General features: G+C 64.8%; 54 protein-coding genes. 30 read left to right on the top strand and 24 right to left on the bottom strand.

Features of this window, described 5'->3' with window-relative positions:
* Positions 1 to 26: 26 nt before the first annotated feature.
* From ACLEJW_RS20475 to ACLEJW_RS20455, 5 genes are all read left to right on the top strand, one after another.
* The gene (locus ACLEJW_RS20475; RefSeq protein ID WP_145190501.1) at positions 27 to 1187 is read left to right on the top strand and encodes a D-alanyl-D-alanine carboxypeptidase family protein; all 1161 of its coding nucleotides are present in this window, start codon (positions 27 to 29) and stop codon (positions 1185 to 1187) included.
* A gap of 72 nt (positions 1188 to 1259) precedes the next feature.
* Positions 1260 to 1535 (top strand): DUF493 domain-containing protein, encoded by a 276-nt coding sequence (locus tag ACLEJW_RS20470; protein WP_009685832.1) that lies wholly within the window; start codon positions 1260 to 1262, stop codon positions 1533 to 1535.
* Positions 1535 to 2182 (top strand): lipoyl(octanoyl) transferase LipB, encoded by a 648-nt coding sequence (lipB, locus tag ACLEJW_RS20465; RefSeq protein ID WP_440778148.1) that lies wholly within the window; start codon positions 1535 to 1537, stop codon positions 2180 to 2182. Before ACLEJW_RS20470 ends, lipB begins: the two co-directional genes overlap by 1 nt.
* Positions 2183 to 2184: 2 nt before the next feature.
* Positions 2185 to 3201: a lipoyl synthase gene (lipA, locus tag ACLEJW_RS20460; RefSeq protein ID WP_027917769.1), complete on the top strand. Its 1017-nt coding sequence runs from the start codon at positions 2185 to 2187 to the stop codon at positions 3199 to 3201.
* Between the two features lie 82 nt (positions 3202 to 3283).
* A complete protein-coding gene (locus ACLEJW_RS20455) occupies positions 3284 to 4222 on the top strand; it encodes a S66 peptidase family protein (protein WP_440778147.1) in 939 nt (312 codons plus the stop codon).
* 32 nt (positions 4223 to 4254) lie between these two features.
* Here ACLEJW_RS20455 and ACLEJW_RS20450 read toward each other — a convergent pair whose 3' ends face one another.
* The 5 genes from ACLEJW_RS20450 to leuS all read right to left on the bottom strand — a co-directional run bounded on the left by ACLEJW_RS20450 (position 4255) and on the right by leuS (position 10235).
* Complete coding sequence (locus ACLEJW_RS20450; RefSeq protein WP_440778146.1) at positions 4255 to 5571, bottom strand: lytic murein transglycosylase; 1317 nt, start codon at positions 5569 to 5571, stop codon at positions 4255 to 4257.
* Positions 5572 to 5631: 60 nt separating this feature from the next.
* A complete protein-coding gene (gene arfA / locus ACLEJW_RS20445) occupies positions 5632 to 5796 on the bottom strand; it encodes an alternative ribosome rescue factor ArfA (protein WP_440778145.1) in 165 nt (54 codons plus the stop codon).
* Between the two features lie 92 nt (positions 5797 to 5888).
* Positions 5889 to 6926: a DNA polymerase III subunit delta gene (gene holA, locus ACLEJW_RS20440; protein WP_440778144.1), complete on the bottom strand. Its 1038-nt coding sequence runs from the start codon at positions 6924 to 6926 to the stop codon at positions 5889 to 5891.
* Positions 6927 to 6962: 36 nt separating this feature from the next.
* On the bottom strand, positions 6963 to 7568 hold the full coding sequence (locus tag ACLEJW_RS20435) for an LPS-assembly lipoprotein LptE (RefSeq protein WP_145190519.1): 606 nt from the start codon (positions 7566 to 7568) through the stop codon (positions 6963 to 6965).
* Positions 7569 to 7628: 60 nt separating this feature from the next.
* Positions 7629 to 10235 carry a leucine--tRNA ligase gene (gene leuS / locus ACLEJW_RS20430; protein ID WP_145190522.1) on the bottom strand — a complete coding sequence of 869 codons (2607 nt, stop codon included), beginning with the start codon at positions 10233 to 10235 and terminating at the stop codon, positions 7629 to 7631.
* Positions 10236 to 10463: 228 nt separating this feature from the next.
* On the opposite strand from leuS, the gene ACLEJW_RS20425 reads away from it, so the two are divergent.
* Both ACLEJW_RS20425 and ACLEJW_RS20420 read left to right on the top strand, forming a co-directional pair.
* Entirely contained in the window at positions 10464 to 10778 is a 315-nt protein-coding gene (locus ACLEJW_RS20425; RefSeq protein ID WP_145190525.1) for a hypothetical protein, read from the top strand.
* A 132-nt stretch (positions 10779 to 10910) separates the two neighbouring features.
* Positions 10911 to 11672, top strand: coding sequence for a YdcF family protein (locus tag ACLEJW_RS20420; protein WP_145190528.1), 762 nt, complete (start codon positions 10911 to 10913; stop codon positions 11670 to 11672).
* 102 nt (positions 11673 to 11774) lie between these two features.
* Here the strand turns inward: ACLEJW_RS20420 and lnt are convergent, their stop codons facing one another.
* From lnt to ACLEJW_RS20400, 4 genes are read right to left on the bottom strand one after another with little or no spacing between them, the layout of a single operon-like run.
* The gene (lnt, locus tag ACLEJW_RS20415; RefSeq protein ID WP_440778143.1) at positions 11775 to 13292 is read right to left on the bottom strand and encodes an apolipoprotein N-acyltransferase; all 1518 of its coding nucleotides are present in this window, start codon (positions 13290 to 13292) and stop codon (positions 11775 to 11777) included.
* A gap of 8 nt (positions 13293 to 13300) precedes the next feature.
* Positions 13301 to 14140: an HlyC/CorC family transporter gene (locus ACLEJW_RS20410; protein ID WP_145190534.1), complete on the bottom strand. Its 840-nt coding sequence runs from the start codon at positions 14138 to 14140 to the stop codon at positions 13301 to 13303.
* Positions 14141 to 14165: 25 nt separating this feature from the next.
* Positions 14166 to 14639 carry an rRNA maturation RNase YbeY gene (ybeY, locus tag ACLEJW_RS20405; protein ID WP_440778142.1) on the bottom strand — a complete coding sequence of 158 codons (474 nt, stop codon included), beginning with the start codon at positions 14637 to 14639 and terminating at the stop codon, positions 14166 to 14168.
* Positions 14632 to 15630 (bottom strand): PhoH family protein, encoded by a 999-nt coding sequence (locus tag ACLEJW_RS20400; RefSeq protein ID WP_145190540.1) that lies wholly within the window; start codon positions 15628 to 15630, stop codon positions 14632 to 14634. Before ACLEJW_RS20400 ends, ybeY begins: the two co-directional genes overlap by 8 nt.
* Positions 15631 to 15802: 172 nt before the next feature.
* Between ACLEJW_RS20400 and ACLEJW_RS20395 the strand changes: the two genes are divergently transcribed.
* The gene (locus ACLEJW_RS20395) at positions 15803 to 16129 is read left to right on the top strand and encodes a DUF1820 family protein (protein ID WP_145190543.1); all 327 of its coding nucleotides are present in this window, start codon (positions 15803 to 15805) and stop codon (positions 16127 to 16129) included.
* A gap of 6 nt (positions 16130 to 16135) precedes the next feature.
* On the opposite strand, the gene ACLEJW_RS20390 is transcribed toward ACLEJW_RS20395, so the two are convergent.
* The 4 genes from ACLEJW_RS20390 to ACLEJW_RS20375 form a co-directional block, all read right to left on the bottom strand.
* Positions 16136 to 16681 carry a tetratricopeptide repeat protein gene (locus ACLEJW_RS20390; protein WP_145190546.1) on the bottom strand — a complete coding sequence of 182 codons (546 nt, stop codon included), beginning with the start codon at positions 16679 to 16681 and terminating at the stop codon, positions 16136 to 16138.
* A gap of 200 nt (positions 16682 to 16881) precedes the next feature.
* The gene (gene hemL, locus ACLEJW_RS20385) at positions 16882 to 18165 is read right to left on the bottom strand and encodes a glutamate-1-semialdehyde 2,1-aminomutase (protein ID WP_313457780.1); all 1284 of its coding nucleotides are present in this window, start codon (positions 18163 to 18165) and stop codon (positions 16882 to 16884) included.
* A gap of 17 nt (positions 18166 to 18182) precedes the next feature.
* On the bottom strand, positions 18183 to 18803 hold the full coding sequence (thiE, locus tag ACLEJW_RS20380; protein WP_440778141.1) for a thiamine phosphate synthase: 621 nt from the start codon (positions 18801 to 18803) through the stop codon (positions 18183 to 18185).
* Positions 18804 to 18816: 13 nt separating this feature from the next.
* Entirely contained in the window at positions 18817 to 19614 is a 798-nt protein-coding gene (locus tag ACLEJW_RS20375) for a hydroxymethylpyrimidine/phosphomethylpyrimidine kinase (protein ID WP_440778140.1), read from the bottom strand.
* Between the two features lie 265 nt (positions 19615 to 19879).
* On the opposite strand from ACLEJW_RS20375, the gene ACLEJW_RS20370 reads away from it, so the two are divergent.
* The 4 genes from ACLEJW_RS20370 (at position 19880) to ACLEJW_RS20355 (ending at position 25840) form a co-directional block, all read left to right on the top strand.
* Complete coding sequence (locus ACLEJW_RS20370; RefSeq protein ID WP_145190557.1) at positions 19880 to 21862, top strand: sensor histidine kinase; 1983 nt, start codon at positions 19880 to 19882, stop codon at positions 21860 to 21862.
* A gap of 112 nt (positions 21863 to 21974) precedes the next feature.
* The gene (locus ACLEJW_RS20365; RefSeq protein WP_440778139.1) at positions 21975 to 23630 is read left to right on the top strand and encodes an acyl-CoA dehydrogenase family protein; all 1656 of its coding nucleotides are present in this window, start codon (positions 21975 to 21977) and stop codon (positions 23628 to 23630) included.
* A 116-nt stretch (positions 23631 to 23746) separates the two neighbouring features.
* Complete coding sequence (amn, locus tag ACLEJW_RS20360; RefSeq protein ID WP_145190563.1) at positions 23747 to 25210, top strand: AMP nucleosidase; 1464 nt, start codon at positions 23747 to 23749, stop codon at positions 25208 to 25210.
* 6 nt (positions 25211 to 25216) lie between these two features.
* Positions 25217 to 25840 (top strand): pseudouridine synthase, encoded by a 624-nt coding sequence (locus ACLEJW_RS20355; RefSeq protein ID WP_145190565.1) that lies wholly within the window; start codon positions 25217 to 25219, stop codon positions 25838 to 25840.
* Positions 25841 to 25869: 29 nt separating this feature from the next.
* Here ACLEJW_RS20355 and ACLEJW_RS20350 read toward each other — a convergent pair whose 3' ends face one another.
* Positions 25870 to 26073, bottom strand: coding sequence for a DUF2788 domain-containing protein (locus tag ACLEJW_RS20350; RefSeq protein ID WP_145190569.1), 204 nt, complete (start codon positions 26071 to 26073; stop codon positions 25870 to 25872).
* Between the two features lie 42 nt (positions 26074 to 26115).
* A complete protein-coding gene (locus tag ACLEJW_RS20345) occupies positions 26116 to 26592 on the bottom strand; it encodes an Lrp/AsnC family transcriptional regulator (protein WP_016712159.1) in 477 nt (158 codons plus the stop codon).
* 391 nt (positions 26593 to 26983) lie between these two features.
* Here ACLEJW_RS20345 and ACLEJW_RS20340 point away from each other — a divergent pair, with 391 nt between their 5' ends.
* Entirely contained in the window at positions 26984 to 27802 is an 819-nt protein-coding gene (locus ACLEJW_RS20340) for a DUF6515 family protein (protein WP_145190572.1), read from the top strand.
* Between the two features lie 2 nt (positions 27803 to 27804).
* Here the strand turns inward: ACLEJW_RS20340 and ACLEJW_RS20335 are convergent, their stop codons facing one another.
* Both ACLEJW_RS20335 and ACLEJW_RS20330 read right to left on the bottom strand, forming a co-directional pair.
* On the bottom strand, positions 27805 to 28674 hold the full coding sequence (locus tag ACLEJW_RS20335; RefSeq protein WP_313457802.1) for a cation diffusion facilitator family transporter: 870 nt from the start codon (positions 28672 to 28674) through the stop codon (positions 27805 to 27807).
* Positions 28675 to 28699: 25 nt separating this feature from the next.
* Positions 28700 to 29119, bottom strand: a complete 420-nt coding sequence (locus ACLEJW_RS20330) for a polyribonucleotide nucleotidyltransferase (protein ID WP_145190578.1) — start codon at positions 29117 to 29119, stop codon at positions 28700 to 28702.
* A gap of 116 nt (positions 29120 to 29235) precedes the next feature.
* Between ACLEJW_RS20330 and hrpB the strand changes: the two genes are divergently transcribed.
* Entirely contained in the window at positions 29236 to 31764 is a 2529-nt protein-coding gene (hrpB, locus tag ACLEJW_RS20325; protein WP_440778138.1) for an ATP-dependent helicase HrpB, read from the top strand.
* Positions 31765 to 31773: 9 nt separating this feature from the next.
* On the opposite strand, the gene ACLEJW_RS20320 is transcribed toward hrpB, so the two are convergent.
* The 3 genes from ACLEJW_RS20320 to ACLEJW_RS20310 all read right to left on the bottom strand — a co-directional run bounded on the left by ACLEJW_RS20320 (position 31774) and on the right by ACLEJW_RS20310 (position 33620).
* On the bottom strand, positions 31774 to 32268 hold the full coding sequence (locus tag ACLEJW_RS20320; RefSeq protein ID WP_440778137.1) for a hypothetical protein: 495 nt from the start codon (positions 32266 to 32268) through the stop codon (positions 31774 to 31776).
* An 87-nt stretch (positions 32269 to 32355) separates the two neighbouring features.
* Complete coding sequence (locus ACLEJW_RS20315; RefSeq protein WP_313300365.1) at positions 32356 to 32880, bottom strand: hypothetical protein; 525 nt, start codon at positions 32878 to 32880, stop codon at positions 32356 to 32358.
* Positions 32881 to 32966: 86 nt separating this feature from the next.
* Positions 32967 to 33620 carry a YciC family protein gene (locus ACLEJW_RS20310; RefSeq protein ID WP_145190590.1) on the bottom strand — a complete coding sequence of 218 codons (654 nt, stop codon included), beginning with the start codon at positions 33618 to 33620 and terminating at the stop codon, positions 32967 to 32969.
* A 156-nt stretch (positions 33621 to 33776) separates the two neighbouring features.
* On the opposite strand from ACLEJW_RS20310, the gene ACLEJW_RS20305 reads away from it, so the two are divergent.
* The 5 genes from ACLEJW_RS20305 (at position 33777) to ACLEJW_RS20285 (ending at position 38115) form a co-directional block, all read left to right on the top strand.
* Positions 33777 to 34547: a DUF2076 domain-containing protein gene (locus ACLEJW_RS20305; protein ID WP_440778136.1), complete on the top strand. Its 771-nt coding sequence runs from the start codon at positions 33777 to 33779 to the stop codon at positions 34545 to 34547.
* Positions 34548 to 34609: 62 nt separating this feature from the next.
* Positions 34610 to 35089 (top strand): NYN domain-containing protein, encoded by a 480-nt coding sequence (locus tag ACLEJW_RS20300; protein WP_145190596.1) that lies wholly within the window; start codon positions 34610 to 34612, stop codon positions 35087 to 35089.
* A gap of 8 nt (positions 35090 to 35097) precedes the next feature.
* The gene (locus ACLEJW_RS20295; protein WP_145190599.1) at positions 35098 to 35703 is read left to right on the top strand and encodes a 3'-5' exonuclease; all 606 of its coding nucleotides are present in this window, start codon (positions 35098 to 35100) and stop codon (positions 35701 to 35703) included.
* Between the two features lie 109 nt (positions 35704 to 35812).
* On the top strand, positions 35813 to 36727 hold the full coding sequence (gene yedA, locus ACLEJW_RS20290) for a drug/metabolite exporter YedA (protein WP_145190602.1): 915 nt from the start codon (positions 35813 to 35815) through the stop codon (positions 36725 to 36727).
* A gap of 56 nt (positions 36728 to 36783) precedes the next feature.
* Complete coding sequence (locus ACLEJW_RS20285) at positions 36784 to 38115, top strand: DEAD/DEAH box helicase (RefSeq protein ID WP_313457819.1); 1332 nt, start codon at positions 36784 to 36786, stop codon at positions 38113 to 38115.
* Positions 38116 to 38136: 21 nt separating this feature from the next.
* Here the strand turns inward: ACLEJW_RS20285 and ACLEJW_RS20280 are convergent, their stop codons facing one another.
* Both ACLEJW_RS20280 and ACLEJW_RS20275 read right to left on the bottom strand, forming a co-directional pair.
* The gene (locus ACLEJW_RS20280; RefSeq protein WP_440778135.1) at positions 38137 to 39378 is read right to left on the bottom strand and encodes a TIGR03862 family flavoprotein; all 1242 of its coding nucleotides are present in this window, start codon (positions 39376 to 39378) and stop codon (positions 38137 to 38139) included.
* A gap of 148 nt (positions 39379 to 39526) precedes the next feature.
* Positions 39527 to 40441 (bottom strand): histone deacetylase family protein, encoded by a 915-nt coding sequence (locus tag ACLEJW_RS20275; RefSeq protein WP_440778134.1) that lies wholly within the window; start codon positions 40439 to 40441, stop codon positions 39527 to 39529.
* Positions 40442 to 40578: 137 nt separating this feature from the next.
* Between ACLEJW_RS20275 and ACLEJW_RS20270 the strand changes: the two genes are divergently transcribed.
* The 6 genes from ACLEJW_RS20270 (at position 40579) to ACLEJW_RS20245 (ending at position 45816) form a co-directional block, all read left to right on the top strand.
* Complete coding sequence (locus tag ACLEJW_RS20270) at positions 40579 to 41151, top strand: GNAT family N-acetyltransferase (RefSeq protein ID WP_145190613.1); 573 nt, start codon at positions 40579 to 40581, stop codon at positions 41149 to 41151.
* Positions 41152 to 41297: 146 nt separating this feature from the next.
* A complete protein-coding gene (gene tesB, locus ACLEJW_RS20265; protein WP_145190617.1) occupies positions 41298 to 42167 on the top strand; it encodes an acyl-CoA thioesterase II in 870 nt (289 codons plus the stop codon).
* Positions 42164 to 42754: an HAD family hydrolase gene (locus ACLEJW_RS20260; protein WP_145190620.1), complete on the top strand. Its 591-nt coding sequence runs from the start codon at positions 42164 to 42166 to the stop codon at positions 42752 to 42754. Before tesB ends, ACLEJW_RS20260 begins: the two co-directional genes overlap by 4 nt.
* Before the next feature lie 130 nt (positions 42755 to 42884).
* A complete protein-coding gene (locus ACLEJW_RS20255; protein ID WP_145190623.1) occupies positions 42885 to 44000 on the top strand; it encodes an ABC transporter substrate-binding protein in 1116 nt (371 codons plus the stop codon).
* Positions 43997 to 45058 (top strand): FecCD family ABC transporter permease, encoded by a 1062-nt coding sequence (locus ACLEJW_RS20250; RefSeq protein WP_218570369.1) that lies wholly within the window; start codon positions 43997 to 43999, stop codon positions 45056 to 45058. The genes ACLEJW_RS20255 and ACLEJW_RS20250 overlap by 4 nt, the downstream gene beginning before the upstream one ends.
* Positions 45055 to 45816, top strand: a complete 762-nt coding sequence (locus ACLEJW_RS20245) for an ABC transporter ATP-binding protein (RefSeq protein ID WP_145190628.1) — start codon at positions 45055 to 45057, stop codon at positions 45814 to 45816. The genes ACLEJW_RS20250 and ACLEJW_RS20245 overlap by 4 nt, the downstream gene beginning before the upstream one ends.
* 35 nt (positions 45817 to 45851) lie before the next feature.
* Here ACLEJW_RS20245 and ACLEJW_RS20240 read toward each other — a convergent pair whose 3' ends face one another.
* Positions 45852 to 46550, bottom strand: coding sequence for a FadR/GntR family transcriptional regulator (locus tag ACLEJW_RS20240; protein WP_313300334.1), 699 nt, complete (start codon positions 46548 to 46550; stop codon positions 45852 to 45854).
* A gap of 259 nt (positions 46551 to 46809) precedes the next feature.
* Here ACLEJW_RS20240 and ACLEJW_RS20235 point away from each other — a divergent pair, with 259 nt between their 5' ends.
* A complete protein-coding gene (locus ACLEJW_RS20235; RefSeq protein ID WP_440778133.1) occupies positions 46810 to 48162 on the top strand; it encodes an MFS transporter in 1353 nt (450 codons plus the stop codon).
* Between the two features lie 15 nt (positions 48163 to 48177).
* Positions 48178 to 49533 carry a glucarate dehydratase gene (gudD, locus tag ACLEJW_RS20230; protein WP_440778132.1) on the top strand — a complete coding sequence of 452 codons (1356 nt, stop codon included), beginning with the start codon at positions 48178 to 48180 and terminating at the stop codon, positions 49531 to 49533.
* Positions 49534 to 49793: 260 nt separating this feature from the next.
* Here gudD and ACLEJW_RS20225 read toward each other — a convergent pair whose 3' ends face one another.
* Positions 49794 to 50681 carry a LysR substrate-binding domain-containing protein gene (locus tag ACLEJW_RS20225; RefSeq protein ID WP_440778131.1) on the bottom strand — a complete coding sequence of 296 codons (888 nt, stop codon included), beginning with the start codon at positions 50679 to 50681 and terminating at the stop codon, positions 49794 to 49796.
* Positions 50682 to 50780: 99 nt separating this feature from the next.
* Between ACLEJW_RS20225 and ACLEJW_RS20220 the strand changes: the two genes are divergently transcribed.
* From ACLEJW_RS20220 to gabP, 3 genes are all read left to right on the top strand, one after another.
* On the top strand, positions 50781 to 51731 hold the full coding sequence (locus ACLEJW_RS20220; RefSeq protein ID WP_313300325.1) for a 2-hydroxyacid dehydrogenase: 951 nt from the start codon (positions 50781 to 50783) through the stop codon (positions 51729 to 51731).
* 93 nt (positions 51732 to 51824) lie between these two features.
* Complete coding sequence (locus ACLEJW_RS20215) at positions 51825 to 53168, top strand: MFS transporter (protein WP_145190645.1); 1344 nt, start codon at positions 51825 to 51827, stop codon at positions 53166 to 53168.
* A 377-nt stretch (positions 53169 to 53545) separates the two neighbouring features.
* Positions 53546 to 54937 (top strand): GABA permease, encoded by a 1392-nt coding sequence (gene gabP / locus ACLEJW_RS20210; RefSeq protein ID WP_313457844.1) that lies wholly within the window; start codon positions 53546 to 53548, stop codon positions 54935 to 54937.
* The last annotated feature ends 364 nt before the right edge of the window (positions 54938 to 55301 follow it).

Raw genomic sequence — 55301 nt, 5'->3', positions numbered from 1 at the left:
GACCATTAGCGATTTTCGAGAGACGGATGAACATCACCAACCTTGCCAAACGACTTTGCCTGCCCGTACTGCTGATGCTCACACCTGCTGCCTTCGCAGCCGAGCAGATGATGCCTGCCCCTCCGCAGCTGGCCGCCAAGTCCTACGTACTCATGGACGCGTCCAGCGGCAACGTGCTGGTCGAGAACAACGGTGACGAGCGTCTGCCACCCGCCAGCCTGACCAAGCTGATGACCGCCTACATCGCCACCGTCGACATCCGTCGTGGCCAGATCGGCGAGAACGACCCGGTCACCGTCAGCGAAAATGCCTGGCGTACCGGCGGTTCGCGCATGTTCATCAAGGTTGGCAGCCAGGTAACTGTCAGCGACCTGCTGCATGGCATCATCATCCAGTCCGGCAACGACGCCTCGGTAGCCTTGGCCGAACACATCGCCGGCAGCGAAGATGCCTTCGCCGACATGATGAACAAGACCGCTGCCGACCTGGGTATGTCCAACAGCCACTTCATGAACCCGACCGGTCTGCCGAACCCCGAGCACTACTCGTCGGCCCATGACATGGCCTTGCTGGCCCGTGCGATCATCGACATCGACCCGGCTCACTATGCGATCTACTCGCAGAAAGAGTTCTTCTGGAACAACATCAAGCAGCCTAACCGCAACCTGCTGCTGTGGCGCGACAAGACCGTCGACGGTCTGAAAACCGGCCACACCGAAGAAGCCGGCTACTGCATGGTGGCCTCGGCCGTACGAGACGGCCAGCGCCTGATCGCCGTGGTGTTCGGGACCAACAGCGAGCAATCGCGTGCCGCCGAAACGCAGAAGCTGCTGACCTACGGTTTCCGCTTCTTCGAAACCCAGACCTTCTACCAGAAGGGCACCGAGCTCGCCCAAGCCCCGGTCTGGAAAGGTGCTACCAGCCAAGTCAAGGCCGGCCTGGCCAACGACCTGACCATGACCATGCCCAAAGGCCAGCTCAAGCGCCTGCAGGCCTCGATGACCCTGAACCCGCAACTCACCGCGCCCATCGCCAAAGGTGACGTTATCGGTAAAGTGGAAGTCAAACTGGACGAGAACGTGGTTCACAGCGCCGACCTGATCGCCCTCGATGGCGTCGAGGAAGGTGGTTTCTTCCGCCGTATGTGGGATAGCATCCGTCTATTCTTCTACGGATTGTTCAACTGATACGTGACCTGCAAGCCCCCGCAGATCTGCGGGGGCGTTGTTGTTGCCACGGCTTACGAGGCCGTTTCCGCCATGAGCGAACCTGACGTCAAGTCGCACAAGATCGAATTCCCCTGCGCCGATTATCCGATCAAGGTGATCGGCGATACCGTTGTCGGCTTCAAGGACACGGTCATCGAGATCCTCAGCAAGCACGCCAAGGTCGACCTTTCCACCCTGGCCGAGCGCCAGAGCAAGGAAGGCAAGTACACCACCGTGCAGCTGCATATCGTCGCCGAAAGCGAAAACCAGCTACACGACATCAACAGTGCCTTGCGTGCCACCGGCATCGTGAAAATGGTGCTCTGATGTCCCGTTGCCTCGGTGTTCGCGAGCTTGGCCTGCAGCCCTATGAACCGGTGCTGCACGCCATGCGGCGTTTTACCGAGCAACGCACCCCGGACAGCCAGGATGAAGTCTGGCTGGTCGAGCATCCCGCAGTCTTCACCCAGGGGCAGGCCGGCAAGGCCGAGCACTTGCTGGTGCCGGGCGACATTCCGGTGGTGCAGACCGATCGCGGCGGCCAGGTCACTTACCATGGCCCTGGCCAGTTGGTCGCGTACCTGTTGCTCGACGTGCGCCGCCTGGGCGTTGGCGTACGCGACCTGGTCAGCCGGATCGAGCGTACCTTGATCGACCTGCTCGCCAGCTATGGCGTGACGGCGTCGGCCAAGCCCGATGCGCCGGGCGTCTATGTCGAGGGCGCGAAGATCGCCTCCCTCGGCCTGCGAATCCGCAACGGCCGTTGTTTCCACGGCCTTGCCCTGAACGTGGACATGGACCTTGCGCCATTCCGCCGAATCAACCCCTGCGGGTATGCGGGGCTGGCCATGACCCAGCTGCGCGATCTGGCAGGTCCGATCGAACTCGACGAGGTCAGGACAAGGCTGCGCGGACAGCTGGTCAAGCACCTCGACTACGCTGAGCAGACGACCCTCACGGGCGGAATCGACTGAATATGACAACTGTGCAAGAAGCCGTGCCGAACCTGATCCCCACCCAGGACGCCACCGCGCGCCCGGCACCGAAAAAAGTGGAAGCGGGCGTGAAGCTGCGCGGCGCCGAAAAGGTCGCGCGCATCCCGGTGAAAATCATCCCGACCGACGAGCTGCCAAAAAAACCCGACTGGATTCGCGTACGCATTCCGGTATCGCCTGAGGTGGACCGCATCAAGCAGCTGCTGCGCAAGCACAAGCTGCACAGCGTCTGCGAAGAGGCGTCCTGCCCGAACCTGGGCGAGTGCTTCTCCGGGGGCACCGCGACCTTCATGATCATGGGCGACATCTGCACCCGTCGTTGCCCGTTCTGCGACGTCGGCCACGGTCGGCCGAAGCCGCTGGACCTGGACGAGCCGAAAAACCTCGCCGTGGCCATCGCCGACCTGCGCCTGAAGTACGTGGTGATCACCTCGGTGGACCGTGACGACCTGCGTGATGGCGGCGCCCAGCACTTCGCCGACTGCATTCGCGAGATCCGCGCGCTGTCGCCAGGCGTGCAGCTCGAGACCCTGGTGCCGGACTACCGTGGGCGCATGGACGTGGCGCTGGAGATCACCGCGCAAGAGCCGCCAGATGTGTTCAACCACAACCTGGAAACCGTACCGCGCCTGTACAAGGCCGCCCGCCCGGGTTCGGACTACGACTGGTCGCTGGACCTGCTGCAGAAATTCAAGCAGATGGTCCCGCACGTACCGACCAAATCCGGGCTGATGCTGGGCTTGGGTGAAACCGACGAAGAAGTGATCGAAGTGATGCAACGCATGCGCGAGCATGACATCGACATGCTGACCCTCGGCCAGTACCTGCAGCCTTCGCGCAGCCACTTGCCGGTGCAGCGTTTCGTGCACCCCGACACCTTCGCCTGGTTCGCCGAAGAAGGTTACAAGATGGGCTTCAAGAACGTGGCCTCCGGCCCGCTGGTGCGCTCGTCCTACCACGCTGACCAGCAGGCCCACGAAGCCAAGATCAAGCTCTGATCGACGCGGGTGCTGGACATGCCGATGCGCGCTGTAGAGCGGCATCGGCATTTTTGTTTTGGCTGTCACCGAAGGAGCTGCGATGAATTGCGCTGAAACTGCTGAAACCCGCCTGCCCAAGGCGCTGCCGAGCAATGCCTGTTTTGCCGTCGTCGCACCGGCCGGGCCAGCGCGCCTGGATGCGCAGAAAGCCGGCCAGTGGTTCGCCGAGCGCGGCTATCGCTGCCGGCTCATGCCCGGTGTTCAGCAAGCCCAGGGTTATCTGGCCGGCAGCGACGAGCAGCGGCTGCAAGACCTGCATGCGGCATTCGCCGATCCCGAGGTCGACGCGATCCTGTGCATGCGCGGTGGCTATGGCAGCATGCGCTTGCTCGATGGGCTGGACTTCGAGCTGATCGCTCGCCATCCCAAGCCGTTGATTGGCTACAGCGACATCACCGCCTTGCACACGGCGATTCACCAGCATACTGGGCTGATCAGCTTTCACGGGGCGATGCTCAACGCCGATTTGTTGGGCGCCAAGTTGCCGCCCACCGAATCCTCGTTGCTGGCCCTGCTGAGCGGGCAAATGCGGCAGGGTGACGAGATCGTCCACCCTGCGGCATTCGCCCTTGAGTGCGTGGTGGCAGGCACTGCCAGCGGCCGCTTGCTCGGCGGTAACCTGTCCATGCTCGGCGCGACCCTGGGCACGCTGGCTGAGATCGATACCCACGGCGGCATTCTGTTCATCGAGGACGTCAACGAGCCGCTGTACCGCGTTGACCGGTTGCTGACGCAACTGCGTCTGGCCGGCAAGCTGGCGGGTATCAAGGGCGTGCTGGTGGGGGATTTCGCCGGAATCACCACGGCGGCATTGACGCCGTTGCTGGTAGAAACCTTTGCGCCGCTGGGCGTGCCGGTGCTGGCCGGGTGGCGCAGTGGGCATTGTGACCCGAATGTCTGTCTGCCGCTCGGGGCCAAGGTCGGGTTGGACAGTGCAGGCCAGCGTCTGCTGCTCGAGCAGGACCTGTTCAGGGCCTGAGGGAACGGGGGCGCGCTGCGCCCCCGGGCATTTCACTGGCTTCGCAGGCTTTCGAGCAACTTGTGGGTCGGATACCCATCCGCCGGCCAGCCCAGCCCCTGCTGGGCATTGCGAATGGCTTTGCGGGTATTGGCACCGATGATGCCGTCCGCATTGCCCGCCTCGTGCCCGCGGCTGTTGAGCAGGTTCTGCAGCTCCATGCGCTCGCTGCGGCTGAGCGGCAGGTCTTCCTTCGGCCAGCTGCCGGCAATGAAGCCCCAGCCACTGAAACGATCGCCCAGCAGGCTGACTGCCAGCGCGTAGGACGACGAATTGTTGTACTTGAGGATGGCGCGGAAGTTGTCCAGGACCAGGAACGCCGGGCCCCGCGCACCTGCAGGCAACAGCAGGGCTGCAGACAGCTGGGCGCTACCGGCCGGCAGTTGTGTGCCCGCCGGCAGCTTCACGCCCATGGCCAGCCATTCGCTGACAGGCTTGCGCAGCGAGCCGTCGGCCTGCCAGAAATCGAACCCCGCCGGCACCTGCACCTCGAAGCCCCAAGGTTGCCCTTGTTTCCAGCCAGAGCTCTGCAGGTAATGTGCGGTAGAGGCCAGGGCATCCGGGGTGCTATTCCAGATATCGCGGCGGCCATCGCCGTCGAAGTCCACGGCGTGGGTGTTGTAGGTGGTGGGAATGAACTGCGTCTGGCCCATGGCCCCGGCCCACGAGCCACGCATGGCTTCGGGCTGGATATCGCCGTGCTGGATGATCTGCAAGGCGGCGATCAGCTGGTCCTGGGCGAACTGTGGGCGACGTCCTTCGTAGGCCAGCGTCGCCAGCGAGCGGATCACCGACTTGTTGCCTTGGAACTGGCCGAAGTTGCTCTCCATGCCCCATACCGCGACCAACACCTGACGGTCGACGCCATAGCGCTGTTCGAGGCGGGTCAGCAGCTCGGCATTCTGTTCCAGCAACTTCTTGCCATTGCGAACGCGCAGCGGCGACAGGGCGCCTTCGAGGTATTCCCAGACCGGGCGGGAGAATTCAGGTTGGCTGCGGTCGGCCTTGATCACGTCCAGGTCGGGGGTGACACCGACGAAGGCGCGGTCGAAAGTGGTCGCAGCGATGCCGGCTTGCAGTGCCTGTTCGCGGAAATTGGCCTGCCATTGGGCGAAGGTCTGCAGCGGCTGGATATCCGTGCTGAGGTCAGCTGCAGCGCTGGGCAAGGTCACGGCCGGCGCAGGCTTGGCCGGGGCCAAGGGCAGGGCATCGGCAGCGGTGGGTTTTTCAGCGCAGGCGACGAGCAGAATGAAGCTGGAGGCCGCGAGCAGCTGGCGGGATTTCCAACGGGGAAGAGGACTCAAGAGCATGCACAGATCCAGAATTGCAGGTCAGATGCCGACCATATCATGCCTGCGCGCGGGATGCTTTCATGCGGCCAAAAAGTAAGAAGCCTCCCAATCTCTCGATTGGAAGGCTTCGCGGCGGTAGCTGCCTTTGCCTTTCTCGGAGCGTTCCTGGCGGCAGCGGAACAGCGGTTGGGCGATGATCGACTTGGCCTTGTTGGGGCCGTGTTTTTTCGGCTTTTTGCTCATGGCAGGTTCCCGGCTTGGTGGACGACGGGCAGACTCTAAAGGCCCACTGGCGGTGGGGCCAATTGATTGTATTTATGGCCGGCCGGCGAGCATCACTCGGCAGGCAAGACCAACCGTTGCCCCGCCATCAACAGCGCCAGGCGCGACAAGCCAGTCCACGGTGATCCCGGCGCCTGGCCCTTGATCTGTGCGTCGATGCGTTGGGCGTCCTGCAGCAGCTGCGCCCAGCGTTGCGCGCTGTGCCGTTGCAGGGCCTTGCTCACCAGCGGTCGACGTTTGTCCCACACCGGCGGTCGTGCCTGGCTGAACGCTTTGTCCAGTGGCACGCCCTGGCTGAACTGTTGCGCCAGCCCAGCCAGCAGGCGCAGCTCACGGGCCAGGGCCCAGAGAATCACCGGCGGCTCGACGCCCTCGCCACGCAGGCCTTCGAGCATGCGCAGGGCATGCCCGGCATCACCTTTGAGAAGCGCATCGACCAGCCCGAAGACATCGAAGCGGGCGCTGTCGGCGACGGCAGCCTGGACCGTTTCCACGGTGATCTGATTGCTATCGGCCAGCAGCTTGAGTTTTTCGATCTCCTGGGCGGCGGCCAGCAAGTTGCCCTCGACCCGCGCCGCGATCAGGTCGACCGCGTCGCGCTGCGCTGACAGGCCAGCCTGGGCCAGGCGTTGGTTGATCCATTGCGGCAACTGCTGAGCATCCACTGGCCAGATCTGGATGAACTGGCAGTGTGCGCCGTCGACCAGCGCCTTGCCCCACTTGGTTTTCTGTGCGCTGGCGTCGAGCTTGGGCAGGCTCACCAGCAGCAGGGTGTCTTCGGCGGGGCGGTTGCAGTACTCGATCAGCGCCGCGGCACCCTTGTCGCCAGGCTTGCCGGATGGCAGGCGCAGTTCCAGCAGACGGCGCTGGGCGAACAGTGACAGGCTGGCGCCGGCTTGCAGCAGCGTGCCCCAGTCGAAGTTGGCGTCGGCGCTGAATACCTGGCGTTCGTCGAAACCCTGTTGGCGCGCAGCCTGGCGGATGGCGTCGGCCGCTTCCTGGCACAGCAGCGGATCGTCGCCGCTGACCACGTAGACCGGCGCCAGGCTGCCTTGCAAGTGCTTGTTGAGTTGGGCGGGTGCGAGCTTCATGAGCAATAGCGGGGCACCGCAGTGCCCCGTTCGGGCTTAGTTGCCCGGGACTTCCAATGGCGATTGCTGTGGCGTTTCGGCCTGCTGGCGGCGAGCCGCTTCCAGCGCTGCAGCTTCGGCCTTGGCGCGCTCGTCGGCCTTGCGCTGCAGCTCGTCGAGCTGGGCCGGGCTCAGCTGCTGCAGGCGGGTGACCATCGACTGCACCAGATCGCGGCGCATCTCTTCGCGAGCGCGCTGGGCTTCCTGCTCGGAGCCGGTGATGTTCGAGCCGTCACGTACGTAGACCTTGCGCACTTCGACCTTGTCGCTCAGCAGCTCGAGGTTGTTCAGGCCCAGGATGCTGTAGTTCAGCGTGGTGGTCAGCTCGTACTCGGCAGTGCGGTTGCCACCGGTGTAGCTCGCCGAACGAGAGGTTTCCTGCTCGTTGGTCAGGACCAGGCGATAGGGTGCACCGGTGTGCACGTCGACGCCGCTGCGCTCAAGTACCTGGCGCAGTTGCTGCAAGGTCGGGCCATAAGCATTGCGCGCCGTCACGTCCATTTCTTTGACGCTCAGCTCGTTGCTGCCGGTGCCGCGCAGCTGGAAACCGCAGGCACTGAGCAGCACAGCCAGGCCCATTACCAGCAGATTGCGTTTGATCATGTTGTTGCTCCCTTGTGGGCCGATACCGCCCACCCGCTCCGGTGCGGGTGGGCGTTGCCATCAGTTGGCGACGATGTTGACCAGTTTGCCCGGTACCACGATGACCTTGCGGATGGTAAGGCCGTCGAGGAAGCGCAGGACGTTTTCGTTGCTGCGGGCCGCGGCTTCGATTTCTTCGCGGCTGGCGGCAGCAGGCATTTCTACCTGGCCACGCAGCTTGCCGTTGACCTGAACCACCAGGACGATGCTGTCCTGCACCAGTGCGCTTTCATCGACAGCCGGCCAGCCAGCATCGATGACCGCCTGATCGTGGCCCAGGTGCTGCCACAGCTCATGGGAGATGTGCGGGGTGATTGGTGCCAGCAGCAGGGTGACGGCCTCCAGGCCTTCCTGCAGTAGGGCACGGTCTTGCGCGCTGGCCTGCGGGGCTTTTTCCAGCACGTTCATCACGGTCATCACCTGGGCGATGGCGGTGTTGAACTTGTGGTACTGACCCACGTCGGTGCTGGCTTGCTTGATGGCGGCGTGGATGGCGCGGCGGATGGCCTTCTGTGCATCGTCCAGGGCGGCGACATCGAGTTTGCCCGGCAGGCCTTGGGCGACATGCGCCTGGGCCAGTCGCCAGACGCGGCGCAGGAAGCGGCTCGCACCTTCGACACCCGAGTCGGACCACTCCAGGCTCATGTCGGGCGGCGAGGCGAACATCATGAACAGGCGGCAGGTGTCGGCGCCGTACTGCTCGATCATCGACTGCGGGTCGACACCGTTGTTCTTGGACTTGGACATCTTCTCGGTGCCGCCGATTTCCACCGGCAGGCCGTCGGTCTTCAGGCGTGCGCCGATGATCTTGGCCTTGGCATCGCGCTCGACCTCGACGTCAGCCGGGTTGAACCAGTCCTTGCCGCCGTTGCTTGCCACTCGGTAGTAGGTCTCGGCGACCACCATGCCTTGGGTCAGCAGGTTCTTGAACGGCTCGTTGGAGGTGACCAGGCCTTCGTCGCGCATCAGCTTGTGGAAGAAGCGCGCATACAGCAGGTGCAGAATGGCGTGTTCGATACCACCGATGTACTGATCGACCGGCAACCAGTGGTTAGCCGCTTTCGGATCGACCATGCCACCTTCGTAATTGGGCGATGCGTAGCGGGCGAAATACCAGGACGACTCGACGAAGGTGTCCATCGTGTCGGTTTCGCGCTTGGCAGCGCTGCCGCATTTCGGGCAGCTGCAGTCATAGAATTCGGGCATGCGCGCCAGTGGCGAACCGGCGCCGTCCGGCACCACGTTCTCTGGCAGGGTGACCGGCAGCTGGTCTTCCGGGACCGGTACATCGCCGCAGCTTGGGCAGTGGATGATCGGAATCGGGCAGCCCCAGTAGCGCTGACGGCTGATGCCCCAGTCACGCAGGCGGAACTGGGTGCGCGATTTGCCCAGGTCCTTGCGGATCAGGGCGGCTTCGATGGCGTCGAAGGCGCCGGCGAAGTCCAGGCCGTCGAACTCGCCGGAGTTGATCAGCTGGCCGTGTTCGCCGTAGGCGGCCTGCCACTCGCTGCTCACTTCGTCGCCAGCGCTGGTGCGCACCACGGCCTTGACCGGCAGCTGGTACTTGTGGGCGAACTCGAAGTCGCGCTCGTCGTGAGCCGGCACGGCCATGACCGCGCCGTCACCGTAGTGCATGAGCACGTAGTTGGCGACCCACACTGGCAGTTTTTCGCCGGTCAGCGGGTGCTGCACGAACAGGGAAGTGGGCATGCCCTTCTTTTCCTGCGTGGCCATGTCGGCCTCGGCGACGCTGCCGCTCTTGCATTCGTCGATGAATGCCTGCAACGCCGGGTTGCCCTGCGCGGCCTGGGTGGCCAGCGGGTGTTCGGCGGCAACGGCGACGTAGGTGGCGCCCATCAGGGTGTCAGGACGGGTGGTGAAGACTTTCAGCGTGCCTTCATGGCCGATGCTGGCCTGATCGAACGGGAACTGCACTTCCATGCCGCGCGACTTGCCGATCCAGTTGCGCTGCATGGTCTTGACCTGTTCTGGCCAGCCCGGCAGCTCGTCGAGGCTTTCCAGCAGCTCGTCGGCGTAATCGGTGATGCGGAAGTAGTACATCGGGATTTCGCGCTTCTCGATCAGCGCGCCGGAACGCCAGCCGCGACCATCGATGACCTGCTCGTTGGCCAGCACGGTCTGGTCGGCCGGGTCCCAGTTCACGGTGCCGTTCTTGCGGTAGATGATGCCTTTCTCGAACAGGCGGGTGAACAGCCACTGCTCCCAGCGGTAGTAGTCCGGCTTGCAGGTGGTGACTTCCCGCGCCCAGTCGATGGCCAGACCCAGGCTCTTGAGCTGGGTCTTCATGTAGTCGATGTTCTCGTAGGTCCATTTGGCCGGGGCGACGTTGTTCTTCATCGCCGCGTTTTCCGCCGGCATGCCGAAGGCGTCCCAGCCCATCGGCTGCAGGACGTTCTTGCCCAGCATGCGCTGGTAGCGGGCAATCACGTCACCGATGGTGTAGTTGCGCACGTGGCCCATGTGTAGCTTGCCGCTCGGGTACGGGAACATCGACAGGCAGTAGTAGGTGTCTTTGCCTGGCTGTTCGGTAACAGCGAACGATTGTTGCTCGTCCCAGAAGTTCTGGGCGGCGGCTTCGATATCACGGGGCGTGTATTGTTCGTGCATGGCTACTTTTTGCTGAGAGGGAAGAGACCTTGTTCCAGGCAGCGGAACCTCGCTGCGTCCGGCACTCCGGCTTCATTTGAGAGTGAACGCCGTAGCATACAGCAGCGCCGCGCATCGTGGGAAACCTTGATTGCGAATGCCCGCTGGTCGCAGCATCCGGCTGCTTTTGATAGCGCCGCTAAGCTCAGGTGTGGGGGGAGATATTCTTATCTTCAATGAGGTGAACGGATGGGAGAGAAGCAGCTAACAGCAGTCAAACCGGAGCTTTACGAACGCCTGATCGACCGTCTTGGCCTGGCCTTGGAAGTGGCCAGGACGTCGGTGCGGTTGCGCGACGAGATGCCAGCGGAACTGGAGTTGCGTGGTTTGAGCCATGCAGAGTTCGAAGTCATCAAGGCCTACCTGGAAGCGCTTCCGGAGCGTCGCAATGCGTGCGCCGGTGCTTACCCGGCAGCCGAACCGACGACGGCCAAGATCATCTGGCTCAAGGACAAGAAACGCCCCGCCGCCAAGGCAAGATCGAGGACGCTGCCACATCGCTAGCCGTTCAGGGCGCCAGGCGCAGGCAAGCGCGCGCCGGTTCATCATGACACTTCACCCGATCGGCGCCGGCCACAGACTTGTTGACCGGCGCCGATTCTCTATAGGCTGCACGCCTTCGATGGAGGTGTGCCGATGCCAATCCGATTTTTCCTCAAGCAATGGCTGATGCCGCCCGGGCTGTTTCTGGTGCTGTTGCTCGCGGCGTGGTGGCTGCGCAACCGCCGCCCGCGTCTGGCGGCGCTGTGTTTTACCGTGGGCCTGGGCGGCCTGTGGTTGATGAGCCTGCCGCTGGTGGTGCAGCAGGGTGCGCGTGCGCTGGAGAGCGAGGTCGCCTTGCCTGTTGCCCAGTGGTCGAGCCTGGCCAGTCGCGCCGACGCCATCGTCGTGCTCGGGGCCGGGCGCGAGCGTGGTGATCCGGCCTGGGCGGGCGCTGATCAGCCGTCGCCCCTGGCGCTGGAGCGCATGCGTTTTGCCGCGCAATTGGCCAAGGCCTCGGGTTTGCCAGTGTTGACCAGTGGCGGCTTGCATTATGGTACGCCGCCCAGCGAGGCGCAGCTGATGGCTGAGCGCTTGCAGGCGGACTTCGCGGTGCCGGTCAGATGGCAGGAGGGCGAAAGCCGCACCACATGGGAGAACGCGCAGTTCACCGCCAGCATGTTGCAGCCGCTGGGCATACGCCGCGTGGTGGTGGTGACTCAGGCGTGGCACATGCAACGCTCGCGCTGGAGCTTCGAGCGCGCCGGTTTCGAGGTGGTGCCGGCGCCGGTCGGCTTCCTCGGCCGTGACCATGCTCGCCCATTTGCCGGGCTACTGCCCGAGAGTCGCGCGATCTGGCAGAACGGGCAATTGCTCAATGAAGCGGTGGGGCTGGTGGGCTATCGGCTGTTCTATTGAGTCAAGACCGGGGCGGCCCGGCAAGGCCGCCCTCACGACCAGGTCGCCCCGGGTTTGATGACCGAGCAACCGTTTTTCCTCCAGGCAATCCCGAAGGGTGGATCAAACAGTCTTGGCGATGCGCGCAGCCAACAATGCCCAGCCGAACAACAGCACACACACGATCGCCAGCGGCCACGAACGCCATTGCAGGTATGGCGTCAGTTGCTGCATCGGTATCACTTCGCCATACAGCACGGCGCGCTCGAACTGAGGCACCTGCGCGGTGATCTGGCCGAACGGGTCGATCAACGCGGTGACGCCGTTGTTGGTGGCGCGGATCATCCAGCGGCCGGCCTCCAGCGCGCGCATCTGCGCCATCTGCAAGTGCTGCAACGGGCCGATCGAGGTGCCGAACCAGGTATCGTTGCTGATCGTCAGCAGCAAATCACTGCGCGCGGCCAGGCCTGCCGCAAATTCCGGATAGACCACCTCGTAGCAAATGAACGGCGCCACCTGGTAGCCCTTGGCTTGCAGCAACGCTTGATCTGCCGGGCCGCGGGCGAAGTCCGACATCGGCAGATTGAAGAACTCGATCGCCCCGCGCAGCATGTCCTGCAGCGGCACGTACTCACCGAACGGCACCAGTTTCTGCTTGAGGTAGGTGCCATCGCCTTCACCGGTGACCGTCACACCGTTGTAGTAGCGGCGCTGATGGTGCACCACTTCACGCACCGGCACCCCCGTGATCAGCGCCGAATGGCGGTCGGCGGCGAAGCGCCCCATCACGTCGATGTAACCCTGCGCCTGATCCTTGAGCACTGGTACGGCCGTTTCTGGCCACACCAGCAGGTCGACCGGTTTGGAGCTGAAGCTCATGTCCCGGTACAGGGCCAACTGGGCATCGATATGCGCAGGGTCCCATTTCAAGTCTTGCTCGACGTTGCCTTGCAACGCCGCGACTTTCAACGGATCGCCGGCAGGCTGGGTCCAGGCGTGGCCTTTGAGGGCCATGCCGGTCAGCCAGGGCGCCACCAGCAACAGCACCGCCACCGCCAGAAACGCTGGGCGTTGGCGCAGCCGGCTCAGGTTGCACAGCAGCGCAGCAGTCAAGGCCAGGGCGAACGACACCAGCCACACCCCGCCCAGCGGCGCCAAGCCCGCCAGCGGGCCGTTCAGCTGGCTGTAGCCGGCGTACAGCCATGGGAAGCCGGTAAGAAACCAGCCGCGAAACGCTTCTTGCAATACCCACAGTGCGGCGAAGCACAAGGCATCGGCCAGCGGCGCCTCAGTGCGGCGCAGCCAGCGCGCCCAGAGCCAGGTCGGCAGGGCGAAGAAGAACGCCAAGGCGGCGAAGAACGCCAACAACAGCACAATCGCCAGCAAGGGCGAAGCGCCGCCGTAGGTGTTCATGCTGACGTAGATCCACCAGGTGCCTGCGCCGTACAGGCCGAAGCCGAACCACCAGCCGCGCCACAGCGCCTGGCGGGGGCTGAGCTCGCGCAGGCCCAGGTAGAGCAGGGCGATCGACAGCAGCGCCAGTGGCCAGATGTCGAACGGCGCCAGGGCCAGGAGGGTCGATGCGCCGGCCGCCAAGGCCAGCAGGTTACCGGGCCAGCCGGGGCGGGTGATCCAACGCATGTTTGTCCTTAGCGGGTGATCGGGGTCAGGCGCAGCAAGTGTATGCGCCGGCTGTCGGCGTTGAGAATACGGAACTTGTAGGCGCCGATTTCAGTGGTTTCGTTGCGCTTGGGCAGGTGCCCGAAGGCGCTCATGACCAAGCCGCCGACGGTGTCGAATTCGTCATCGGAGAATTCGCTGTCGAAGAACTCGTTGAAGTTTTCGATTGGCGTCAGTGCCTTGACCAGGAAGTCGCCGCTGGGCAGCGGCTTGATGTAGCTGTCTTCCTCGACGTCATGCTCGTCTTCGATGTCGCCGACGATCTGCTCGAGGACGTCCTCGATGGTGACCAGCCCGGCCACGCCGCCGTACTCGTCGATGACCACGGCCATGTGGTTGTGATTGGCGCGGAATTCGCGCAGCAACACGTTGAGACGCTTCGACTCCGGCACGAAGGTGGCCGGGCGCAGCAGGTCCTTGATGTTGAAGCTGTCGCCGTTCTCCTTGAGGATCAGCGGCAGCAGGTCCTTGGCCAGCAGGATCCCGAGCACATCGTCATGGCTTTCACCGATCACCGGGTAGCGCGAGTGGGCGGCGTCGATGATCGCCGGCAGGAACTCACGTGGCGACTGGGTAGCCTTGATGCTGATCATCTGCGAGCGCGGCACCATGATGTCGCGCACCTGCAGGTCAGCGACCTGGATGGCACCTTCGACGATGGTCAGCGCTTCGCTGTCGAGCAGCTTGTTCTGATGGGCTTCGCGCAGCAGCTCCAGTAGCTCCTGGCGGTTTTTCGGCTCATGGGCAAAAGCCTGGGTGAGTTTACCCAGCCAGGACTTCTGCCCGTTGCTCGATCGATCTTCGCTCATGGCGGTTCTCGTGATCCTTCGTGTATCAGTGTGTGAGAGGTTCGTGTTCATCATCGGCATACGGGTCGGGATGACCCAGTTCTGCCAGCAATTGCCGTTCCAGCGCTTCCATCTCCTCGGCCTCATCGTCGTCGATGTGATCGTAGCCGAGCAGGTGCAGGCAGCCGTGAATGACCAGGTGTGCCCAGTGCGCGTCCAGCGACTTGCCTTGCTCGCGCGCCTCGCGCTCGACCACCGGCACGCAGATCACCAGGTCGCCCAGCAGCGGGATGTCGAGCAAGTCGTCCGGCACGTCGGCGGGAAACGACAGCACGTTGGTCGCGTAGTCCTTGTGCCGGAACGTGTGGTTGAGTTCGCGGCCCTCGGCTTCGTCGACCAGGCGGATGGTCATTTCCGAGTCGGCGCTGCGCTGGCGCAAGGCCAGCTCACACCAGCGGCGGAACGCGTGGTCATCCGGCGCATCGCCTTCGGCAGCGCGTTGCAGATCGAGTTCAAGCATCTTTGCCGGGCGCCTCGGGCTTGGCCTGGCGGGCATCGAAGCGGTCATACGCCTCGACGATCCGCTGCACCAGTGGGTGGCGGACCACGTCCTTGGGCTGGAAGTGGGTGAAGCTGATGCCCGGGACGTCCTTGAGCACCTCGATCACGTGCGCCAGGCCCGACTTGGTGCCGCGCGGCAGGTCGACCTGGGTGATGTCGCCGGTGATCACCGCGGTCGAGCCGAAGCCGATACGGGTCAGGAACATTTTCATCTGCTCGAGCGTGGTGTTCTGGCTCTCGTCGAGGATGATGAAGCTGTTGTTCAAGGTGCGACCACGCATGTACGCCAACGGGGCGATCTCGATCACCTGGCGCTCGATCAGCTTGGCCACGTGTTCGAAGCCGAGCATTTCATACAAGGCGTCATACAGCGGACGCAGGTACGGGTCGATCTTCTGCGCCAGGTCGCCGGGCAGGAAACCAAGCTTCTCGCCCGCCTCGACTGCCGGGCGTACCAGCAGGATGCGGCGCACCTGCTCGCGCTCCAGGGCGTCGACGGCGCAGGCCACGGCCAGGTAGGTCTTGCCGGTACCGGCCGGGCCAATGCCGAAGTTGATGTCGTTGCCAAGGATTTCCTTGACGTAGCGCTGCTGGTTGACGCCGCGCGGACGAATGTTGCCCTTGCGCGTGCGCAGCGAAACGCTGACTTCGTTGACCGCTGGGTTATCGATGTTCTCCACCGTCGACTCCTGCAGGTAGAGGTGCACGGTTTCCGGCGACAGGTCACTGGCCTTGGCCTCGCGATAGAGGCGGCGCAGCAGGTGTTCGGCAGCGGAAGTGCTCTTAGGGTCGCCAATCAGCTCGAATTGGTTGCCGCGGTTGCGGATTTCGATAGCCAGGCGTTGTTCGATCAGGCGTAGGTGCTCGTCGAACTGGCCGCACAAGTTGGCGAAGCGGTGGGCCTCGAAGGGCTCGAGGATGAAGCGATGAGGTTGTATGGGTGCGTTCAAGGTCGTTTTTAGCCGCCCGACGGCAATGGATGTGAAGGCAAGAATAACCCTTGAAGGGCAGTGGCGAAAGCACTGAAACGATCAAGGGTAGGTAGAGACGCTGGAGCTGCTCGCACGCAAGCGTGCTCTGCTATCATGCGCGCCTTTTCCGAGCCGGTGTAATCCCTCTGACATGAGCAAACCCGAACCTGCCATCTACAAAGTGATCTTCCTCAACCAGGGGCAGGTCTTCGAGATGTACGCCAAGCAGATCTACCAGAGCGATCTGTGGGGCTTTCTGGAAATCGAAGAGTTCGTCTTCGGCGAGCGCACCCAGGTGGTGGTCGACCCCAGTGAAGAAAAACTCAAGACCCAGTTCGAAGGGGTGATCCGCAGTTTCGTGCCGATGCAGTCGATCGTGCGCATCGATGAAGTGGAGCGCCTGGGCACGGCGAAGATCAGCGAGGCCAAGGCCAGCGGCAACGTGATGCCGTTCCCGATGCCCATGCCACCGAAATGAAGCCGTTCAAGGCAGTGGCGAGAATGGCGTGCGGCCTTCGGCGTTTTGCAGTTGCAACAGGTATTTGCGGAAGATCTGGCCAAGCACCTGGGTGGCGTGCTCGAGCTCGTCGCGCGGCATCTGCTCGGTGACCTCGTCGGCCATGTCCAGGGCGTCTTCGGCGCCGTTGACGGCGGCCATCTTCAACAGGATGTAGGCCTGCACGTTGTTGGCCTTGACCCCTTCGCCGCGAAAGAACATCGAGCCGAGGCGATACTGCGACTCGGCATGGCCTTGCAGCGAGGCTTTCTCGAACCAGTCCAGGGCTTTCTTCAGTTGCTTGGGGCTTTGCGTGTAGTAGTACTCGCCTAGCTCGAACTGCGCCTGGGCATCGCCCGTACTGGCGGTTTGCTCGCAGGCTTTGAGTGCATTCTGCAGGTCTTCTGGCTGAACATTGAGCGTGCAGCGCCCCGTTGCCGGAATCAGCAACGAGTTCCCGCCCTCCGCCGATGCCAGCAGGGGCTGAAGAAGCAACAGGCAGCCCAGGGTCAGGGCGCGGCCGGTGCGGTTCATGGGGATCGACTTACCTCTGCAAAGCTGCGGCCAATGTCTCTGGTGGCACATTATGGGATAAGCAGCGCCAACCTTACAAAGTTTTACTCGAATTTCTGTCGCGATGCAGGATTTGCCGAGGGTGGCCACGCCATGCGCCGGCGCCGGCTGCTGCGCAGGCGTGGTGATTCGCCTGTGGAACAGCCGGCCCCGGCTGCGGATCACTTGAGCGCGGCAAAGGCCTTTTCGGCAGCGTCCAGGGTGATCTGCAGCTCTTTGTCGCCATGGGCGATCGAGGTGAAGCCCGCTTCGAAGGCACTCGGCGCCAGGTACACGCCACCGTCGAGCATCAGGTGGAAGAAGCGCTTGAAACGTTCGGCATCGCTGGCCATCACGTCGTCGAAGGTGACGATGTCGTCGGCACCGCTGAAGTACAGGCCGAACATGGCGCCCGCCTGCGTGGTGACGAACGGTACGCCTGCGGCGTCGGCGCGCTGTTGCAGGCCGTCGAGCATGCGGCTGGTGAAGGCGCTCAGCTCATCGTGGAAGCCTGGACGGCTGATCAGCCGCAGGGTGGTCAGGCCGGCGGCCATGGCCAGTGGGTTGCCCGACAACGTGCCGGCCTGGTAGACCGGGCCCAGCGGGGCGATGCAGCCCATGATCTCGCGCTTGCCGCCAAAGCAGCCGACCGGCATGCCGCCGCCGACGATCTTGCCGAAGGTCGACAGGTCGGGGGTGATGCCGTAGTGGCCTTGGGCGCCGCCCAGGGACACACGGAAACCGGTCATCACTTCATCGAAGATCAGCACCACGCCGTGTTTGTCGCACTGCTCGCGCAGGCCTTCCAGGAAGCCTGGAGCGGGCGGCACACAGTTCATGTTGCCGGCCACCGGCTCGACGATGATGCAGGCCACGGTCTGGCCCACGTCGGCCAAGGTCTTTTCCACCGCGGCGATGTCGTTGAACGGCAGGGTCAGGGTGTGCTTGGCGAAGTCGGCGGGCACGCCAGCCGAGCTTGGCACGCCTTGGGTCAGCAGGCCCGAGCCGGCCTTGACCAGCAGGCTGTCGGAGTGGCCGTGGTAGCAGCCTTCGAACTTGATGATGGCATCACGGCCGGTGTAGCCACGCGCCAGGCGAATGGCGCTCATGGTCGCTTCGGTGCCCGAGCTGACCATGCGCACCATTTCCATCGAAGGCACCAGCGAGCAGACCAGGTCGGCCATCTCGGTTTCCATGGCCGTTGGCGCCCCATAGGACAGGCCATGCTCCAGCTGGCGGCGCACGGCATCGAGCACCTCCGGGTGGCCGTGGCCGAGAATCATCGGGCCCCAGGAGCCGACGTAGTCGACATAACGCTTGTCATCTTCGTCGATGACGTAGGCGCCTTCGGCATGTTTGAAGAACAGCGGGGTGCCGCCGACGCTCTTGAAGGCGCGGACAGGCGAGTTGACGCCGCCCGGAATGTGTTTCTGGGCTTGGGCGAACAGGGCTTCGGAACGGGACATGGGATCTTCTCTTTGAATCAAGCGAACAGGGCATTGAAGGCGCGGGCGCGGCGGATGACTTCCTGCGCGCTGTCAGCACCGAACAAGCCGTGGATCACCGCCAGCAGGTCGGCACCATGGGCGATCAGCGGGGCGGCGTTGTCGAGGGTGATGCCACCGATCACGGCGATCGGCAGCTTGACCTGGGCGCGCGCCTGCGCCAGCAGATCGACGCTGGCCGCCGGCGCCCCAGGCTTGGTGACAGAATTGAAAAAGCGGCCGAAGGCCACGTAGCTGGCGCCTTCACCGGCGGCCTGGGCGGCGAGTTCGAGGCTGGCGTGGCAGGTCGAGCCGATCACGGCCTGGCGGCCAAGCAAGGCGCGCGCCGGCGTCAGCGGCCCATCGGTCTGCCCCAGGTGCACCCCCACGCCCAGGCGCGCGGCCAGTTCGGCGTCATCGTTGATGATCAAGCCGGTACCGTACTGCTCGCAGAGTTTGAGCAGCGCCTCGGCTTCGCGCAGGCGGCGCGCGGCGTCATCGCCCTTGTCGCGGTATTGCAACAGGCACACGCCACCTTCCAGGGCCGCTTCGACATGGGACAGGAAACGGCCAGCGAGCAGCTGGCTGTCAGTGATTGCGTACAGACCGCGTAGCTTCATCGAAGGCCTCGTGTCAGGAGCAGAAATCCAGCGGCAGGCGGCGCGGGACGAACTGCCCCTTGCCCAGCTGTTCGGCGTCGCGCAGGGTGCGCCAGGTGTAGTCCAGCGCACTGCGTACCGCGCTTTGCAATTGCTCGCCCAGGGCCAGGCGGCCGGCCAGGGCGCTGGCCAGGGTGCAGCCCGAGCCATGGTAACTGCCCGGCAGGCGCTGGCAGGTCCAGGTGTGCTGCTGGCCATCACGGCTGTACAGGCGGTTGTGGATTTCATTCTCGTCGCCGTGCCCGCCAGTGATCAGCAGGTGCTGGCAATAGGGCAACAGTTTGTCGGCACATTCATCGGCGCTGCCGTCAGGCAGCTCGGCCAGGATACGCGCCTCCGGCAGGTTCGGCGTGGCAATGGTCGCCAGCGGCAGCAGGCGCTCGCGCACGGCATAGCCGACTTCGTCCTTGCCCAGGCGTCCGCCGCCACCAGCACGCAGCACCGGGTCACAGACCAGCGGCAGATGCGGGTGGGCGGCCAGCAGTTCGGCCACCGTGTCGACCATGGCGATCGAGCCCAGCATGCCGAGCTTCACCGCAGCGACGGTCGAGTCGCTCAGCACGGCGTTGGCCTGGGCCAGCACCCACTCGCGGTCGAGCACGCGGAAGTCGGAAACGTTGACGGTATCCTGCACGGTCAGGGCGGTCACGGCGGGCGCGGCGTGACAGCCCTGGGCGATCAGGGCTTCGATATCTGCCTGCAAGCCGGCGCCGCCACTTGGGTCGTGGCCGGAGAGACAGAGGACAACGGGGCGGGAGCTGTAGGTATTCATGGTCGGCGAGCTTACCACCAAACCTATTTGTGCGAATCGCCAGCGCACGGCAATTTGTTGATCGATCGGTCAGGAAGATGCCTGCATGATCGCTGAAAGTACTGTCCTAGAGCGCTTGGATGGAAAATCCAAATGGCCCGTGGCCAGCCTCGCAGGCTATGCTAGAGTGCTGGGATAACTCGACAAACGGGCTCTGCCGGATTTCGTCGTCTCAAAAGGATCGGAGGCCATCGCGACGCGACCGGAAAGGCCAGGCTGGGGCTGTATGCGCTATTTGCTGATAATGCTGCTGGGCTTGCTGCCCGTGCTGGCCGGAGCCGTCGAATTCGACGCCACGACCCGGCAACTTCCGTTGGGCAAAGCCATGCAGGTCTACGAAGACAAAGACGGCAGCGCCACCATCGCTCAGGTCAGCGCGCCGAGCTTCAGCCGCTTTCGCCCACATCAGGCCGATGTCCTCAATGCGGGCTATTCGACCTCGGTATTCTGGCTGAAGGTCGATCTGCAGTATGACGCTTCGGTCGATGCGCTGCCGCGCCAATGGCTGCTGGAGCTTGCCTACCCGCCGATGGACCACATCGAGCTGTATCTGGCCGGCAGCGATGGCGCGTTTCGCCTGGCCCAACGCACAGGCGATGCATTGCCCTACGACAGCCGCCAGATCCGCCAGAACAACTACCTGTTCGCCCTGGACCTGCCCCCAGGGCAGCCGACCACCGTCTATCTGCGCCTGAGCAGCCAAGGCTCGATTCAGGCGCCGTTGACCTTGTGGTCGGCCGAGGCCTACATCGAAGCGCAGCCGACGCGCTTCTACGTGTTCGGCATGATCTACGGCGTGCTGCTGGTAATGGCGGTGTACAACCTGTTCGTTTACCTCGGCGTGCGCGATGTCAGCTATCTCTATTACATCCTCTACATTGCCGCGTTCGGCTTGTATCAAGTCTCGGTCAACGGCGCAGGCGTCGCTTATTTCTGGCCCGACAGCCCGTGGTGGGCCAACGCCGCGACGCCGTTCTTCATCGGCGCCGCCGGCCTGTTCGGCTGCCAGTTCGCGCGCCACTTCCTGCAACTGGCCAAGGTCAGCAAGGCCTTCGATCGGCTGCTGCAGGGGTTGATGGCCGGTGGCGTGCTGGTCATGCTGCTGGCGGTAAGCGTGCGCTACGGCATCGCCTTGCGCGTGGCCACGCTGCTGGCGCTGCTGTTCACCTTGAGCATCTTCGCGGCCGGCCTGTATGCCTGGCTGCGCGGCCTGCGCGTGGCGCGCTGGTTCATCATCGCCTGGACCGCGTTCCTCGTCGGCGGGCTGGTCAACACCTTGATGGTGCTGGGCTTGCTGCCAAACCTGTTCATCACCATGTATGCCAGCCAGCTCGGCTCTGCGCTGGAAGTCGCGCTGCTGTCGCTGGCGCTGGCCGACCGCATCAACAGCATGCGCGAGCAGCAGGCGCAGACCCTGCGCGACACCGGCCAGGTGCTGGAGAACCTCAACCAGCAACTGGCGCGCAGCAATCACCTCAAGGATGAATTCCTGGCCAGCGTCACCCATGAGTTGCGCACCCCGATGAATGGCGTGATCGGCTCGCTCGAACTGATGCAGACGTTGCCAATGAGCGCGGAAATGGCCCAGTACCACCGCACCGCCAATGGCTCGGCGCAAGACATGATGGACATGGTCGACGACATTCTGACCCTGAGCGAGCTGCAAGCCGGACGCCTGCGCGCCCAGGCCATGCCGTTCAGCCTGCGTCGCACCTTGCAGGACCTGCGCGCCGGTTACGCCGGTACCGCCTTGGGCAAGGGCCTGTACCTGAGCCTGGATATTCCGGCAGAGCTTCCCGATGAACTGCTCGGCGACGCGCAGAAGCTGTCGCGCTGCCTGGGTTGCCTGATCAACAACGGGCTGAAATTCACCCACCAGGGCGGCGTGATGCTGCAGGTGCGTGGCCGGCGGCTGGGGCCGTGCAGCCTGGCGCTGACCTTCAGTGTCAGCGACAGCGGCATCGGTTTCGACGACCTCGACCAGGCGATCCTGTACCAGCGTTTCTTCCAGGTCGACGGTTCCATGACCCGGCGTTACGGCGGCCTGGGCATCGGCCTGTCGATCTGCCGGCAGTTGGCCGAGGTGCTGGGCGGCAGGATCTCCCACGAATCGACCCGCGGCCTGGGCAGCCGCTTCGAGCTGAGCCTGAATGTGGCGCTCGCGCAAGTGCAGATGCCGCCGGGCAGGGCGGTTTCATACAAAGGCTGAAGGCAGGCGCCCTGGGGCGATGACACATCTTTCGTCATGAATGCCCCTTTGACGGGGTCGCTGGGAGTGCTTCACTGGGTGTTTCAGCCATGCCCGGCCCCAGGAGCTGCCCATGAACCTGCACCAGTACGCTGAAACCCATCAGGTCACCAACCAGCCGCCTGCGCTCGATGGCGCCAACCTCTACCGCATCGACCTGCCGCTGCAGGAGTGGTCGCGCCGCTTCGGCGCCGGCTGGGCCGAGGCGCGCATCGACGCCTATGGCGCTCTGGCCGGCGGGCCATTGATGGCAGCGGGCTTCCTGGCCAATGCGCACAAGCCTGAGTTCAGCAGCCATGACCGCTACGGGCATCGTATCGACCTGGTGGAATTTCACCCGGCCTACCACCAACTGATGCGTACCGCCGTCGAACACGGCCTGCCTTCGCTGCCCTGGGCCGAACCGCGCCCCGGCGCCCACGTGGCGCGCGCGTCGATGACCTACCTGCACAGCCAGGCCGAAGCCGGCAGCGGCTGCCCGCTGACCATGACCTTCGCCGCGGTACCTGCGTTGCGCGTGCAGCCTGAGCTCGCCGAGTACTGGCTGCCGAAGATCCTTGCCCGCGAATACGACCCGCGCAATGTCGGCGACCGCCACAAGGCCGGCGTCACCGTGGGCATGGCGATGACCGAGAAGCAGGGCGGTACCGACGTGCGCGCCAACACCACCCGTGCCTACCCCGTCGGCAGCCCTGGCCCGGGACAGGCCTACGAGCTGGTGGGGCACAAGTGGTTCTGTTCGGCACCGATGTGCGATGCCTTCCTCACCCTGGCGCAGACCGACAAAGGCTTGAGTTGCTTCCTGTTGCCGCGCCACCGGCCCGACGACGGGCGCAATCAGTTCTATATCCAGCGCCTGAAGAACAAGCTCGGCAACTGCTCCAATGCGTCCAGCGAGGTCGAGTTCCGCGGGGCATTGGCGTGGATGCTGGGCGAAGAGGGGCGCGGAGTGCCGACCATCATCGAGATGGTGGCCATGACCCGCTTCGATTGCATGGTCGGCTCCAGTGCCCTGATGCGCCAGGCGCTGACCCAGGCAACCCATCACTGCGCCCACCGCAAGGTCGGTGGCCGGGTGCTGAACGAACAGCCCTTGATGCAGAACGTACTGGCCGACCTTGCCTTGGAAAGCGAAGCGGCATTGGCCCTGAGCTTGCGCATGGGCCAGGCCCTGGAACAGCTCGACGATCCGCAGCAGGCGCACTTCGCCCGGCTGGTGACCGCCGTGGGCAAATACTGGATCTGCAAGCGCGCGCCGGCGATGATCAACGAAGCCGCCGAGTGCCTGGGGGGCGCCGGCTATGTCGAAGACAGCATTCTGCCGCGCCTGTACCGCGAGGCGCCGGTCAACTCGACCTGGGAGGGCTCAGGCAATGTGCAATGCCTGGATGTGCTGCGCGCGTTGTCCAAGGAGCCGGGTGTGCTCGATGCGTTGTTCACCGAGCTCGGGGATGGCCACGGCGACCCGCGCCTGGCGGCGTACATCGGCAATCTCAAAGGCGCGTTCGCCGATACTGGCGATATCCAGTACCGCGCGCGGCAGCTGACCGAGGTGATCGCCCTGGCGCTGCAAGCCAAGCTGCTGCTCGAGGCCGGTAACGCCGCCGTCAGCGACGCCTTCATCGGCAGTCGCCTGAGCAGCGCCGGTGGGCGCACCTATGGGGCCTTGCCGCGCGGGGTCGATACCCAGGCGCTGGTGGCCCGGGCAACCCCGGCCTGGCTCGGCTGAGTGGATTGGCTGCGGCGTAGGCCCAGGTGCCAATCACGCCCGCGATCAATGGGGATGTATTTAACCAAGAAGGCAGGCAAGATGAACGACATGCATGTCCAGACAGGAAGCCCAGTGTGAGCCAAGCTTTTGTAGTCGTTGATACTCCCGAACAGGCCGTCGACCGTTTGGCGGCCCTGCATGACCAGGCCACCGGGGCACTGAGCCAGGCCCTCAAGCGTTACCTGAAGGATCGCAGCGAGCCCGACGCCGACGAGCGCGCCCTGTACCGCTACCCGGCGCTGCGCCTGACCTACTACAGCCACGGCGAAGTGGCGGCGACCACGCGGGCCTATGCCAAGGTGCAGGTCGCCGGCACCTACAGCGTGACCGTCACCCAGCCTGCGGCGTTTCGCGGCTACCTGCTCGAGCAATTGCGCCCGTTGATGACCGATTACACGGTGACCGTGGAAGTCGGTGTCAGTGAGCAGAATATCCCTTATCCGTACGTGGTCGACCAGGGCGATGAGCTGGCCGGCAGCGGCATCACCGCCGCTCAGCTGGCGCGCGTATTCCCCAGCACCGACTTGTCCGCAGCCACCGACGACATCGCCGACGGCCTGTGTGACTGGGGCAATGCCGAAACCCTGCCGTTGGCGTTGTTCGACGCCGCGCGCGTGGACTTTTCCCTGCGCCGCCTGGTGCACTACACCGGCAGCGACTGGCGCCACGTACAGCCCTGGATCCTGCTGACCAACTATCACCGCTATGTCGATCAGTTCATCAGCCATGGCCTCGAGCAGCTGCGCGACGACCCGCGCTTCGTACGCATGGTGTTGCCGGGCAACGTGGTGATCGACAAGGGCATGGACCACGGCGAAGCCCAGGCCTTGGTCGCCGGGGTGGTGTGGCACCGCTACCAGATGCCGGCCTATCACCTGATCGCCGGTGACGGTGACGGGGTGACCCTGGTGAATATCGGCGTGGGTCCTTCCAACGCCAAGAACATCACCGACCACCTGGCGGTCCTGCGTCCACACTGCTGGCTGATGATTGGCCACTGTGGTGGCCTGCGCCAGTCGCAGACCATCGGTGACTATGTGCTGGCACACGCCTACATGCGCCGTGACGGCATCCTCGATCGCGTGGTGCCGCCGAACATCCCCATCCCGGCCCTGGCCGAGGTGCAGCTGGCGTTGCAGGAAGCGGCAGCCCAGGTCACCGGCGAGCGTGGCGAAGAGCTGAAAAAGCGCCTGCGCACCGGCACCGTGCTGACCTACGACGACCGCAACTGGGAGCTGCGCTGGGCGCAGGAGCGGCCGCTGATCAACCTGTCGCGCGCCGTGGCGGTAGACATGGAAAGCGGCACCATCGCCGCCCAGGGTTACCGCCTGCGGGTGCCCTATGGCACCTTGCTGTGTGTGTCCGACAAGCCGCTGCACAGCGAGATCAAGCTGCCGGGCTCGGCCAACGCGTTTTACAACCGTGCCGTCAGCCAGCACCTGAAAATCGGCATCGCCGCCCTCGATCTGCTGCGCACCGAGCTCAACTCGTTGCACTCGCGTAAACTGCGCAGCTTCGATGAGCCGCCGTTCCGCTGAGGATCCATGCCCCTGCCACCCCGTTCCAAGCCGCGCCGCCCATCGGCGCGGCCCTCCGGCCCGCGTCGCCAGGCCAAGGCGCCCCCGGCCGAGCCGCGCTTGATCCTGTTCAACAAGCCCTTCGATGTGCTGACGCAGTTCAGCGACGGCGAAGGGCGCGCGACGCTCAAGGACTTCATCGACATACCGGGCATCTACCCGGCCGGTCGCCTCGACCGGGACAGTGAAGGCCTGCTGCTGCTGACCAATGACGGCAAGTTGCAGGCGCGTATCGCCGACCCCAAGCACAAGCTGCCCAAGACCTACTGGGTACAAGTCGAGGGCGAGCCGAGCGAGGAACAGCTCCAGCGTTTGCGCGACGGTGTGCAGCTCAATGACGGACCGACCCAGCCGGCCGAGGCGCGCCGCCTGGACGAGCCGCAACTATGGCCGCGCAACCCGCCCGTGCGTTTTCGCAAAAGCGTGCCGACCCATTGGTTGGAGCTGGTGATTCGCGAGGGCCGCAACCGTCAGGTACGGCGCATGACGGCGGCCGTGGGCCTGCCGACGTTGAGGCTGGTGCGGGTGCGCATCGGCGATTGGACGCTCGATGGCCTGGCGCAGGGCTGCTGGCGCGAAGTGCCGCTGTAGCCTTACAGAAGCGGCACAGGCTCCAGCGCCTAGACCCCTTCGATGAAGCCCACCACCACGCTCTTGATGATGAACGCCAATACGCCGAGCCCGAGCACGAAGAACAGGATCATCGTGCCGAAGCGCCCGGCCTTGGACTTTTTCGCCAGGTCCCAGACGATGAAGCCCATGAAGCCGATCAGTACGCTGACCAGCACGATCATCATCCATTCTTCGAATACGGCGGGATCCATCGAGGTCTCCAGGCAGATAGGCAGTGGTGAACGGCAGCGCGCTTAGCGCAGGTGGGTCAACGGCATCTCGGTGCTCGCCAGCACCTGGTTGAGCACGAAGCTCGAGCGTACGCTGGTGACACCCTCGATGCGCGTGAGGCTGCCGAGCAACAGTTTCTGGTAGTGGTCCATGTCAGGCACCACCACCTTGAGCTGGTAGTCGGCATCCATACCCGTCACCAGGCTGCATTCGAGCACCTGCGGCAGGTTGCGGATGGCCGCTTCGAAGGTTTCGAAACGTTCAGGGGTATGCCGGTCCATGCCGATCAGCACGTAGGCGGTCAGGCTAAGGCCGAGCTTCTTGCGGTCAAGCAAGGCGACCTGGCGCGATATGTAACCGTCGTCTTCCAGTTGCTTGACTCGGCGTGAGCACGGCGAGGGCGACAAGCCGATGCGCTCGGCCAGCTCCTGGTTGGAAATGCGCGCATCGCGCTGCAATTCGGCGAGGATGCTCAGGTCGTAGCGATCAAGTTTGCTCATGGAAAGCCTCGTTTCTTTGCGGATTGCGGTGAATTATCAATCCAGGGTTAAAAATTGCGCAAGCGCTATTTATCCGAGCAATATTCGCAATCCTCTGCCGCGCCCGTTCCCTTATCTTTATCAACAGAATCACTGCCCGGACATCAGTCCACGGCGACGCGCCCTAGGCGGGCGGTCGCGGCCAGCCATCCAACAGGATCTGCAGGCCCCCGGGCTACACGGCTTCTACAAGACGCTGTGAGGTGAGCCGGGGCCACAAGCGCCGAGCACGGACGACAATTCCCAAAGGGAGGCCCCAGGCCTCCCTTTTTTCATGGCCGCGATTTCATCTGCCCACGGCGCGCGCGCGTTAGACTGGCAGCCGTGCGTTCACTAGACCGTGAGGAACAACATGAAGTCGCGCATCTGGCAGTTGGCAGGTGTTGGTGTGCTGGGCCTGGGCATCAGCCTCGGGGCGCTGGCAGAGGTGCCGGGTGAGGGGCATGGCAACGATGGCGGCCCTGGCCGAGCGCTCAATTCCCGCGATCAGGTGCAGCAAACGCAGCCCGCTCGGCCCGGTTACTACCAGGACATTCCGCGTTACAACGGCAATAACCGCCATTGGCAAGCAGGCGGCCCGGGCCAGCGCCCCGGTGGCGACTGGCAGGGACGGCCAGATGGCCATGGCAATGGCTGGGGGCCGGGACCGCGTTATCGGCCGGGGCACAGCATCGATCGTTTTCCCGACCGGTACTGGCAGGTGCCGTACCGCGGCGAGCAATACTATTATTCTGCTGGCTACTGGTACCGCCCCCACGGTGATCGCTATGTGGTGGTGGCGCCGCCGCGCGGCGTGCGCGTCGACTACCTGCCGCCCTATGCACGAGAGGTCTGGCTGGGCGGCGCGTTGTTCTTCCTGGTCGCCGACACCTACTACCAATACTTGGCGGACGCCCAGCAGTACGTGGTGGTCAATCCGCCTGCCAGCGCTCCACCCCCGCTGCCCGCCGCCGCCCCACCGAGCACTGGCTATGATGTGATTGCCTACCCCATGCATGGCCAAGGGCCGGAGCAGCAGGACCAGGATCGCTATCAGTGCCATCGCTGGGCCGTCAGTGAGTCGGGCTTCGATCCCGCCACTGCGCCCTACGCACCGGCCGCTCAAGTGGCGAGCAACTACCGGCGAGCGCTAAGCGCCTGCCTGAGCGGTCGCGGTTACAGCGTCGATTGAGTTCAGACAGGGTCGGCGTGAACCATCACATCTGCGCGCGGATAGTGCTGGCGAATGACTTCCGAGGCACGCACGCACAAAGTGTGCGCCTCGTGCAGCGGCAACTGGCCGGGCAGCTCCAGGTGCAATTGCACGAACCACTGGTTGCCCGACACCCGCGTGCGCACATCGTGCACGCCCAGTACCCCCGGAATCTGCAGCACCAGCTGAGTCATCTGCTCACCGATCTCGCTGGGCAGCTCGCGGTCCATCAGGATCGCGGTGCTTTCGCGGGCGATCTGCAGCGCGCTCCAGAGGATGTACAGCGCGATACCCAGGCCGAACAGCGCATCCAGTTGCGGCCAGCCAACGCGCGCCAGCAGCAGCGCCAGCAGAATGCTGCCGTTGAGCAGCAAGTCGGAGCGATAGTGCAGCGAGTCGGCGCGCACCGCGGTCGAGCCGGTCAGGCGAATGACCTTGGCTTGCAGTGCCAGCAGGCCGACGGTCAGCACCAGCGACAGCAGCATCACACCGATGCCGATGCCGGTATCGCCGAGCGGCTGCGGGTCTTGCAGGCGCCTGACGGCCTGCACCCCGATCAGCACCGCACTGACGCCGATGAACAGCGCCTGGGCCATGCCAGCGAGCGCTTCGGCTTTGCCATGGCCAAAGCGGTGGTCATCATCGGCCGGGCGCAACGCGTAGTGCACTGCCAGCAGATTGAGAAACGAAGCCACCGCGTCGAGCGCCGAATCGGTCAGGCCAGCGAGCAGGCTGACCGAGCCACTGAGCCACCAGGCCACGGCCTTGCTGACCACCAGAAGGCTGGCCACGGCCAGCGAGGCGCGCGTGGCCAGGCGCAGCAGCCGTTGGTGCTCAGCGGGCGTGATCATGACGGCAGAACGGCTCCTGGGCGGATCAGGCGGCAGGCGCCAGGCCCAGGCCGGCCAGCTGCTCGACGCTGCCGCGGTGCTGGATCAGGCGCGGATCGTCCAGCGGCAGGCGCTGGCCAAGTTCGCTTTGCAGAATCGCCTGCAACTTCAGGTTGTCGACCTTGCCGTCGGCACCGACCGCTTCATGCAGCTTGGCGGGATCGACCTGGGCGGTATGCCCGCCGGGGTAGTAGATGGCGCCGGTGGCGAAATCGATGCCGAAGGCGATCAGGCCAGGGATGACGTAGAAGAGGATGCCGATGGCGTCCATGGCAGCCACCACCGGGTCGATCTTGCCGCCGATCTGGCCACGGCGATCAGGGTAGAAAATCGTGCCGCAGGCCGTCAGCTGGGTCAGCAGCGTGGCGATCAGGGCGCCACCGATGAGGCGGGAGGGGATACGCATGTGAATCTCCAAAAGGGTGTCGAGCGGGGCAAGCGAAACGCCAGCGCCTGCAGCTAAGACCATGACAGGGCAGGGCCGGTTCGCCGTTATACTCGCGTCACTGTTCGAGGACCACCATGATTTCATTACCGATCGATGCCGCCCTGCCTGCCTTGCGCCAGGCCTTGCACACCCGTGACGAAGCCGTGCTCGAAGCACCCCCCGGCGCCGGCAAGACCACCCGCGTGCCGCTGGCCCTGCTCGACCAGCCGTGGCTGGCCGGGCAGACCATCATCATGCTCGAACCACGCCGCCTGGCCGCTCGGGCGGCGGCTGAGCGTTTGGCCAGCGAGCTGGGGGAGAAGGTCGGGCAGACGGTGGGTTACCGTATTCGGCTGGACAGCAAGGTGGGGCCTGGTACACGCATTGAGGTGGTCACCGAAGGCATCCTGACTCGCCGCCTGCAGGCCGATCCGGCGCTGGAAGGGGTGGGGCTGGTAATTTTCGATGAATTTCATGAGCGCAGCCTGGACGCCGACCTGGCCTTGGCGCTGTGCCTCAATGGTCGAGAACTGTTGCGTGACGACCCACCGCTGAAGATTCTGCTGATGTCCGCGACCCTCGAAGGCGAGCGGTTGTCGCGGCTGCTCGACGATGCACCGGTGGTCAGCAGTGAGGGCCGTATGCATCCGGTCGATATCCGTTGGAGCCGGCCATTCCAGGCGGGTGAATTCATCGAGCCACGGGTGCTGGAAAGCGTGCTGCTGGCGCTGGCCGAGCAGCCCGGCAGCCTGTTGGTGTTTCTGCCGGGCCAGGCCGAAATCCGCCGGGTACACCAGAGCCTGCAGGATGAACTGGGCGATCGCCGCGACCTCGTGCTGTGCCCGCTGCATGGCGAGCTCGACCTCGATGCCCAGCGCGCCGCCATCGACCCGGCACCCGCGGGGTTGCGCAAGATCGTGCTGGCCACGAACATTGCCGAGACCAGCCTGACCATCGATGGCGTGCGCGTGGTGATCGATGCAGGCCTGGCCCGCGTGCCACGTTTCGATCCCGGCAGTGGCATGACGCGCCTGGACACCCAACGCATCTCCCGCGCCAGCGCCACTCAGCGTGCCGGCCGTGCCGGGCGTCTGCAAGCGGGGGTGTGCTACCGGCTCTGGTCCGAGGCCCAGCATGCACAGCTGGCCGCCCATGGCACGGCAGAGATCATGCAGGCTGACTTGGCTGGGCTGGCGCTGCAGTTGGCCCGTTGGGGGGTCAGCCCTGCGCAGTTGCGCTGGCTCGACCAGCCGCCTGCGGCGGCCTTCGCCCAAGCCCAGGATCTGCTCGCGCGCCTCGGCGCCTACCGGCCGGGCAGCCGTGAGCACCTGAGCGAGCACGGTCAGGCCATGGCGCAACTGCCGGCGCATCCACGCATCGCTCACTTGTTGCTGAGGGGCCAGGCGCTGGGCCTGGCACCCATGGCCTGCGATGTTGCCGCCCTGCTCGGCGAACGTGACATTCAGCGTGGCGGCGGTGCCGACCTGCACAGTCGCCTGGCTTTGCTCAGCGGCCCGGGCAAGCGTGCTCGGCCCAGCCAGGGCGGCGTGCAGCGTGTGCGCCAGCTTGCCAGGCAGTATCAGGGCCTGCTGCGCGGCGCGGCCACGGCGGTGGTCGCCGATCCGGAGCATCCGCGTTGGCTGGGCGCCTTGCTGGCGCTGGCCTATCCGGACCGCGTCGCCCAGCAGCGCCGTGAAGGCAGCGCCGAATATCGCCTGGCCAATGGCCGCGCGGCGCTGTTCGGCGAAGCCGATGCCTTGATGAAGTACCCATGGTTGGTGATCGCCGACCTGGGCAGCCGGCAAGGTCAGCGTGAGGAGCGCATCTACCTGGCAGCCGCCTTTGATCCACAGTTGCTCGACGACGTGCTGGCCGAGCAGGTCGAGCGGGTCGATGTGCTTGACTGGGATGAACGCCAGCAGGTGCTGGTGGCCGAGCGTCAAACCAAGGTCGGGGAGCTGATCGTCAGCCGCGAGCCGTTACCAGGCCTGGACGACGAAGCCCGCGCCAAGGCGCTGATCGGTCTGCTGCGACGCAAGGGGCTGAACCTGCTGAACTGGACGGCGGAACTGCGCCAGTGGCAGGCGCGGGTGGAGCTGTTACGGCAACTGGATCTTGCCAAGGACGGCCAGAGCGAATGGCCCGACCTTAGCGATGATGCGCTTCTGGCTGATCTGGAAAGCTGGTTGCAGCCCTACCTGGGCAAGGTCACGCGGCTGAGCCATTTTGCCGCGTTAGACCTGTCGTCGATCCTGCGCAACCTGCTGCCCTGGCCGTTACCGCAACGCCTGGACGAGTGGGCACCGACCCACTTGGCCGTGCCTTCAGGGTCGAGCATTCGCCTGGACTACAGCGAGCATCCGCCCATCCTGGCGGTGCGCCTGCAAGAGCTGTTCGGCCTGGCGGACACGCCGCGCATCGCCCAAGGCCGCCAGCAGGTCAAACTGCATCTGCTGTCGCCTGCTCGCCGGCCGGTGCAGGTGACCCAGGACCTGGCCAATTTCTGGCGCACGACCTATGCCGAAGTGAAAAAGGATTTGAAGGGGCGCTACCCGAAACACTATTGGCCAGACGACCCCCTGGTCGCCGAGGCCACCGCGCGGGCCAAGCCGCGCGGCACCTGAGCACGGGTTTCAGGCGTTGCGCTGGAGCAGGAAGGTGAGGACTTCGCCTTCCTGGGTGTTGAGCAGGTACATGGCCTGCCGACTGTGATGCGGCTCGTCGCGCAGGGCCGCGACACGGTGACCCTGATGGTCACGCAGGTAACAGATCAGCCCCTCGTCGGTCATCTCCAGCGGCTCGACTTTCCAGTACTCGGTGACCTCCGCCAGTTGGTAGAAACCGAGGTAGCCGTTGCGGCTCAGGCCCAGTCGCTTCGCTGGATTGCCGCTGTTGGGCAGGCTGATGTGGTAATGCAGGCGGTCGTCAGTGTGCGAGTCGAACTCGAACTTAAGGTTGATCGAGCTGGCTTTGCCACCAGCCATCAGCCAATCGTCCTGGGGCGTGAAGCCCCAGTTCCACTTATCCGAACTGCGGCTCAGTCGCAGCGGAACGAGTTGTTCCACTGCGATGGCGTAGAGCCGGCCGGTGAACGATTCGCCGTAGCTGTCCTGTATCACTTGGTCCATGGTGCGATCTCCTGTTTTTGACGAGATCGCACTCTAGGCGTGGGAGTGGCCTGGCTGGAGCTTGAACGGCTTCCTCCAGAACCCGGCTTAGCTGATCACTTTCAGCAGAAACTCGAACGTTTCGCCATGGCTGACATTCATGAACGCTTTGGCCTGACTGCCATCGCGCGGTATTCCACCCGAGCCGCCCAGGCGGGTGTCGGCGGCCACCGCGGCGCGTTGGCCCTGATGGTCGCGCAAGTTGCAGACCAGGCCTTGGGCGGTCATTCGCAAGGGCTCGATCTTCCAGTAGTCGGTCACTTCGGCGACCCGATAGAAACCCAGATAGCCATTACGGCTGATGCCCAATTTCTGCGGCGCGCCGGCACCGACCAGGCTGATGTGGTAGTGCAAGCGGTCATCGGTCATCGAGTCGAAGTCGAATTGAAGCGCGGCTGCCTCCTCGCGCCCTCCGGCCTTGAGCCAGCCGTCGTGCATCTTGGCGAGCAGGCTGGTGGTGGCATCCCAGCCCTTGACCTGCCCTGGGCACAGTGGCGCATCCCAGCCGTCGATACGAACATACAAGCGGCCGCTGAACGAGCGGGCGAACTGGGCTTTGAGTGCTGAATCCATGATGGCTCTCCGTGGTGATGTGAACCCAGAGCCTGACCGCGCGTGCGCTGCACCCGCAGCCTGAACAATTTCCGCGCATTGGCGGTTTAGCTGGCGTTGCTTTCCAGCAACATGAACAAGCGGTACAGCACCACCGTGCTGAACAGTTGCAAGAAGCCACTGAGGCTGTTCAGCGCCAACTCCACGGCCGGTGCCGGCTCCGGGAAGGCCATCAGCAGCAACCCATCGATTAGCCAGATCGGTGCCAATACGCCCAGCACGCAGATCATGATGCGCAGAAAATGCCCGGTGGTCATGCGCGCGCTTTCACGCATCGACTGCACCACGGGCAAACCGCGCAGCACCAGGAGGTATTCGGCGAACACCAGGTTGATCATGATCCAGATGCCCGGGAACACCAGCAACGCCAGGCCAGCCATGATCAGCAGCGAGCTGATCATGATCATCAGCGCCAGCGGCGGCCATAGCTGCACGGCGCGGGCGAACAGGTCGCGCTTGGGCACGTCTTGTCCGTTGCTGCGAGTATCGAGGTAGAGAATCAGCGCGGCACTGTACAACGGGTAGAACAAAAGGCTGATCAGCATGCCGTAGGCAGGTGACGCCTGCTCGCCCAGCTGGCGGTACAGCACCTGGGTAGTGAACGCTTCGAGTATCACCAGCGGCAGGCACAGGCTGATGATGCTGGCCAGGTGGCCACGGAAGAAATAAAAGGAGTCGCGCAGTACGCTCAGCGGATTCATCGGTCTACATCGCAGGACAGTCAAAACAGGGGCCTAACTTTAGCCCAGCGCGCTCGCTTGCTGAAAAAAGTTTCACCGGCGGCGTGATTGAATACGCGCCCGGCGCGCCCCATCTTAGTCCTGTCCGATGTCCTGCTCGCCCATGAGGTAGCCGCAATGAACACTGATGAACAAACCCTGATCGACGGCCTGTTCGGCCGCATCAAGCAAGCCGAGGATCCCAGCCAGCCGCGCGACGCGCAGGCGCAGGCGCGCATCGAAGAGCATGTGCGCGCGCAACCGGCGGCGCCTTACTACATGGCCCAGGCCATTCTGGTCCAGGAAGCGGCGCTCAAGCGGCTGGACGAGCAGAACAAGCAGCTGGAGGCCGAGCTCAAGCAGACCCGTGCCCAACTCGAAGCCAGCCGCAGCGGCAGTGGCAACAGTGGCGGTGGTTTCCTTTCGAGCATTTTCGGTGCTGGCGCCCGCGACCCGCAGCCCGCCGCGCAACCTCAGCCACAGGCGCAGCGCCCCGGTACCGCGGCCGCTCCAGGCGGTGGCTGGCGCGAACCCAGCGCGCCGGGCTTTGCCCAGCCCCAAGCGCCAGCGCAGTCGCAGCAACCCGGCTTCGCTGCAGCGCCGGCCCGTGGCGGGGCCAGCAGTTTCCTCGGTGGCGCCATGCAGACCGCCGCAGGCGTTGCCGGCGGCGTTCTGCTGGCGCAAGGTGTGAGCAGCTTGTTCAACCACCATGCGCAACCTGAAGAAGTGGTCGAGGTGCTCAAGGAAGAACCGGCGCCTGCCAGCGATACAGGGGGCTGGAACGACCCCGGCGCCCAGCAGCAGGTCGCCGACGATGGCGCCTGGAACAACGACCAGGGCGGCTGGGCCGACACCGATTACGGCAGCGATGATGGCGGCTTCTTCTCCGATGACGATACCTTCGTCTGATCGCTCTGGCATACTGGCGGCCTTGCAAGGGCGTGTGGCGCCCGTCGTGACGAGGTTTGAAGGTGAAAAAGATCGCGCTGTTCGCCGATGTGCAGAACCTCTACTACACCGTGCGCCAGGCCCATGGCTGCCATTTCAACTACACCGCGCTGTGGCAGGCGGTCAGCGCCGAAGGCCAGATCGTCGAGGCGGTGGCGTATGCCATCGATCGGGGTGACAGCAAGCAACAACAGTTCCAGCAGATCCTGCGCAACCTGGGTTTCGAGGTGCGCCTGAAACCGTTCATCCAGCGCAGCGACGGCTCGGCCAAGGGCGACTGGGACGTGGGCATCACCCTGGATGTGATCGATGCGGCCAGCCGCGTCGATCAGGTGGTGCTGGCCTCCGGCGATGGCGATTTCGACCTGCTGCTCGAGCGCGTGATCCAGCGCCACGGCACCGAGGCGGTGGTGTATGGCGTGCCCGGCCTTACCGCCCTGTCGCTGGTGCGCGCCGCCAGCCGCTACGTGCCCATCGAGGGCGCACTGTTACTCAAGCACTGAAGGTCTTCATGGAACGCATCGCTGTCATCGACTTCGAAACCACCGGCATTTCCCCTGGTACCGGCTGCCGCGCCACGGAAGTGGCGGTGGTGATGCTCGAGCGTGGTCGCATCGTCGAGCGTTACCAGAGCCTGATGAACGCAGGCGTGCCGGTGCCGGCGTTCGTGGCCGGCCTGACCGGTATCACCACAGCCATGCTGCGCAGCGCGCCGCCGGTGGATCAGGTGATGAACGAAGTGGCCGAGTTCGTCGGCGCGACGCCGCTGCTGGCGCACAACGCGGCATTCGACCAGAAATTCTGGGACTTCGAGCTGGGCCGCATCGGCCGTAGTCGCAGCCAGTCGTTCGCCTGCTCCTTGCTGCTCTCGCGGCGTCTGCTGCCGGCCGCGCCCAACCACAAGCTGGGCACCCTGACCCGTTGGGCTGGCTTGCCGCACACCGGCACCGCGCACCGGGCCATGGCCGACGCGGAAATGGCCGCCAATCTGTTGCAGCACCTGGCCGGGGTTCTGCGCCAAAGCCACGGTGTCGAGCAGCTGTCGCATGATCTGCTGTGCCGTCTGCAGAAAGTGCCTGCGGCCAAGGTGCGCGACGCCCTGGCCAAGTACGCCTGACCGCACTCGCTAAAGTGTGCTGCTCGATTCGAGCGGTTTTGTAGCTTATGTTCACCGTGCTGGCGCTCTAGACTCGGTCACCCGAAAACGGATTTCAGAGTTGCCTGCCATGCCTGCCTCACGTCGCTTCCCGCTGTTGCTCATCGGCGCCTTCCTGGCCTTGTACCTGGTCTGGGGCTCGACCTACCTGTTCATTCGCATTGGCGTGGCGTCGTGGCCACCGCTGCTGATGGCCGGGGTGCGCTTCATCATCGCCGGTGGCCTGTTGTACGGCTTTCTGCGCTGGCGCGGTGTACCGGCACCGACCTGGGCGCAGTGGCGCTCGGCAGGCGCTATCGGTTTTCTCCTGCTCAGCTGTGGCAATGGCGGGGTCACCGTGGCCGAACATGCTGGCGTCGCTTCCGGGGTCGCGGCACTGGCGATTGCCACGGTGCCGCTGTTCACCCTGGTCTTCGGGCTGTTGTTCGGTCAGCGCAATTCGCGCCTGGAATGGGCCGGCATCCTCCTCGGCCTGCTCGGCATCGCCTTGCTCAACTTCGGCTCCAACCTGCAAGCCAGCCCGTTGGGCGCGGCGCTGATCCTGTTCGCCGCGGCGTCCTGGGCCTTCGGCTCGGTGTGGAGCAAAAGCCTGCCGCTGCCAGCCGGGCCGATGGCCAGTGCCGCCGAAATGCTGGTGGGCGGCGCCGTGCTGCTGCTGGGCAGCGCGCTGTCTGGCGAGCGCATGACGCAGATGCCCAGCGCTGCCGGCTGGGGCGCGCTGGCCTACCTGGTGTTGTTCGGATCGATTCTCGCCTTCAGCGCCTACATGTACCTGCTCAAGCACGTGCGCCCGGCGGCCGCCACCAGCTACGCCTACGTCAATCCGGCGGTGGCGGTGTTGCTGGGGATCGTCTTCGCCGGCGAACACATCGGTGCCGAGGAATGCCTGGCCATGGCGGTGATCATCGGCGCCGTGGTGCTGATCGGCTTGCCGCAGTGGCGCAAGGCGCCGGTGCGGCCGTTGCAGGGCGAAATCTGCAAGTAGCCGGGGTGGTTGGGGTAAACTTGCCGCCTTCGCTGAACCCCCCTGACGGTATTGCCATGAATTTCGCCCAACTCGGCCTGATCGAACCGCTGCTGCGCACCTTGCAGCAGCTCGACTACAGCACGCCCACCCCCGTTCAGGCCAAGGCCATCCCTGCCGTGCTGGCAGGGCGCGACCTGATGGCCGCCGCCCAGACCGGTACTGGCAAGACCGCAGGCTTTGCCCTGCCGGTGTTGCAGCGCCTGGCCTTGGAGGGTGAGAAGGTCGCCAGCAACTCGATCCGCGCGCTGGTGCTGGTGCCGACCCGCGAGCTGGCCGAGCAGGTGCACGCCAATGTCCGTGAGTATGCCGAGAACCTGCCGCTGAGCACCTACGCGGTCTACGGTGGGGTCAGCATCAACCCGCAGATGATGAGGCTGCGCCGTGGGGTCGATCTGTTGGTGGCCACCCCCGGGCGCCTGCTCGACCTGTTTCGCCAGAACGCATTGAAGTTCAACCAGGTACAGACCCTGGTGCTCGATGAAGCCGACCGCATGCTCGACCTGGGCTTTGCCGAAGAACTGCAGGCGGTGTACGCCGCGCTGCCGCGCAAGCGCCAGACGCTGTTGTTCTCCGCCACCTTCTCCGAGCAGATCCGCGTGCTTGCCGGGCTGGCGCTGAACGATCCGTTGAGCATCGAGGTCAGCCCGCGCAACGCCGCCGCCAACACAGTCAAGCAGTGGCTGGTGCCGGTGGACAAGAAGCGCAAGGCCGACCTGTTCTGCCACTTGCTGCGCAAGCAGCGCTGGAAGCAGGTGCTGGTGTTCGCCAAGACCCGCAACGGGGTCGATCAACTGGTCGAGCGCTTGCTCGCGGAAGGCATCAACGCCGACGGTATCCATGGTGACCGCCCCCAGGCCACCCGCCAGCGCGCCCTGGACAGCTTCAAGGCGCGTGAGATCCAGGTGCTGGTCGCCACCGACGTCGCCGCCCGCGGCCTGGATATCGACGACTTGCCGCTGGTGGTCAACCTCGACCTGCCGATCGTCGCCGAAGACTATGTGCACCGCATTGGCCGCACCGGGCGTGCCGGTAACAAGGGTGAGGCCATCTCGCTGGTGTGCGCCGATGAGGTGCAGATGCTCTCGGCCATCGAGGTGCTGATCCGTCAGACCCTGCCACGCCACGAAGAACCGGACTTCATCCCCGAGCACCGGGTGCCGATGACCGACGCCAGCGGCCAGGTGATCAAGAAGCCGAAGAAGCCTAAGAAACCCAAGGAAAACGCCGCCAAGCGTGGCCTGGGGCGCTGGATGGACAGTGCCGACGGCAGTGCCAGTGAGCCAGCGGTGAAGGCCGTGCGCAAGGTGCCCAGCTTCAAAGGTGGCCCGCGCAAGCGCAAGCCCTGAGCTGTGTAAGCGCCGGCGTGCTCAGCGCGGCGCGTGCAGCCATGCCGCCGCCGCTCGGCCAGCCTGCAGCCCGCTGGCAAAGCAGGCGGTGAGCAGATAGCCGCCGGTCGGCGCCTCCCAGTCGAGCATCTCGCCGGCGCAGAACACGCCTGGCATGGCGCGCAGCATCAAGCCGGCGTCCAGCGCTTCGAAGCGCACGCCACCGGCGCTGCTGATCGCCTCATCCAACGGCCGCGTGCTGATCAAGGTGATCGGCAATGCCTTGATCGCCTGCGCCAGCGCCTGTGGATCAGTGAAGGTCGCAGGCGTTGTCAGTTCGCGCAGTAACCCTGCCTTGACCCCATCGATGCCTAATTGACCGTGCAAGTGCTTGGCCATGGAGCGCGATCCGCGCGGCTTGGCCAGTGCCTGGGCGATCTTGTCCACAGGCTTGTCCGGCAGCAGGTCGAGCAGCAGCTGGGCATGCCCGGTGCGTTCGATGGCCTGGCGCAGTTGCGCCGACCAGGCGTACACCAGGCTGCCCTCAACGCCTTGCGCCGTGAGGATGAACTCACCTTTGCGCGGGGTCATGCCGGGCATGCTCAGAGCGATGTTCTTGAGTGGCGCCCCGGCGAACTTATCCACCAGCAGTGCGCTCCAGCCTTGCACCTCGAATCCGCAGTTACTCGGGCGCAGCGGCGAGATATCCACAGCACGTTCGCTAAGCAGGGGTTGCCAGCTGCCATCGGAACCCAGGCGTGCCCAGCTTGCGCCACCCAAGGCGAGCACCACGGCATCGGCGTGCATACGCAACTCGCCTTGTGGATAAGCGATGCGCAGACTGCCATCGTCATTCCAGCCCAGCCAGCGGTGGCGGGTGTGGATAACCACGCCTTGGTCGCGCAGGCGCTTGAGCCAGGCGCGCAACATCGGCGCGGCTTTCATGTCGGTAGGGAACACGCGGCCCGAGGTGCCGATGAACGTTTCAATGCCCAAGTCGTGGATCCACTGGCGCAGCGCATCAGCATCGAACCCGCGCAGCAGCTGTTCGATCTCGCCTTGGCGCTCAGCGTAACGCCCCACGAACTGTGGATAAGCTTCCGCGTGGGTGATGTTCATGCCGCCGACCCCGGCCAGCAGGAACTTGCGACCTACCGAGGGCATGGCGTCGAACACCTGCACGTCGATGCCCGCCTGGGCCATGGCCTCGGCGGCCATGAGGCCGGCAGGGCCGCCGCCGATGACGACGGCCGAGGAGGGGAATGCGGGGGATTTATCAGGCATGGTCGACGGCAGGCTGTGGAAAAGATCGCCATTCTAACGCAGCACGCCACCTGCGAGCACTGGTCAAAAAATGATCACAGTCCTGCAGGGCTTGCCGGCATTGGGCTGCAGCGCCTTTCCCGCAGGTTATCCACAAGCGGTTCCACAGTCATTGTGAACAACCGATGACCCGCGCGGCACTGTGGTGGAGGATGCCGTGGCGCCTGGCCAAGGCCTCGTGGTCTTTGCTATAGCCGCCACCAATCACCCCGGCTACCGGGATGTCACGCCCCAGGCAATGGCGCAGCACCCGCTCATCGCGGGCTGCCACGCCTTGATCGGTGAGTTGCAGATAGCCCAGGGCGTCGTCCTTGTGCACATCGACACCCGCGTCGTACAGCACCAGGTCGGGCTGGTACAGCGGCAGCAGGTAGTTGAGCGCATCGTCCACCACTTGCAGGTAGGCGGCATCGCCCATGCCGCGCGGCAACGGGATGTCCCAGTCGCTCTGGGCCTTGCGCGCCGGGAAGTTCTGTTCGCAGTGCAGCGACACGGTGATGGCTTCGGGCGTGTCTTCGAGCATGCGCGCAGTGCCATCGCCCTGGTGTACATCGCAGTCGAAGATCAGCACCCGCTGCACGCGTCCGGCCGCCAGCAGGTAACGGCTGATCACCGCCAGGTCGTTGAAGATGCAGAAACCGGCCGGGTGATCGTAATGGGCATGGTGGGTGCCACCGGCCAAGTGGCAGGCAATGCCATGCTGCAGCGCCAGCTCGGCGGTCAGCAGCGAGCCGCCCACCGCGCGCACGGTGCGCCGCGCCAATGCCTCGCTCCACGGTAGACCGAGACGGCGCTGGTCCTCGCGCGACAGCTCGCCGTTCATGTAGCGCTCGATGTAGCTCGGCTCATGGGCCAGGGCAAGGATGTCGTTGGGGCAGATCTGCGGGCGCAGCAGGGCCTGGTCGGTGGTCAGCCCGCTGTGCACCAGGTGGTCGTGCAGCAGACGGAACTTGTCCATCGGAAAGCGATGCTCGGCAGGGAATTCCGGGCTGTAGTCATCGTGGTAGATCAGCGGCAGCGGCATGGGTGGTTCGCAGTCAGGGCCAGGGCCAATCTTGCCAGTTATTGCCCCGCGCTGGCCAACCCTGGCCGCGCGCTGGGTAAAGCGCCAGGCCGCGCCTACGCTGTAGACTGAACGTCGGTGAAGCCGGAGTACACCCCATGACCCCCATACTCCACCTGGAGAGCGCCCGCCTGGTATTGCGCCAATGGCAGGACGACGACCTGCGCGAATTCGCCGCGATGTGCGCCGACCCACAGGTGATGCGCTATTTTCCTGCGCCGCTGACGCGCCTGGAGGCGGCGGCGTTGATCGGCCGTATTCGCGGCCACTTCAACGAGTACGGCTTCGGCCTGTGGGCATTGGAGCGCAAGGACAGTGGCGCTTTCATCGGCATGACCGGGCTACTCAACGTCAACTTCGAGGCGCCGTTCGGCCCGGCGGTGGAGATCGGCTGGCGCCTGGCCCGGCGTCACTGGGGCCTGGGCTTTGCCAGCGAGGCGGCGTGGACCTGCCTGCGCTGCGCCTTCGCGCAGTTGCGCCTGGAGGAGGTGGTGTCCTTCACCACCGAGAGCAACCTGCCGTCGCAGAAGGTCATGCAGGCGATCGGCATGCAACAGGACCTGACGGGCAGCTTCGATCACCCACGCCTGCCGGCCGATCATCCGCTGCGTCGGCATGTGCTGTATCGCATGGACCGCGCGCACTGGGAACGGACCTTGCGCACTGAATGAACGGCCACGCGCGGCGCCGATGACAAACCCTGTATCATTTCTCATCCCTGAAAGGTGCTTGCCGAAAGATGTTCAGCGCCTGTGAAATCGAGCGTCGCTGCGCGGCGCATCGCGAGCAAGGCTCGCTCCTACGAGGAGAACCCCCGATGAGTCATGTGTTGGACGACCTGGTCGACCTGTTGAGCCTCGAGCCGATCGAGGAGAACCTGTTTCGCGGGCGCAGCCAGGACCTTGGCTTTCGCCAGCTGTATGGCGGCCAGGTGCTGGGCCAGTCGCTGTCGGCGGCCAGCCAGACGGTAGAAGATGCCCGCCACGTGCACTCGCTGCACGGCTACTTCCTGCGCCCCGGCGATGCCAGCTTGCCGGTGGTGTATTCGGTCGATCGCGTGCGTGATGGCGGCAGCTTCAGCACCCGGCGAGTGACGGCGATCCAGAAGGGCCAGCCGATCTTCACCTGCAGTGCGTCGTTCCAATATGACGAGGAAGGCTTCGAGCATCAGGTGCAGATGCCGGATGTGGTCGGCCCGGAGAACCTCGCCACCGAGGTCGAGCTGGCGCGTGCCCATGCCGATAAGCTGCCCGAGCGGATTCGCGACAAGGTGCTGTGCGCCAAGCCGATCGAGATTCGCCCGGTGAGCGAGCGCGACCCGTTCAACCCCAAGCCTGGCGACCCGGTGAAATACGCCTGGTTCCGCGCCGATGGCACGCTGCCGGATGTGCCGGCACTGCACAAATACCTGTTGGCCTACGCCTCGGATTTCGGCCTGTTGACCACTTCCTTGCTGCCCCATGGCAAATCGGTGTGGCAGCGCGACATGCAGATCGCCAGCCTCGATCATTCGCTGTGGTTCCACCACAACCTGCGCGCCGATGAGTGGCTGCTGTACGCCACCGACAGCCCTTGGGCCGGCAACGCGCGGGGCTTCTGCCGCGGCAGCATCTTCAATCGCGCCGGCCAGCTGGTCGCTTCGTCGACCCAGGAAGGGCTGATTCGCCACCGCAAGGACTGGGCATGAGCCTGGGCCAGGTACGCAACTGGGTGTTCGACATGGACGGCACCCTCACCGTCGCCGTGCATGACTTCGCGGCCATTCGCGTGGCCCTGGACATCCCGCCACAAGACGACATTCTCGGGCACCTGGCGGCGCTGCCTGAAGCCGAGGCCGCCGCCAAGCATGCCTGGCTGCTGGAGCATGAACGCGACCTGGCGCTGGCATCGACGGCAGCCACCGGCGCGGTGGAGCTGGTGCGCGAGTTGGCCGGGCGCGGCTGCCGGCTGGGGATTCTTACCCGCAATGCCCGCGAGCTGGCCCATGTGACCCTCGAGGCAATCGGCCTGGCCGACTGCTTTGCGGTCGAGCACATTCTCGGCCGTGATGAGGCCGAGCCCAAGCCGAGCCCCGACGGCTTGGTGAGTATCGCCAGGGCCTGGGGCGTGGCGCCGGGCGAGATGGTGATGGTGGGCGATCATCAGTTCGACTTGGCCTGCGGGCGGGCCGCTGGCGCGCGTACGGTGCTGGTCAACCTGCCGGATAACCCCTGGCCGGCGCTGACCGACTGGCACGCTGCCGATTGCCGAGCGTTGCAGGTGCTGCTGGGTTGAGGAGCGGCTTGCGGCCTTGCGTGTAATGAGCCGCTGACAAGCCAATACATTTGCGCACATCGACAGGGGATGGGGCTGGCTAGAATGCCCGGCTCCAGATGCGATTGATTCTCTTCAAGAGGATTCCCCGATGTGCCTGTTGTCTCGTCTGCGGCGCTGCCTTGTGCCCGCCCTCCTGTTGCTGGCCAGCGCCAGCGCCTTCGCCCCCAGCGCCAGCGCCGTGCAGGTGACCGATGTGCTTGGCCGCACGGTCGCGCTCGAGCATGCGCCGCAGCGCATCGTGCTGGGTGAAGGGCGGTTGTTCTTCGCCTTGGCCTTGCTCGACCGCGACAACCCTTTCCAGCGCGTGGTCGGCTGGCAGAACGACATGCGCCTGCTCGACCCGCATACCTACGAAGTCTACGCCAAGGCCTACCCGCAAGTGGCCAAGTTGCCGTTGATCGGCCAGGCCTCGGAACAGAGCGTCAGCGCCGAGCAGATCCTCGCGCTCAAGCCGGACCTGGCGATCTTCAGCATCGCTGGCGAAGGCCCGACCCAGCACAGCCCGGTGGCCGACCTGTTGGAGAAGGCCGGCGTACCGGTGCTGTTCATCGACTTCCGTGTGCACCCGATGCGCAACACCCACGTCAGCATGCAGGCGCTGGGTAGCTTGCTTGGCCGTGAACAGCAGGCTCAGGAATACCTGAGCCTGTATGACCGCCACCTCAAGCACGTCACCGACAGCGTGGCCAGCATCACCGCCGCGCAGCGGCCGAAGGTATTCCTCGAATTGCTTCCGGGCGTCTGGCAGGCGCCTGGCCACACCACCGGCAAGAGCGGCCTGGGCAGTGTGGTCGAAGCGGTGGGCGGGCATAACATCGGCGCCGATGTGGTGCCCGGTGCGCTGGGCGATGTCAGCGTCGAATACGTCTTGCAGGCCGATCCGGACGTGTACATCGCCACCGGTAACCGCGCCCCCGGCGTCCTGTTGGGCGCTGGAGTATCGCTCGACACCGCACGCCAGAGCCTGGCCAAGATCACCGCCCGGCCCGAGTTCGCCCCGCTGCGGCCGATCCAGGCGGGGCAGGCCCATGGCTTGTGGCATGACTTCTATAACTCGCCGTTCAACATCCTCGCCATCGAAGCCATGGCCCGCTGGGTGCACCCTGAACGCTTCAAGGACGTCGACCCGCAGGCGACCATGGCCGAGATCAACCAGATGCTCAAGGTCGGCCTGGACGGCCAGTACTGGGTCGACGCGCAGTGACCGCGCTCGCCCATGACGGCGCCGCACTGGCCGCCTGGCACTACCGTCGGGTGCTCTGGCGGCGCGCCGCGCTGGTGCTGGCGCTGGCAATGTTGCTGCTGGTGTCGGTGCTCGGCGACCTGGCCAGCGGTGCCTCCGGCATGGGCCTGGGGCGCTTGCTGCAAGGGGTGTTCGACCCAGCGACGCTGAGCGCCACCGAGCGCGTGATCATCTGGAACGTACGCCTGCCGTACTCGCTGATGGCCATCCTGGTGGGCGCTGCGCTGGCCCTGGCCGGTGCCGAGATGCAGGCGATCCTCGACAACCCACTGGCCAGCCCCTTCACCCTGGGCGTGTCGTCCTCGGCAGCGCTCGGCGCGTCGCTGGCCATTGCCTACCCGCTGGGCATCGCCTGGTTGGCCCCCAGCGCGCAGGTAACGGTGATGGCGTTCGTGTTCGCCTGCCTCTCGGTGGTGCTGCTGCAGACCATGTCCCGGCTGCGCGGCGCTGGGGTGGAAAGCCTGGTGCTGTTCGGCATCGCCCTGGTGTTCAGCTGCAATGCCCTGGTGTCGTTGCTGCAGCTGCTGGCCACGGAAGATGTGTTGCAGCAGTTGGTGTTCTGGACCTTGGGCAGCCTGGCCCGCGCCGACTGGCAGAAGCTCGCCATGCTGGCCTTGGTGCTGGCGCTGGTGCTGCCGTTCTCCCTGCGCGCTGCGCCGGCCATGACCTTGCTGCGCATGGGCGAAGACCGTGCCCGCAGCTTTGGCGTCGACACCCGGCGCCTGCGCTTTGCCTCGTTGCTGCGCATCAGCCTGCTGTCGGCCACTGCCGTGGCATTCGTCGGCACCATTGGCTTCGTCGGCCTGGTCGGGCCGCACATCGCGCGCCTGCTGGTGGGCGAGGACCAGCGCTTTCTGCTGCCAGCCAGCGCCCTGGTGGGGGCGTTGATGCTGTCGCTGTCGTCGATTGCCAGCAAGTTGATCCTGCCTGGGGTGATCGTGCCGGTGGGTATCGTCACCGCCTTGGTGGGGGTGCCGGTGTTCGTGCTGTTGGTGTTCCGCCGGGGCAGAAAACTGTGAGCCTGCTGATCGACAACGTCGCGGTCGCCTACGGCGCGCGGCAGATTCTGCACGGGGTGAGCCTGCCGCCGCTGGCGCCCGGTAGCCTGGTGGCGCTGGTCGGGCCGAATGGCGCGGGCAAGTCGACCCTGCTGCGTGCGCTGGCGGGGCTCGAGCGCATGCGCGGCGGCTTGCGCCTGGATGGCGAGGACGTCACCCGGCTGAGCTTTGCCGAGCGTTCGCGGCGTCTGGCCTACATGCCGCAGCAGTTGCCGCCGGGCATTGCCCTGGGGGTGCTGGAGAGTATCGTCGCGGCGCTGCGCGTGGGCGGTGGCGACGACCTGCTCGGGCATGCCTACGACGCCCTGCGCCAGCTCGGCATCGAGGCGCTGGCCGAGCGCTCGCTGGACAGCCTTTCCGGCGGCCAGCGGCAACTGGTGGCGCTGGCCCAACTGCTGGCACGCAATCCCCAGGTGCTGCTGCTCGATGAGCCAACCAGCGCGCTGGACCTGCATTACCAGCTGCGGGTCATGGGAGCGGTGCGCGAGCGCGTGATGGCGCACCGTCTGCTGGCGGTGGCGGTGCTGCACGACATCAACCTGGCGGCCAGTCATGCCGATTGCCTGGTGGTGCTGCGCGAGGGCAGGGTGGTGGCGTGCGGGGCGCCAGAAGCGGTGCTGCAAGCCGAGTTGCTGGCCGAGGTGTATGGCGTGCAGGCGCGGGTCGAGCGCTGCTCGCGCGGGCGCTTGCAAGTGTTGGTGGATCGCGCCTTGGCCTGAACGCGGGGCGGCCTGCAACCCTCAGCCTGCGGGCTTCAGTCCGGAAGCACCCGGTCCCGGCTGTTGGACAGGTGCAGGCAGATCGCCGCCCGCGCGGCATCCGCGTCTTGCCGGCGAATGGCATTGAGGATCGCCTCATGCTCGAGGTTGGCCAGATACGCCTGGCGCGCCAGCTTGGCGCCGCTGCGTTCGGCCAGGGCCATGCGGTTGCGCGGGATCAGGCCATTGCCCAGTTGCGCCATCATTTCACTGAAATACAGGTTGCCGGTGGCCTCGGCGATCAGCAGATGGAAACGCCGGTCGGCCTCGATGCAACTGTCCCCCGCGGCCGCCAGGTCCTGATAGTCATCCAGCGCCTTGCGCATGCGCGCCAGGTGCTGGTCGGTACGGCGCAGGGCGGCCAGGGCGGCGGCCTGGCCTTCCAGGCCAATGCGCAGCTCCAGCAAGTCGCGCACGCTCGCCGCATTCTCGGCGCCGACGCGCAGCCCCGGTGGGTCCTGGCGCGCCATGACGAACGAGCCGATACCGTGGCGCGGCGCCACCAGCCCCGAGGCCTGCAATTTCGACAGCGCTTCGCGCACGACGGTGCGGCTGACACCGTGCTCGCGAACCAGGGTGTTTTCCGAGGGTAGCTTGTCGCCGGGCTTGAGGGTGCCGAGCAGGATCTGCTGGGTGAGGCTCGAAACCAGGTCGTGGGTGCGGCTATGGCTGCGCTTGGCCAGGGGCTGGGTCATGGCGGATCCTTGAGGAGGTCAACTTGTATGACAAGCTAACGGATAAAAATAATTTCAGCGTGTTTTTTCTGCGCGGCGAATTCCGCTGACTAATCAAATAGCGACATTTTCGCGACTAAATAACCATTTATCAGCTTGTACTTTGCCACTTCAGCGAAGATTGACATCTTGTCGTACAACTGTGGCCGGCATATGCTCCGTCTCACTGCCCTGTCAGACAACTCGACCCGCACAAAAACAATTAGTGGGAGATTCACACGTGAACGACACCCCCTCTGCGCCTGCCCGCAACCAAGGCGAGGCCCTGGCCAGCGCCGTGGCCAAGGTCAAGCGCCACGTCCTGCCGCTGTTCGTCATTATGTTCATCGTCAACTACCTCGATCGCGTCAACATCGGCTTCGTCCGCCCGCACCTGGAAAGCGACCTGGGCATCAGCGCTGCCGCCTACGGTTTCGGGGCCGGGCTGTTCTTCATTGGCTACGCGCTGTTCGAGGTGCCCTCGAACATGCTGCTGCAAAAGGTCGGCGCCCGCTTGTGGCTGACCCGCATCATGTTCACCTGGGGCCTGGTGGCGACCGCCATGGCCTTCGTGCAGAACGAAACCCAGTTCTATGTGCTGCGCTTTTTGCTGGGGGTCGCCGAAGCTGGCTTCTTCCCCGGCGTGATCTATTACTTCACCCGCTGGCTGCCGGGGGCCGAGCGCGGCAAGGCGATTGCCATCTTCCTCAGCGGCTCGGCGCTGGCTTCGCTGATTTCCGGGCCATTGGCCGGCGCGCTGATGCAGATCCAGGGCCTGGGCCTGCATGGCTGGCAGTGGATGCTGTTCATCGAGGGCATGGCCTCGGTGACGCTGTGCTTCTTCGTGTTCTTCTGGCTCGACTCCAAGCCGCATGATGCCAAGTGGCTGAGCCGGGCCGAACAGGACGCCCTGGTGGCGACCATCGACCGCGAGCAACGTGAACGCGAGGCGGTCGGTGCGGTGAAACCGTCGGCCTGGAGCCTGCTCAAGGACCGCCAGATCGTGCTGTTCTGCCTGATCTACTTCTGCATCCAGCTGACCATCTACGCCGCGACATTCTGGCTGCCGAGCATCATCAAGCGCATGGGTGAACTGAGCGACCTACAGGTCGGCTTTTTCAACTCGATCCCTTGGCTGATCTCGATCATCGCCATGTACGCCTTCGCGGCCGGCTCCAGCCGCTGGAAATTCCAGCAGGCCTGGGTGGCCGGGGCGCTGCTGATCGCCGCCATCGGCATGTTCATGTCGACCACTGGCGGGCCGGTCTTCGCCTTCGTCGCGGTGTGCTTCGCCGCCATCGGCTTCAAGTCGGCCTCGTCGCTGTTCTGGCCGATTCCCCAGGGCTACCTGGATGCGCGCATCGCGGCGGCGGTGATCGCGCTGATCAACTCGGTCGGCAACCTCGGCGGCTTCGTCGCGCCGACCACCTTCGGCTTGCTCGAACAGCAGACCGGGTCGATTCAAGGCGGCCTGTATGGCCTGGCCGTGACCTCGGTGCTGGCGGCGATTGCCGTGTTCTTCGTGCGCATTCGCCCCAAGGGCGCCCCTAGCGATGACCTCAAGGCCCCGTCGGCCTTGGGCCAGACCCACTGACAGCGAGAACCCCTGATGAATATGCAGACCCAACCCGCCGTTCACAGCAGCACCCCCGTCGTCACCGACCTGCGCGTAATCCCCGTGGCGGGCCACGACAGCATGCTGCTCAACCTCAGTGGCGCCCACGGCCCGTACTTCACCCGCAACGTCGTGGTGCTGCGCGACAGCGCGGGCAATACCGGCCTGGGGGAAGTGCCGGGCGGCGAGAAGATCCGCCAGACCTTGGAAGACGCCCGCAGCCTGGTGGTCGGCCAGCCGATCGGGCATTACCAGCGCGTGCTCAATGCCATGCGCCAGACCTTCGCCAACCGCGATGCGGCCGGGCGCGGCCTGCAAACCTTCGACCTGCGCATCACCGTGCACGCGGTCACGGCCATCGAGGCGGCGCTGCTCGACTTGCTCGGCCAGCACCTGAACGTGCCGATGGCCGCGTTGCTGGGTGAAGGGCAGCAGCGCGAAGCGGTGAAGATGCTGGGCTATCTGTTCTACATCGGCGACCGTCAGCAGACCGACCTGGCCTACCGCAACGAAGCCGATGCCGATGACGACTGGCTGCGCGTACGGCATGAAAAAGCCCTGACCCCGGAGGCGATCGTGCGCCTGGCCGAGGCTGCCGAGCAGCGCTATGGCTTCAGCGACTTCAAGCTCAAGGGCGGCGTGCTGCGCGGTGAGGAGGAAATGGAAGCGGTCACTGCCCTGGCCGAGCGTTTTCCGCAGGCGCGCATCACCTTGGACCCCAATGGCGCCTGGTCACTGAAAGAGGCCATCGCCCTGTGCCGCGACAAGCACGCGGTGCTGGCCTATGCCGAAGACCCGTGCGGTGCCGAGAACGGCTATAGCGGCCGAGAAGTGATGGCCGAGTTCCGACGCGCCACCGGCTTGCCGACCGCCACCAACATGATCGCCACCGATTGGCGGCAGATGGGCCATGCGATCCAGCTGCAATCGGTGGACATCCCGCTGGCCGACCCGCATTTCTGGACCCTGCAGGGCTCGGTGCGGGTGGCGCAGATGTGCCACGACTGGGGCCTGACCTGGGGGTCGCACTCCAACAACCACTTCGATATTTCCCTGGCGATGTTCACCCAGGTGGCCGCTGCGGCGCCGGGCGAGATCACCGCGATCGACACCCACTGGATCTGGCAGGACGGCCAGCGCCTGACGCGCGACCCGCTGCGGATCGTCGACGGTCACGTACGCGTGCCACAGCGGCCGGGCTTGGGTGTGGAGCTGGATGAAGACCAACTGGCCAAGGCCCATGAGTGCTACCGCAACATGGGCCTCGGCGCGCGCGATGACAGCGTGGCGATGCAGTTCCTGATTCCGGGGTGGAGCTTCGATAACAAGCGGCCTTGTCTGGTGCGTTAAGCATCCAGCGCAACCGTTGCTTTAGAGACCAGAGCAGTTTTCCTGTGGGAGCGGCCTTGTGTCGCGAAAGGGGGGCGTAGCGCCCCCAGGATTACAGCTTCGCAGCAAGCATTGCCGGGGCCGCTTTGCGGCCCTTTCGCGACACAAGGCCGCTCCCACACGTGCCTCGCTGAGTGATGAATTGAGCAAGAAAGTTGGCCCGACGAACAGTGCGTTGGGTTTTGAAATGACAGGCCTGTCTCTGCTCGCCAAACCGAGCATCAACCCGCCTCGAAAAACGCCCGCGCCATTTGCACGAATGCCCCGAGTACCGGGTTGGGGTTATCGCGGCAGAAAGCCAGAAAAATCTCCGCCTGCTGTTCCATCCCCACCAACGGCTTGAACACCACCTGCTCCAGGCGCAAGGCCTGGGCCGATGCCGGGACCACGGCGCAACCCAGTCCGACATTGACCAGCCCCAGAATGGAATGCGTCTGCCCCAGCTGATGCAGGTAACGCGGCTGCACCTCGTGGCGGGCGAACAGGTTGGCGATGCGGTCGTGGAAGTAACGCCCTTCATTGGCGCTGTACATCACGAACGGCTGCTCATCGAAGTCGGCCGGGCGCAGCCGCTCGCGCCCCGCCAGGGCATGCCCGGCGGGCAGGGCAGCGACGAAGGGCTCACGGTGGATGGGCAGGTATTCCACCCGCGCGCTGGGCAGCACCTGGCGCACCAGGCCGACATCGATCAGGCCGGCTTCCAGGTCGTGTACCTGGGTCGAGGAAATACGCTCGCTGAGCACCAGTTCGATATCCGGCAAGCTCTGCCCGGCATGCACCAGCAGCCGCGGAATCATGCTGTAGCTGCCGACAGCGGTGAAACCGAGCGTCAGCCGACCCGCCTCGCCGTGGGCGATGCGCCTTGCCGACTGGCTGGCCGACTCGGCCACCTGGAGGATCCGCCGGGCGTCTTCGAGAAAGCTTTGCCCGGCCAAGGTCAAGCGTGCCTGACGGTTGTTGCGTTCGAGCAACAGCACCCCAAGCGAATGCTCCAGCAGCTGAATCTGCCGGCTCAGCGGCGGCTGGGTCATGTGCAGGCGGGTGGCGGCGCGGCCGAAATGCAGCTCTTCGGCCACGGCCACGAAACAGCGCAACTGGTGCAGCTCCATGATTCAATTCCTGAATTATTCGATCCAGCATCTATATTAGACCTGTATCAAATGCCGGCCTAGCATCGACTCATGTCTTCGAACTGCCGGATGCTCCCGATGAACAATCTTCCCATCGACGTGCTGCTCACCCAGCCCGTGCCAGAGGCCATCGACGCCGAATTGCTCAGCGCCTACCAGGTGCACCGTTTGTATGAGCACGATGATCCGCAGCGCCTGCTCGACGCCGTCGGCCCACGCATCCGCGCGGTGGTCACCGGTGGCGCGAAAGGGCTTGGCAACGCGCTGATGGACCAGCTGCCCGCCCTGGAAATCATCGCCATCAGCGGTATCGGCACCGACGCCGTGGACCTGGTCCATGCCGCCGAACGCGGCATTCAGGTCACCACCACGCCCGGCGTGCTCACCGCCGATGTCGCTGACTTGGCCATGGGCCTGATCATCAGCACCTTGCGCCGGCTCGGCGAGGGCGAGCGGCTGGTGCGCGAGGGTTTGTGGGGGACGGTCAACCTGCCCCTGGCGCGCAAGGTCAGTGGCAGCGCATTGGGGATCGTCGGGCTGGGCGCAGTGGGCAAGGCCATCGCGCGGCGTGCCGCCGCCTTCGACATGCGCATCGCCTATCACGCGCGCCACGAACAACCGGCGAGCGGCTACCGCTACGAGGCCGATCTGCTGGCGCTGGCGCGCTCGGTGGATGTGCTGGTGGTCGCCGCCTCCGCCGATGGCGGCCAGGTGCTGATCACCGCCGACGTGCTCGATGCCCTTGGCCCGCAGGGCTACCTGATCAACGTGGCGCGGGGCAAGCTGGTCGATGAGCAGGCGCTGGTCGAGGCGCTACGGGAACGGCGCATCGCCGGCGCCGGGCTGGATGTGTTCGTCGATGAACCCTACGTACCGCCGGCCTTGCGCGACCTGAACCAGGTCAGCCTGCAACCCCATCGCGGCAGCGCCACCCTGCAGACCCGCCTGGAGATGGGGCGCATGGTGCTGGACAACCTTGCGGCCTGTTTTCGCGGTGAAGCACCGCCCAATCGGGTGATCGACCTGTAGGGCCCGTGCGCGGGCACAGGCAGCACCAGGCCCTGCGGGCCACACCTTCTCTGTACAAGAACAATCGCTTCCAACGAGGAGCAAGAGGGTCCTATGAATAGCAAATCCGCCGTCGCCGCATCCCCGGTCGTGGCCGGGGTCGGTCGCCATCGCTTCCTGGTCCTGGCGCTGATCTTCGTCATCACCGTGATCAACTACGCCGACCGTGCCACCTTGTCGATCACCGGCACCGAAGTGCTCAAGGACCTGGGCCTGGACCCGGTGATGCTGGGCATGATCTTCTCGGCCTTCGCCTGGGCCTACGCCCTCGGTCAGGTGCCCGGCGGCTGGTTGCTGGACCGCTTCGGGGCGCGCCGGGTCTACGGCATCAGCCTGATCCTCTGGTCGCTGTTCACCTTGCTGCAGGGCACGGTTGGCTGGATGGGCCTGGCCGGAGCGTCGGCAGCGGTGGCGCTGTTCTCCATGCGCTTCATGCTCGGGCTGGTGGAGTCGCCGGCGTTTCCGGCCAACTCGCGCATCGTCAGTTGCTGGTTCCCGACCCGCGAGCGCGGCACGGCTTCGGCGCTGTTCAACTCGGCGCAGTACATGGCAGTGGTGGTGTTCGCCCCATTGATGGCGTGGATGACCCACACCTTGAGCTGGGAGCAGGTATTCGTCTGGATGGGCGTGCTGGGCCTGCTGTTGAGCGTGGTGTGGTTCCGCCTGTACCACGAACCGCACAGCGCCCCCGGCCTGAGCCGGGAAGAGCTCGACTACATGCGCGAAGGCGGCGCCCTGGTCGACCTCGAGCAAGCGCGCAAGAGCGCCACGAGCAAGCCGACCCGCGCCGAAGTGCTGCAACTGTTCACCAGCCGCAACCTGTGGGCGGTGTACCTGGGGCAGTACTGCATCACCGCGCTCACCTATTTCTTCATCACCTGGTTCCCGATCTACCTGATCAAGGGCCGCGGCATGACCATCATGGAGGCCGGCTGGGTGGCCGCACTGCCGGCGATCTGCGGCTTCACCGGTGGCATACTCGGCGGCTTCGTCTCCGATTACCTGATCCGCCGGGGCGTGCATCCCTCCAAGGCGCGCAAGACACCCTTCGTCATCGGCATGGCGCTGTCCACCAGCCTGGTGCTGGCCAACTATGTCGACAGCAACGCCGCGGTGATCGCCATGATGACCCTGGCCTTCTTCGGCAAGGGCCTGGCAGCGGTAGGCTGGGCGGTGCTGTCGGATGTCGCGCCAAAGAAAATGGTCGGCCTGTGCGGCGGGGTGTTCAACGGCATCGGCAACGTCGCCGGCATCGTCACGCCGCTGGTGATCGGCTACGTGGTGGCCAGTACCGGCTCGTTCAACAACGCATTGTGGTTCGTGGCCGCCCATGGCGTGCTGGGGATCTTCGCTTACCTGTTGCTGGCCAGGCGCTTCGAGCGGACTGGGCAGGCGTAGGCAGACGCCTGAGCGACAGCGGCCCCGGGAGACCGGGGCTTTTTTGTGCCCGATGATGACTGCCCAGACACACATTCAAATGAAAAACGAAAGCTCCAGACGGACCCGTGGCGCGATCGGACATGCCATTCGCGACATCTGGCGTTTCTGGAAAAGCCCTGTCGTGATCGAACAGTTTCGAGGCGTTCTCGTGTAATTTCCCACAGCCTCGCGGGGCTTAAATGAACCCCGAACCGCACCGGCATCTTGCTCTGTGACGTGTGCCAAAGATCAACAACAGCACACCGGCAACCTGTCGACTTATTGATTTCAAAGGAGATATTTTTCGCCTACGCCTGCCCGTCCTTCCTTGTGTCAGCAAAAAGAGAACAAGATCAATGAACACCGTGGGATCTGATGGCAACCTTGCACAAGGTTTCAAGCCACGTCATGTAACGATGCTGTCCATTGCGGGCATCATCGGTGCCGGACTTTTCGTAGGCTCCGGGCACGCCATTGCGGCGGCCGGGCCAGCCACCATACTTTCATACTTCGTGGCCGGGACCTTGGTGGTACTGGTCATGCGCATGCTCGGCGAAATGGCCGTCGCGCACCCGGACACTGGATCGTTCTCTACCTACGCTGACCAGGCCATCGGCCGCTGGGCTGGCTATACCATCGGCTGGTTGTACTGGTGGTTCTGGGTGTTGGTGATCCCGATCGAGGCACTGGCTGCCGGGCATGTGCTCAACGCTTGGTTCCCGGATATCCCGAGCTGGATCTTCGCCCTGGCCTCGGTGCTGTTGCTGGCGGGGACCAACCTGTTCAGCGTAGCCAAGTACGGCGAGTTCGAGTTCTGGTTCGCCATCCTCAAGGTCACGGCGATTCTCGGCTTCATCGGCCTGGGTTTCGCCGCGCTGATGGGCTGGTTGCCCAACCGCGAAGTGAGCGGCCTGAGCGGGCTGATCGCCGAGCACGGCGGGTTCGCCCCCAACGGTTGGTCGGCGGTGATCGGCGCGTTCATCACGGTGATGTTCAGCTTCATCGGCACCGAGGCGGTGACCATCGCCGCGTCGGAATCCAGCGACCCGTCGCGCAACATCGCCAAGGCCACGCGTTCGGTGATCTGGCGGATCAGCACTTTCTATATCCTGTCGATCTTCGTGATCATCTCGGTGGTGCCGTGGAACGACCCGCAGCTGGCGGTGGTGGGTTCGTACCAGCGGGCGCTGGAAATCATGAACATTCCCAACGCTGCGTTCATGGTCGACCTGGTGGTGCTGGTGGCGGTGACCAGCTGCATGAACTCGTCGATCTACATCGCCTCGCGGATGATGTATTCGCTGGCCAAGCGTGGTGATGCGCCGGCGCTGCTGAAGCACACGTCCAAGGTCGGCGTGCCGCGCGCGGCGGTGTTCGGCAGCACGCTGATCGGCGCGGCCATCGCGGTGCTCAACTACTTCGCGCCCAAAGGCGTGTTCGAGTTCCTGCTGGCCAGCTCCGGCGCCATCGCGCTGCTGGTGTACATGGTCATCGCCATCTCGCAACTGCGCATGCGGCGCCGCCTGGAGCGCGAGAACACCGAACTGAAGTTCCGCATGTGGCTGTTCCCGTACCTGACCTGGGCGGTGATCATCTTCATTGCAGGCGCGTTGGCGGTGATGATGTATACGCCTGAGCACCGCGCCGAAGTGAGCTCGACCTTGGGCTTGGCGATCGTCATTTCCTTCCTCGGTATCGTCACCTCGCGAGGGCATGCGCAGGCGGTGGGGGCGCGTACGGTGGGGTGAGGGGGGCATTTTTGCGCCTGTGAGAGTGAGCGCCGCTTGCGCGGCATCGCGAGCTGCGCTCGCTCCTACGGTTGGTGCCGTGACCGCCCAGAAACCCCCGTAGGAGCGAGCGTAGCTCGCGATGCGTCGCCCAAGCTGACCTGGGCAGTGATCATCTTCATTACAGGCGCCCTGGCAGTGATGATGTATACACCTGAGCACCGCGCCGAAGTGAGCTCGACCTGGGCTTGGCGATCGTCATTTCCTTCCTCGGCATCGTGACCTCGCGAGGGCATGCGCAGGCGGGGGCGCGTACGGTGGGGTGAGGGAGCATTTTTGCGCCTGTGAGATTAAGCGCCGCTTGCGCGGCGCATCGCGAGCTGCG

Origin of the sequence: Pseudomonas sp. SMSB3 (assembly GCF_052041965.1) — a bacterium.
In the GTDB taxonomy this organism is placed as follows: domain Bacteria; phylum Pseudomonadota; class Gammaproteobacteria; order Pseudomonadales; family Pseudomonadaceae; genus Aquipseudomonas.
This window is presented reverse-complemented; position numbering and strand designations above follow the sequence as displayed.

Excerpts from the sequence above, each read along its gene's own strand:
- ACLEJW_RS20475 (WP_145190501.1), top strand. The coding sequence starts at position 27 with ATGAACATCACCAACCTTGCCAAACGACTTTGCCTGCCCGTACTGCTG.
- ACLEJW_RS20470 (WP_009685832.1), top strand. The coding sequence starts at position 1,260 with ATGAGCGAACCTGACGTCAAGTCGCACAAGATCGAATTCCCCTGCGCC.
- lipB (WP_440778148.1), top strand. The coding sequence starts at position 1,535 with ATGTCCCGTTGCCTCGGTGTTCGCGAGCTTGGCCTGCAGCCCTATGAA.
- lipA (WP_027917769.1), top strand. The coding sequence starts at position 2,185 with ATGACAACTGTGCAAGAAGCCGTGCCGAACCTGATCCCCACCCAGGAC.
- ACLEJW_RS20455 (WP_440778147.1), top strand. The coding sequence starts at position 3,284 with ATGAATTGCGCTGAAACTGCTGAAACCCGCCTGCCCAAGGCGCTGCCG.
- ACLEJW_RS20450 (WP_440778146.1), bottom strand. The coding sequence starts at position 5,571 with ATGCTCTTGAGTCCTCTTCCCCGTTGGAAATCCCGCCAGCTGCTCGCG.
- arfA (WP_440778145.1), bottom strand. The coding sequence starts at position 5,796 with ATGAGCAAAAAGCCGAAAAAACACGGCCCCAACAAGGCCAAGTCGATC.
- holA (WP_440778144.1), bottom strand. The coding sequence starts at position 6,926 with ATGAAGCTCGCACCCGCCCAACTCAACAAGCACTTGCAAGGCAGCCTG.
- ACLEJW_RS20435 (WP_145190519.1), bottom strand. The coding sequence starts at position 7,568 with ATGATCAAACGCAATCTGCTGGTAATGGGCCTGGCTGTGCTGCTCAGT.
- leuS (WP_145190522.1), bottom strand. The coding sequence starts at position 10,235 with ATGCACGAACAATACACGCCCCGTGATATCGAAGCCGCCGCCCAGAAC.
- ACLEJW_RS20425 (WP_145190525.1), top strand. The coding sequence starts at position 10,464 with ATGGGAGAGAAGCAGCTAACAGCAGTCAAACCGGAGCTTTACGAACGC.
- ACLEJW_RS20420 (WP_145190528.1), top strand. The coding sequence starts at position 10,911 with ATGCCAATCCGATTTTTCCTCAAGCAATGGCTGATGCCGCCCGGGCTG.
- lnt (WP_440778143.1), bottom strand. The coding sequence starts at position 13,292 with ATGCGTTGGATCACCCGCCCCGGCTGGCCCGGTAACCTGCTGGCCTTG.
- ACLEJW_RS20410 (WP_145190534.1), bottom strand. The coding sequence starts at position 14,140 with ATGAGCGAAGATCGATCGAGCAACGGGCAGAAGTCCTGGCTGGGTAAA.
- ybeY (WP_440778142.1), bottom strand. The coding sequence starts at position 14,639 with ATGCTTGAACTCGATCTGCAACGCGCTGCCGAAGGCGATGCGCCGGAT.
- ACLEJW_RS20395 (WP_145190543.1), top strand. The coding sequence starts at position 15,803 with ATGAGCAAACCCGAACCTGCCATCTACAAAGTGATCTTCCTCAACCAG.
- ACLEJW_RS20390 (WP_145190546.1), bottom strand. The coding sequence starts at position 16,681 with ATGAACCGCACCGGCCGCGCCCTGACCCTGGGCTGCCTGTTGCTTCTT.
- hemL (WP_313457780.1), bottom strand. The coding sequence starts at position 18,165 with ATGTCCCGTTCCGAAGCCCTGTTCGCCCAAGCCCAGAAACACATTCCG.
- thiE (WP_440778141.1), bottom strand. The coding sequence starts at position 18,803 with ATGAAGCTACGCGGTCTGTACGCAATCACTGACAGCCAGCTGCTCGCT.
- ACLEJW_RS20375 (WP_440778140.1), bottom strand. The coding sequence starts at position 19,614 with ATGAATACCTACAGCTCCCGCCCCGTTGTCCTCTGTCTCTCCGGCCAC.
- ACLEJW_RS20370 (WP_145190557.1), top strand. The coding sequence starts at position 19,880 with ATGCGCTATTTGCTGATAATGCTGCTGGGCTTGCTGCCCGTGCTGGCC.
- ACLEJW_RS20365 (WP_440778139.1), top strand. The coding sequence starts at position 21,975 with ATGAACCTGCACCAGTACGCTGAAACCCATCAGGTCACCAACCAGCCG.
- ACLEJW_RS20355 (WP_145190565.1), top strand. The coding sequence starts at position 25,217 with ATGCCCCTGCCACCCCGTTCCAAGCCGCGCCGCCCATCGGCGCGGCCC.
- ACLEJW_RS20350 (WP_145190569.1), bottom strand. The coding sequence starts at position 26,073 with ATGGATCCCGCCGTATTCGAAGAATGGATGATGATCGTGCTGGTCAGC.
- ACLEJW_RS20345 (WP_016712159.1), bottom strand. The coding sequence starts at position 26,592 with ATGAGCAAACTTGATCGCTACGACCTGAGCATCCTCGCCGAATTGCAG.
- ACLEJW_RS20340 (WP_145190572.1), top strand. The coding sequence starts at position 26,984 with ATGAAGTCGCGCATCTGGCAGTTGGCAGGTGTTGGTGTGCTGGGCCTG.
- ACLEJW_RS20335 (WP_313457802.1), bottom strand. The coding sequence starts at position 28,674 with ATGATCACGCCCGCTGAGCACCAACGGCTGCTGCGCCTGGCCACGCGC.
- ACLEJW_RS20330 (WP_145190578.1), bottom strand. The coding sequence starts at position 29,119 with ATGCGTATCCCCTCCCGCCTCATCGGTGGCGCCCTGATCGCCACGCTG.
- hrpB (WP_440778138.1), top strand. The coding sequence starts at position 29,236 with ATGATTTCATTACCGATCGATGCCGCCCTGCCTGCCTTGCGCCAGGCC.
- ACLEJW_RS20320 (WP_440778137.1), bottom strand. The coding sequence starts at position 32,268 with ATGGACCAAGTGATACAGGACAGCTACGGCGAATCGTTCACCGGCCGG.
- ACLEJW_RS20315 (WP_313300365.1), bottom strand. The coding sequence starts at position 32,880 with ATGGATTCAGCACTCAAAGCCCAGTTCGCCCGCTCGTTCAGCGGCCGC.
- ACLEJW_RS20310 (WP_145190590.1), bottom strand. The coding sequence starts at position 33,620 with ATGAATCCGCTGAGCGTACTGCGCGACTCCTTTTATTTCTTCCGTGGC.
- ACLEJW_RS20305 (WP_440778136.1), top strand. The coding sequence starts at position 33,777 with ATGAACACTGATGAACAAACCCTGATCGACGGCCTGTTCGGCCGCATC.
- ACLEJW_RS20295 (WP_145190599.1), top strand. The coding sequence starts at position 35,098 with ATGGAACGCATCGCTGTCATCGACTTCGAAACCACCGGCATTTCCCCT.
- yedA (WP_145190602.1), top strand. The coding sequence starts at position 35,813 with ATGCCTGCCTCACGTCGCTTCCCGCTGTTGCTCATCGGCGCCTTCCTG.
- ACLEJW_RS20285 (WP_313457819.1), top strand. The coding sequence starts at position 36,784 with ATGAATTTCGCCCAACTCGGCCTGATCGAACCGCTGCTGCGCACCTTG.
- ACLEJW_RS20280 (WP_440778135.1), bottom strand. The coding sequence starts at position 39,378 with ATGCCTGATAAATCCCCCGCATTCCCCTCCTCGGCCGTCGTCATCGGC.
- ACLEJW_RS20275 (WP_440778134.1), bottom strand. The coding sequence starts at position 40,441 with ATGCCGCTGCCGCTGATCTACCACGATGACTACAGCCCGGAATTCCCT.
- ACLEJW_RS20270 (WP_145190613.1), top strand. The coding sequence starts at position 40,579 with ATGACCCCCATACTCCACCTGGAGAGCGCCCGCCTGGTATTGCGCCAA.
- tesB (WP_145190617.1), top strand. The coding sequence starts at position 41,298 with ATGAGTCATGTGTTGGACGACCTGGTCGACCTGTTGAGCCTCGAGCCG.
- ACLEJW_RS20260 (WP_145190620.1), top strand. The coding sequence starts at position 42,164 with ATGAGCCTGGGCCAGGTACGCAACTGGGTGTTCGACATGGACGGCACC.
- ACLEJW_RS20255 (WP_145190623.1), top strand. The coding sequence starts at position 42,885 with ATGTGCCTGTTGTCTCGTCTGCGGCGCTGCCTTGTGCCCGCCCTCCTG.
- ACLEJW_RS20240 (WP_313300334.1), bottom strand. The coding sequence starts at position 46,550 with ATGACCCAGCCCCTGGCCAAGCGCAGCCATAGCCGCACCCACGACCTG.
- gudD (WP_440778132.1), top strand. The coding sequence starts at position 48,178 with ATGAATATGCAGACCCAACCCGCCGTTCACAGCAGCACCCCCGTCGTC.
- ACLEJW_RS20225 (WP_440778131.1), bottom strand. The coding sequence starts at position 50,681 with ATGGAGCTGCACCAGTTGCGCTGTTTCGTGGCCGTGGCCGAAGAGCTG.
- ACLEJW_RS20220 (WP_313300325.1), top strand. The coding sequence starts at position 50,781 with ATGAACAATCTTCCCATCGACGTGCTGCTCACCCAGCCCGTGCCAGAG.
- ACLEJW_RS20215 (WP_145190645.1), top strand. The coding sequence starts at position 51,825 with ATGAATAGCAAATCCGCCGTCGCCGCATCCCCGGTCGTGGCCGGGGTC.
- gabP (WP_313457844.1), top strand. The coding sequence starts at position 53,546 with ATGAACACCGTGGGATCTGATGGCAACCTTGCACAAGGTTTCAAGCCA.